The following is a 55,431-nucleotide window of genomic DNA, read 5'->3' on the forward strand; positions in this document are numbered from 1 at the left end:
CGGCGCCATCGCGCAGATCGATGAAATCACGCAGCAGAATGCGGCGCTGGTCGAACAAGCTGCTGCGGCGGCCGAGAGTCTGCAGGAGCAGGCCGATCTGTTGGCGCGCGCGGTTGGTGTCTTCAAGATCGACAACGCTGTCTTCGCTGCGCAGGCCGCGAATACCCCGTCGATGCTGAAGACCGTCAATCCGCCGTTGGAACTGGCAACCGAGACCGCAACGCATGCAGCTCCGGCGATCAAGCCGGCGGCAGCGCGCAAGACCACCCTGGCGCCGACGCCGAAGCGTCCTGCCGTGCCGCAGGACGAAGGCAGCTGGGAAGAGTTCTGATCAGTTCTGATGGGTTCCAACCTGAATGCTCAGGTCGGTCGTAAAAAAAGGCTGCTCGATGAGCAGCCTTTTTTATTTGGCCTATCTGGCTTATTTGAGCTATTTGACCTATTTGGAAATCAGGTCCGGCGCCATCACTGCACGTAAGTAATTAGTGGTGATGTCGCCGCGTTCGCGCTGGGCGATCCACCACACGTTGGCCTTGCGGATCGACCATTCCTGCGGTTGGCCGCCGATCAGTTGCGCGGCCACCAGGCCCAGCGTCGGTTGATGCCCGATGATCAGAACCGGTTCGCGGCTGTCGGGCCAGTTGGCGGCGGCGAGCAGGTCCTGCGGACTCTTGTCGGGCGCCAGGTCGGGATGGATTTTGAATTTGCGGCCCAATGCTTCTGCGGTCTGCAAGGTACGCGTGGCCGGGCTGACCAGGATGCGGCAGCTTTCCGGCAGGTTGCGGTCGAGCCAGTCGGCAACCTTCCAGGCCTGCTTGTGTCCCTTGCCGGTGAGGGCGCGGCCTTCATCGGGTTCGCCGAGTTCCGCTTCGGCATGACGCCATAAGATCAGTTCCATGGGGATTCACCTCCGGGTAATCGGCTGAAAAACAAACTGGTCGCTTCATTCCTCGCCTGGCGCGGCAACGCCGAGCGTATGCATCAGGTACGCCTGGGCGCTGAACGCGGCCTGGCGCGTGCGCGCCTTCTTCTGCACATACACGCCGTCGCAGTTCAGGTGCCACGCATTGGTGTTGTCCTTCAGGTAAGGATCCAGACCTTCCGCAATGACGCGCTTCTTGAGTGCCTTGTCCAGCACCGGGAAGGCCACTTCGATACGGCGGAACAGGTTGCGGTTCATCCAGTCGGCGCTCGACAGGTAAACGTCATGCGCCAGGTCGTTGCGGAAATAATAGATGCGCGAGTGTTCCAGGTAGCGCCCGATTACCGAGCGCACGCGAATGTTCTCCGACAGGCCTGCGACGCCCGGACGCAGCGCGCAGGCGCCGCGTACGATCAGGTCGATCTTGACGCCGTCGGCCGAGGCCGCATACAAGGCGCGGATGACCGACTCGTCCAGCAGCGCGTTCATCTTGGCGATGATGCGCGCCGGCCGTCCTTCACGGGCGATCTGGGCTTCGTTGCGGATGGCCCGGATGATTTCCTTTTGCAGCGAAAACGGCGCCAGCCACAAGTGATTGAGGGTGCGCGGCTTGGTCAGCGTGGTCAGGTGGATGAACACTTCGTTGACCTCGGCGGTCAATTCGCGGTGTGAGGTCAGCAGGCCGAAATCGGTATAGAACTTGGTGGTGGTCGGGTGATAGTTGCCGGTGCCGAGGTGGGCGTAGAAGTGCAGGGCGTTGTCTTCGCGGCGGATCACCAGCGCAATCTTGGCGTGCGTCTTGAGGCCGACCACGCCGTAGACGACTTGCGCGCCGGCCTGTTCCAGCTTGACCGCCCAGTTGATGTTGGCTTCTTCGTCGAAGCGCGCCATCAGTTCCACGATGACGGTGACTTCCTTGCCGCGCTGGGCGGCGTGGATCAGCGCCTCCATCAGGTCGGAGTTCATGCCGGTGCGGTAAATCGTTTGCTTGATCGCCATCACGTTGGGGTCTTGCGCCGCCGTGCGGATGAAATCCACCACCGGCTGGAACGACTGGAACGGATGATGCAGCAGCACGTCGCGTTTCTTCAGCACGGCGAAGATGTTTTCATTCTGCAAATGCGGTGGCAGCGTCTGCGCAAACGGCGGGAAGCGCAGCGCCGGCTCCGACACCAGGTCGACCAGTTCCGACAACCGCACCAGGTTCACCGGACCCTTGACGGCGTACAGGCGATTGCGTTCGATCGAGAACTGTTCGAGCAGGAATTGCGCAAGGTGTTCGGGGCAGTTGCTGGCGACTTCGAGACGCACGCCGACACCGAACTGGCGGCTTTGCAATTCGGTCTGTAAGGCCTGGCGCAGGTTTTTGACTTCTTCTTCGTCGACCCACAGGTCGCTGTTGCGGGTGACGCGGAATTGCGAATAAGCAGTGATTTCGCGTCCGGTAAACAATTCCGCAATATGCGCATGGATGACGGAGGACAACAGGCAGAACGACACGCCTTTCTTGTCCGACAGTTCGTCCGGCAGGCGGATCACGCGCGGCAGCACGCGCGGCGCCTTGACGATGGCGATCGCCGTGCCGCGGCCGAAGGCGTCCTTGCCGGACAGCTCGATGATGAAATTCAGACTCTTGTTCAACACCTGCGGGAACGGGTGGGCCGGATCGAGGCCGATGGGCGTCAGCAGGGGCCGCACGTTGTGTTCGAAGTACTGCTTGACCCAGGCGCGCTGCGCCTCGTTGCGGTCTTCGTGGCGCAGCAGGTGGATGCCCTTGTGCGCCAGCTGCGGCAGGATGTCCTTGTTCAGCAATTCGTACTGGCGCGCCACGATCTGGTGGCATTCGATGCTGGTGCGTTCCAGCGCCGCGCTCAGTTCGGGCGGGTCGATGTGTTCGCCTTCGATGCGGTTGGCCAGCAAGCTGGCGATGCGCACTTCAAAAAATTCATCGAGGTTGCTGCTGCAGATGCACAGATAGCGCAGACGCTCGAGCAGCGGAATCTGCTTGTTCTCGGCTTGCGCCAGCACCCGGCGGTTGAACGCCAGTTGGGACAATTCGCGGTTGAGGTAAATGGCGGTCGGATTGATCTCCGTGTGAGCGTTATCGTCCGGTTTTACTTTTCTGGTCATGCGCCGTTCCCATTGGTGTTCATAGCAATTTTTCGCAGTGTAGGGCGGGCGTATGACAAGTTAATGACAAGGCCGGGGAGCCTTGTCACAAATGGTGTGTCCCCTATGCATCTGCATTTCTGCCGGGAAATTGTCTCCTGAGTCCTGATTCTAACCCCGTCTGCGGGGCGGCTTCCTTGTTGTCGATCAAGCAATGCCTTCTTTTCCTTTCACGACAAGGGCGGGTCATAAACTCGTCACATTTGCTGGTTAAAGTTCACCCCGTCCCAGGAACGCATTCCATCAGTTCCGCAGGTTTCTTCGTGAAGGTCGTCGGGTAATGCAGGTAAGACGGCAATTCATGAAATGGGTTCTTCGACAAACTATCTCGTCAAACAAAGGAGCAAGACATGGGGTTCAATCACATTCTTAAATCTGTTGCAGTGGCAGTGTGCGGCACGGTCGCGTTTTCCGCCGCAGTGCACGCAGCAGAAATCACCGGCGCAGGCGCATCGTTCCCATACCCGATCTACGCCAAATGGGCGGAGTCGTATAAGGCGGCAACCGGCAACAGCCTGAACTACCAATCCATCGGTTCCGGCGGCGGCATCAAGCAAATCAAGGCCAAGACTGTTGACTTTGGCGCATCCGATGCACCGCTGTCGCAGGCGGAACTGGAAGCTGACGGCCTGACGCAATTCCCGGCAGTGGTCGGCGGCGTAGTTCCGGTCATCAACCTGGACGGTACGACTCCAGGCCAGGTCAAGCTGTCCGGCCAAGTGCTGGGCGACATCTACTCGGGCAAGATCACCAAGTGGAATGCTCCTGAGATCGCTGCCCTGAACGCAGGCGTCAAGCTGCCGGCAGAAGACATCACCGTGGTCTACCGTTCCGACGGTTCGGGCACATCGTTCGTGTTCACCAGCTACCTGTCGAAGGCCAACGCAGACTTCAAGTCGAAGATCGGTGCAGGCACTGCAGTGAAATGGCCGGTCGGCGTGGGCGGCAAGGGTAACGAAGGCGTCGCCGCCAACGTGCAAAAGGTCAAGGGCGCAATCGGCTACGTCGAATACGCTTACGTCAAGAAGAACAAGCTGAACTACACCCAGCTGAAGAACAAGGACGGCACCTTCGTGTCGCCGGACGACGCGACATTCAAGGCAGCGACTGCTGCTGCCGACTGGGCCAAGACTCCGGGCTTCGCAGTTGACTTCACTGATGCAGCCGGCAAGAACAGCTGGCCTATCAGCAGCGCAACTTTCATCCTGCTGCACAAGGCGCAAGCTGCCGACGGCGCCAAGGGCAAGGAAGTCCTGAAGTTCTTCGACTGGGCTTACAAGAATGGCGGTACAGCTGCTGCCGATCTGGACTACGTGCCGCTGCCGGCCGCAGTCGTCAAGCTGGTTGAAGATTCCTGGAAAGCCAATGTCAAGGACAGCTCCGGCAAGGCAATCTGGTAATCACGGATCGAAAGATTCAATAAGTCAGAACTTGTTTTCGGTAGTGCATTGAATGATGTATAGCGGATTGCGGCGGCGTTCACCATCGCCGCAATCCGCACCAAATGGTGAAAATAATGAGCTCAAACATCTCTGCCACGACCATGTCGAACACCGATTTAGGTAAGCCTCCCGCAGATAGCGCCATGCAACAAGCTCAGCAAGCGCACGCAGCGCTGTTGGCGACCATGCGCAAGCAGCGCATCCAGGATTTTCTCTTTCATAAAGTCACGCTGATCTTCGCCTTGTCGGTACTGGTGATGCTCGGCGGGATTATCGTTTCCCTCTTCATCGGCGCCTGGCCGGCCTTCCATGAGTTCGGCCCCGGCTTCATCACGCGCGTCGAGTGGGACCCGGTCAACGACCAGTACGGCGCCGCAATCGCCATCGTCGGTACGCTGACGACGTCGCTGATCGCGCTGCTGATCGCGTTCCCGGTCAGCTTCGGCATCGCCCTGTTCCTCACCGAAATCTGCCCGAGCCGCCTGCGTCGTCCGCTCGGCACGGCGGTCGAATTGCTGGCCGGCGTGCCCAGCATCATCTACGGCATGTGGGGTTTGTTCGTGTTTGCGCCGCTGTTCGCCGAATACGTCCAGCCGGCCCTGAAAGCCACGCTCGGCCAACTGCCCGTGATCGGCGCCTTGTTCCAGGGGCCGACCATGGGCATCGGCATTTTGACCGCCGGCCTGATCCTGTCGGTCATGATCATTCCGTTCATCGCCTCGGTGATGCGCGATGTGTTTGAAGTGGTGCCGGCCGTGCTGAAGGAATCCGCCTACGGCCTCGGCTGTACGCGTTGGGAGGTGGTACGCAAGGTGGTGCTGCCTTACACCAAGACCGGTGTGGTGGGCGGCGTCATGCTCGGCCTCGGCCGGGCGCTTGGCGAAACCATGGCGGTCACTTTCGTGATCGGCAATTCGCATCGTCTCTCGTGGTCGCTGTTCGCCGCTGGCAATAGCATCGCTTCCACGCTCGCCAATGAAATCGCAGAAGCGTCGTCGAAGCTGCACGTGTCGTCGCTGTTCGCACTCGGTCTGATCCTGTTCGTGATCACTTTCATCGTGCTGGCCGTGGCGAAGGTGATGTTGATGGGCATGACCCGCAAGGAAGGCGCAAAATAATGAACCAACAAGTCACTCCACAAGCCGGCCCGAACAAAAACGAGGCCGCCATACCGCTGAACTCGCCGATGAACCCGGTGTATCGCCGTCGCCTGCTGCAGCATCGTATCGGCATGCTGTTCTCGTTCCTGGCGATGGCCGCCGGCTTGATCGTGCTGGCCTGGATCCTGCTGACGCTGTTGATCAAGGGCTTCGGCGCACTCAACATCGGCATGCTTACGCAAAATACGCCTTCGCCGGGCGGCGACGGCGGCGGTCTGCTCAACCCTATCGTCGGCAGCCTCATGATGGTCGGTCTCGGTACGCTGATCAGCACGCCGATCGGTATCCTGGCCGGCATTTACCTGGCTGAATACGGCGAGGAGAGCAAGCTGGCCCAGACCACGCGTTTCGTCACCGACATCATGCTGTCGGCGCCGTCGATCGTCATCGGTCTGTTCGTCTACGCGATCTATGTCGCCAACGTCGGTCACTTCTCCGGCTGGGCCGGCACCTTCGCGATCTCGCTGATTGCGATTCCGGTGATCGTGCGTACGACCGACAACATGCTGAAACTGGTGCCGAGCAGCCTGCGCGAAGCAGCGTTCTCGCTCGGCGCGCCGCGCTGGAAAGTGGCGATGATGGTGCGCCTGCGCGCCGTCAAGGCCGGCGTCGTGACCGGCGTGCTGCTGGCGGTGGCGCGTATCTCGGGTGAAACGGCGCCGCTGCTGTTCACCGCGCTCAACAATCAGTTCTTCAGCACCAACATGAACAGTCCGATCGCCAACCTGCCGGTGGTGATCAACCAGTTCGCCATGAGTCCTTACGACAACTGGGTAGCACTTGCATGGGGTGGCGCCTTGCTGATCACCGTCAGCGTGCTCGCACTGAATATTCTGTCCCGCACCATGTTCAGCCAACGCGTCCCTGGTTAATACCGGACAACCGATAAGCGAATCGACAAGTGAATACTATGACTACGCAAACATCCGCAACAGCAGACAAGAAATCGACCATTGAAATTTCGCAGCTGAATTTCTACTACGGCGGTTTCCAGGGCCTCAAGAACATCAACCTCAACATCTTCGAAGGCAAGGTCACCGCCTTCATCGGCCCGTCGGGCTGCGGCAAGTCGACCCTGCTGCGCACCTTCAACCGCATGTATGACCTGTACCCCGGTCAACGCGCCGAAGGCAAGATCATGTACGCCGGCAACAACATCCTCGAACCAGGCCAGGATCTGAACATGCTGCGCGCCAAGGTCGGCATGGTGTTCCAGAAGCCGACACCGTTCCCGATGTCGGTCTACGACAACATCGCCTTCGGCATCCGCCTGTACGAAAACCTGCCCAAGGGCGAAATGGACGAGCGCGTCGAATGGGCCCTGAACAAGGCCGCGCTGTGGGGTGAAGTCAAGGACAAGCTGAACAAGAGCGGTCTGTCCCTGTCGGGCGGTCAGCAACAACGCCTGTGCATCGCCCGCGGCGTCGCGGTCAAGCCGGAAGTGCTGCTGCTGGATGAACCGACTTCTGCGCTGGACCCGATCTCGACCGCCAAGGTGGAAGAGCTGATCGGCGAACTGAAAAAGGACTACACCATCGCCATCGTCACGCACAACATGCAGCAAGCGGCGCGCTGTTCGGACTACACCGCCTACATGTACCTGGGCGAGTTGATGGAATTTGGCGAGACCGACCAGATTTTCATGAATCCGGCACGCAAGGAAACCCAAGACTACATAACAGGCCGTTTTGGATAAGGTACGGCATAAGCTACTGCGCGGCCCGATGTCCGCGCTGTGATGCTCGCCGTACCCAGTACGGCTGCGCTTCTCGCGCAGACCTCGGGCCGCTCGCTACGCTTCTGCCGCACCTCTTGAGGTCAGTTATTTTTTAATTATTTTTTAAGGACGTGACATGACAGGCGATCACTCTTCCAAGCAATACGATGCCGATCTGGAAACCATTCGCTCCAAGGTGCTGGCCATGGGCGGCATGGTGGAACGTCAGTTCCAGGATGCGATTTCTGCTTTCCGTAACGGCAATCTTGAGCTGGCCGCACGCGTGATGAAGGACGACGAGGCGGTCAATCGTCTGGAAGTCGAACTGGACGATGCCTGCAGCCACCTGATCGTGCGTCGCCAGCCGACCGCCAATGACCTGCGCACCGTGATGGCGACCATCAAGATCATCACCGACCTGGAACGCGTCGGCGACGAAGCCACCAAGATCGCCCGTAATGCGATCCATCTGCACAAGCGCGGTATCGGCCCGATCAACCACTATGAAACCGTGCGCGTCATCGCCGAAGAAGCGTCGGAAATGCTGCGCAGCGCGCTTGATTCGTTCGCCCGTCTGGACACCGATCAGGCTACCGCGCTGATTGCCCAGGACGCCAGCATCGACCACGGCTTCCGTTCGATCACGCGCAGCCTTGCGACCTTCATGATGGAGGATCCGCGCACGATCTCGGCCTCGATCGACACGCTGTGGGTGGCCAAGGCCATCGAGCGTATCGGCGACCACGCCAAGAACATCGGCGAATACGTGATCTACGTTGTCGGCGGCAAGGATATTCGTCATACCGATTTCGGTTCGGCGCAGATTTCCGTGTCAGACGAAGATTGAACCGGCGTTTCCCTTGACCTATTCAAATAGCGCAATTCCATGACTACCATCCTGATCGTTGAAGACGAGCCTTCGATTGCCGAGCTGATTGCCTTCACGCTCAAGGAGGCGGGGTGGTCGAGTTTCGTGGTGTCCAACACGGCCGCAGCGTGGGAGTTTGTCCAGCGCCGCGCGCCGCAGCTGGTGCTGCTTGACTGGATGCTGCCGGACCGCAGCGGCCTGCATCTGCTGTCGCGCATCCGCGGCGACCGCCAGTTGCAGCAGTTGTCGGTGATCATGCTGACTGCCAAGAGCATGGAAGAGGACAAGATCGCCGGCCTCGACAACGGCGCCGACGACTACATCACCAAGCCGTTCTCGCCGCGCGAACTGACGGCGCGCATCAAGGCACTGCTGCGTCGCAAGAGCCCGGAGTTCGCCCAGGAAGAAATGACGGTCGGTCCCGTCACGCTCGACCCGGCCAGCTGCTCGGTGGCGCTTGGCGGCGACAAGATCGACATCGGTCACGCCGAGTACAAGCTGCTGAAATTCTTCATGGCGCATCCGGATCGCGTGTTTTCACGCAGCCAGTTGCTGGACCGCGTCTGGGGCGACCATGTCGTCATCGAAGAACGCACCGTCGACGTCCATGTCCTGCGCCTGCGCAAAGCCTTGCGTGAAGCCGAGCACCTGATCAAGACGGTGCGCAGCGTCGGCTACATGCTGTCGGCAAAATAACAAAAACAAGCGGGGCGGTTCCGCAGGAGACGCGGGAACCCGAAAGACCTCTATACTGGACCCTGTTCCAGTCCTGTAACTAACGAGCACTACATGAGTCCACAACTGCTGTTTTGGGTTCCGGCGGCCTTGCGCTTCCTGATCTGCCTGATTGGCGTTTGCGTCGTCTGGTTTTTCTTCGGCGCCACCGCCGGGCTGATCGTCGCATTGGCCGGCATGGGCGCGCTGGCGTTCACCCAATTGCATTATCTCTTCCGCCTCGGCAGTTGGCTCGACAATCCCAGCCACGCCAAGCTGCCGGATGGTTGGGGCGCCTGGACCGATATCTTTGCGCGCCTGTACCGCATGCGCCGCGACGATGAAAAAAACCAGATCGAGCTGGCCGAATGGCTGGCGCGTTTCCGCCAGGCGATGAGCCTGCTGCCGGACGGCGTGGTGATCATGGACGACGTGCTGTTCCTTGAATGGTGCAATCCGGCGGCGCAGCAGCACCTGGGCCTGCAACTGGAGCGCGACAAGGGCATGCGCGTCACCAACCTGATCCGCAACCCCGCCTTCATCGACTACATCATCCTCGGCCGCTATGAGCAGCCGCTGATCCTGAGTGTGCAGGAGCGCAAGCTGATCGTGCAGATCATTCCGTTCGAAAACCGCCGCCAGATCCTGGTCACCCACGATGCCACCGAATCGGAGCGTATCGACATGATGCGCCGCGACTTCATCGCCAACGCCTCGCATGAATTGCGCACGCCGCTGACCGTGATCAACGGTTTTCTCGAAATCGCACTGGCGCAACCGAACCTCGATACCGATGTGCGCACCTCGCATCTCAAGCTGATGACCGAGCAGGGCCAGCGCATGCAGAACCTGATCGGCGACATGCTGACGCTGACGCGCCTGGAGTCGGTCGACTATCCGTTGCGTTCAGAGCGCGTGCACGTACGGCCGCTGCTGGAAGGCATTCTGGAAGAAGCCAAGGCGCTGTCGTCAGGCAAGCACCAGATCACGCTGGAAGCCGACGGCCCCGATTTGCAGGGCAACGTCGATGAACTGCGCAGCGCTTTCAGCAACCTGGTTTCGAACGCGGTGCGCTACACCCCGCAAGACGGCGCCATCAAGTTGTACTGGGAGCGCAAGCCGGGTGGTGGCGCACAATTCGTCGTCAAGGACAACGGCATCGGCATCAGCCAGGAACACATCTCGCGCCTGACCGAGCGCTTCTACCGCGTCGACAAGAGCCGCTCGCGCGAGACGCAAGGCACCGGCCTGGGTCTTGCCATCGTGCGTCACGTACTGCTGCGCCACCGCGCCATTCTCGGCGTGGAGTCGGTGCCGGACAAGGGCAGCACCTTTACGGTGAGCTTCCCGGCGAACGTACTGATTGAGGAATTTGTACCGGTGGAGAGCCACTGAGTCCAACTGAATTGCGGTCACCGATGTTGCGGAAGGAAGAGTCGAAGGTCGCCTGATTGAGGGCGACCTCCGGAGAAATTCAGCAAGTAGCCGAGTCGGTGCAGTTTGCCGGCATTGGTTGCACAACTGGCTGCGAGACTGATTGAGTCACCGGTTGTGTCATGGGCTGCTGCATCGGTTGCGGCGCTGGCTGGGAAGCTGGCTGGGGCGCTTGCCTCGGCTCGGGTTTGACAGTCCTTCCGGTATAACTCAGCTTGCGCAGCTCCGGCTCGCCGACGGATTCATCCATCAGGGTGAAGGCGATGCTGCCGGGCATGATGCCCATCAAAGCAATGACCAGTTCGGTACGTACGTATTTTGTTTCGCCAGGGTAAAGGTCAAAAGTAAGCGTGCTGGTGACCGAGGTGGAAGTCCGCGCCTGGTAAGGACCGGCCGGCCGGTCGACAAAGAAAAAGCCGCGCGCACGCGACCGTCCGACGACCTGGTTGTTGAGCAGGATTTCCGGCTGGACCGGAGAGCCGAAGAACGCCGATGAGCGCAGGAAATAGATGCGGCCATAACCAGGCTTGAGCGCCGGCATGGCAACCTCCAGGTCTGCCGGTTTGGGACCGGAGGCGCAACCAGCCAGCACGGCGGCCAGCATCAATAAGGCCAGCAACGGGCGTATCATTTTCATCACAGCTTTTCTTTCTTGTCGTCGCTTGATTGTGTGGGGCGTCGTGTGCCCCATCCCCGGATCTGTCCGTTTTACCCCTATTTTGGTCTTGCTGACGGACAGGGTATAAATATTAGCAAACAAAACCGGCGGGCCGTCATTTTCCCGGACAAATTCACCCGCGCATGCGCCGAAACCACAGACAGCAGCCGTGGAATAGGCCGCTTGCGCTGCTTCCCGGCATCATCACATCGCATCAAGCCCGCCCGCAGACATGAAGTTACAAGCTGTTTCGAACTTTGCAATTACGGTCACAAATGCCGGGTGATATCCCGCGCATAATGGGAGCCCAAGCCGTCTGACGGCAGCCGCATATTGAAATATTCATCGTTGTGCATCATGTACTACCTATGTACTACTCAGGCCGGGAGCCCAGCATCATGAGTCCTCAAGAAACGCAAGCGCTTCAAGATTTTCTTCACCAATTGACGCAGGTGCGCGGCATCGGCAAAGACGCCCAGGCTGACGCGATGATTGCCGCTGCGGTTGCGCAGCAGCCTGATGCAGCCTACTTGCTGGTGCAGCGGGCGCTGTTGATGGATCAGGCGCTCGCGACGTCCAAGGCCCAGATTGCCGCATTGCAAAATCAGGTGCAGGCGTTACAGGCAGGCGCCGCTTCGGCGCAGAGTTTCCTCGACAGCAATGCCTGGGGCAATGCGCCTGCGGCGTCCGTGCGTGCCGCTCCGCCTGTTTCTGCTCCTGCTTACGTCCCTCCCTATACTCCGGCCTCGGCGCCAGCCCAGACGGCGCCTCAATATCAGGCTGCTCCGGCGCCGTCCACCGGATTTTTCGGCGGCGGCATGGGCAGCATGCTGGGGACCGTCGCTGCCACCGCCGCCGGCGTGGCCGGCGGCGCTTTCCTGTTTCAGGGAATCGAACACCTGATGAACAGCGGCAGCGGCTCGGGCTCGACGCATCAGAACGGATTGAGCGCCCCCACGGAAAACGTCGAGAACACCACCGTCAATAATTACTATGGCAGCGACGCCGACAAGGAACGTAGTGCGGGGCGTAGCGACAGCGCCGGCGAAACGACCTCCGGCAATGACCTGGCGGACCTGGGAAACATCGATCTTGACGATATGAGCGACAGCGGCAGTTACGACGACTCAACAGCGTAAGCACTGCCAGCGCCGGCATGGCAGGACCCGAGAATCGCGCACGGATGAACAAAAAACGCCGCCCCAGGGGCGGCGTTTTTTTGTGCTACAGGGTATGCAGCCCAATGCGGAAAGCTGACTATTCCCGGCTTACGTCTTTGACGCCAGCCGGTCTTTGTGCGCCTGCACCATCGCTCCCAGCATCTGCTCGCCGAATCCTTCTTGTGCGCTTTGCTGCAGGGTGGCGGCAACGTGCGGACCGATCATCGATGGATTGGTGAACGCCGCGGTCATGTTGTTGTAATAACCCAGGTCCTTGCCGGCGTTGGCGATGCTGAACTTCATGCCGTCCGAGCGGCCTTCGAGGATGCCGCCGGCGATCATCTGGAAGATGCCGCTGTTGGCGCCGCCCTTGCTGATCACATCGAAGAACTTGCGCTTATCTACGCCGACGGCGTCGCACATCGCCAGCGCTTCGGTCGCCAGAGTGGCGGTGCCGATCGCGATGAAGTTGTTGAGCAGCTTGAGCTTTTGCGCGCTGGTGATGCCGCCGATGTGGAAGATGTTTTCGCAGAAGGCTTCGAGGATGGGCTTGACCTTGGAGAAGGTGGCGTCGTCGGCGCCGACCATGGTGTTGAGGCGACCTTGCATGGCTTCGACCGGCGTGCGCGCCAGCGGCGCATCGACAAAGCTGACGCCCTTGGTCGCCAGTTGTTCGGCAATGCGCGCGCTCGACATCGGCTCGCTGGTGGAGCAGTCGATCAGGATCTGGCCGCTGCGGCAGTTTTCCAGGATGCCGCCGGCGCGGAAGATCAGGTCTTCCACCTGCGGCGAGCCGGTCACGCACAGGATGATGGCGTCGACGTTCGCCACCAGGTCTTGCAGGCTGGCCGCTTCGCGCGCGCCTTCGGCGACCAGTTCTTCCACCGGTTTGCGATTGCGGTTGCCCATCACGGTGACGTTGAAACCCTTGATGACGAGGTTGTGCGCCATGCCCTGGCCCATCATGCCGACGCCTATGAATCCGATATTTTTCATGACTGGAGAAATGCTTTCGTGAAAAGTGAAAAAAGCCGGCGCGGCTGTTTTTGCAACAGCTGCGCCGACGCCGAACGGTGTTGTCTTTTTATTTAGGCATGTATTGCGACAGGTCTGGCAATGGCGCGCCGGCCGCAGCTTCATACGACTTCGCCAGGTTGCCGTTCTTCATGTTGGCGACCACCCAGGTGTTGATCCAGGCCAGCAGCGCGGTGTCTTCCTTGCGCACGCCGATGCCGTGCGGCACCACCTTGACCGAGAACTTGGTTTCGATATTGCGGCCCGGATTCTTGCGCGCCGTGGTGGTCACCAGTTCCTTGGCAGTACCGATGGCGTCGACCTGGCCCGACAGCAGCGCGGCGGCGTTGGTCGAGTCATCGTCGTAGCGCACCAGGATCGTGCCTTTGGGGACCAGCGGCGTCAACAGCGTGTCCTGCAGGTTACCCCGGACTACGCCGACACGCTTGCCGACCAGATCGGCCAGACTCTTGATCTGCATGGTCTTTTCCGCGCCGACCACCGATTCCGATGCGCTGTAAGGTACGCTGAAGTTGATCACCTTGGCGCGTTCCGGCGTGATGCTGAACGACGCAATCACGATGTCGGCCTTGTTGGTCAGCAGGAAAGGCACGCGGTTGGGGCCGGTGACCTGGATGATTTCCATCTCGACGCCGAGGTCCTTGGCCAGCATCTTGGCGGCGCTGACGTCGGAGCCGTAAGGTTGCAGCTTGTCGTCGGTCATGCCGAACGGCGGCGAGCCGAGGTCGATGGCGATGACGATCTTTTTGCGCTGGCGAATGTCACTGAGCGTATCGGCGCTGACCGACTGGGCCAGGCAGACCAGGCCGAGGACGGCCGCGGCGGCATATTTGATGCTGGATTTGAGGGTGTTCATGCAATCTCCTGGTGTAAGAATTGTTGTTTCACTGCTTGTTTTGCTTGTAAAGCACTACTGGAAAACGAATTCAATTCGGAAATTCGGTCGCAGGAAATTGCGGGCGCAAGGGAGCCTTCGCGGCGGACGCAATGCGCCGCCGGCGTGGAAGTCGTTCTCGCGAGAAAAATCCTGTGTGGTCTCCGCCTGAAACGTGACGTCCCGAAGCTGCTGCCCCGAGTGCGTCCGTCGGCTTTTATGGTTCTTGATTCTGTCGCCGGATCTCTTTTAAATACGAGCTTCCGGTTGGAGAGCGACACTACGCCCGGCCCCCGGCACTGTCCAATGAAACTAATTCATCGCGTGATAACCGATCGTGATGGCGCGGCTTGCAGGGTTGTCTCATCCATTTTTTTTGGCGCGTTGCAGCATGCTGTCGGCGGCGATGTTCCGGCGCGCCAGGCCGCCGTATTGGCTGGGTGTTTTGCCGAGCACGCTGCGGAACATGCTGGTGAAGGCGCTGGCGCTTTTGTAGCCGAGCCGTTCGGCGATACGTTCGACCGCTTCGCCTTGCGACAGTCGCAGCAGCGCTTCGGTGATGTGGACCTGCTGCACCCAGTGGCGGAAATGCAGGCCGGTTTCTTTTGGGAACAGACGGATCAGCGTGCGCGCACTGGCCCCCGCGAACCCGGCCCAGTATTCCAGCGAGTTGGCGTTGCCGGGATCGGCAAGAATGGCTTCGCACACGGCCAGCACGCGTCGGTCGGCCGGCCAGGGAATCACCACCGGAATAGCAGTGGCGCCATCGATTTCCGACAGGATCAGTTGCGCCAGGTGCCCGCCGCGGCAGCGGGTGTCGTAATCCGATTCTTCCTCGAGCAGCGCCAGGATCAGCTCGCGCAGCAATGCGCTGACTTCCAGCAGGCGGCACTCGGCGCCGATCAGTTCCGATTCGTGCGGGCGGATGTAGAGCGTGCGCAGGCGCACCGCGCTGAGCATGCGGATTTCATGCGCCAGGCCGCAGGGCACCCACAGTGCGCGCTGTGGCGGGATCACCCAGAGGCCGTGCGCGGTGCGTACCTGCATCACGCCTTCCGCGGCATACAGCAACTGGCCGCGCGGATGCGAGTGCATGGCGAGCAACTGGTCATGGCTGAAATCGCGGCTGAAGGCGACCACCGCATGCGGCAAGTGCTGCAACTGCGCTGCCTTGGGGCTGGAGTGGACCGTGTGGATCATGGCAAAAAGAAGGTTGTCACTTAATCGACGGAAAATGTCATTCCGGTTTTTAAGTGTCACTATACCATTCGCCTATCGTCCCACCATTCCTGCCATTTCACCTTTCATCGCCATGACAACACAAACATCTTCTCCCGTCGCCTTGTCCGGCACGCCGGCTGCAAGCCCACCGGTGCCGGCCGGCGCGCAGCAAGGCAGCTCGCCGCTGGTGCTGCGCATCGTGCTCGCGGTCGGCTTCGCCCACCTGATCAACGACCTGATCCAGGCGCTGCTGCCATCGATCTATCCCATGCTCAAGCAAAGCTACGGACTGACGTTCACCCAAGTCGGCCTGATCACGCTGACCTTCCAGGTCACGGCTTCGCTGATACAGCCGTGGATCGGCATGTACACCGACAAGCATCCCCAGCCTTTGCTGCTGCCGTGCGGCGCGCTGTTCACCTTGCTCGGCATCGTGCTGCTGTCGATGGCCGGCGGCTTCGGCTGGTTCTTGCTGGCGGCGGCGCTGATCGGCGTCGGTTCATCAACCTTCCATCCGGAAGCGTCGCGCATCGCGCGCATGGCGTCGGGCGGTCGCTTTGGATTCGCGCAATCAACCTTTCAGGTTGGCGGCAATGCCGGCTCGGCGCTCGGCCCCTTGCTGGCGGCGGCGATGGTGGTGCCGTTCGGCCAACCCAACATCGCGTGGTTCTGCATCTTCGCGGTGGTGGCGATCGTGGTGTTGTCGCGCGTGAGCAATTGGTATCGCCATCATCTGGCCGCAGGGGCCAAGAAGGCCAGGGCGACGGTGCATCATCACCTGTCTCCCGCTGCCGTCAAAAAGGCCCTGCTGGTGCTGGCCTTGCTGGTGTTTTCCAAATACTTTTACATGGCGAGTTTCACCAGCTATTTCACCTTCTACCTGATCGACCGGTTCCATCTGGCCGTCGGCGATTCGCAGATCCTGCTGTTCTTGTTCCTCGGCGCAGTGGCTGCCGGCACTTTCTTCGGCGGACCGATCGGCGACCGCATCGGACGCAAGCGCGTGATCTGGTTTTCGATCCTCGGCGCAGCGCCGTTCGCCTTGCTGCTGCCGCACGCCAACCTGTTCTGGACCGGCGTGCTGTGCGTGTGCGTCGGCTTCGTCCTGGCGTCGGCGTTCTCGGCCATCGTGGTGTATGCGCAGGAGCTGGTGCCGGGCAAGGTGGGTTTGATTTCGGGCGTGTTCTTCGGCTTGATGTTTGGCTTCGGCGGCATCGGCGCGGCGTTGCTCGGGCATCTGGCCGACCTGTACGGCATCGCTTACGTTTACCTTCTGTGTTCCTTGTTGCCGCTGGCGGGGGTATTGACGGTATTCCTGCCTGACCTGAACGAATAAGCCAGGCGCGCAATGACAAAAATGCCATCCGTTTGCGCGGATGGCATTTTTTTCGGCCCAAGGAATTTACAGCTTCGTCACCGCGAGCACGGCATTGGCGAATTCCTGCGGGGCTTCCTGCGGCAGGTTGTGGCCGATGCCGCCGGTGAGGTTGCGGTGCTCATACTTGCCCGCAAACTTGTTGCGATACGCAGCCGGCGGCAGGAACGGCGCACCGTTGGCGTCGCCTTCCATCGTGATGGTCGGGATGCCGATCACAGGGAGGTCGGCAAGACGGCGTTCCAGCGCGTCGTACTTGCGTTCACCTTCGGCCAGGCCGAGACGCCAGCGGTAGTTGTGGACGACGATGGCGACGTAGTCGGGATTGTCGAACGAGGCGGCGCTGCGGTTGAAGGTGGCGGCGTCGAAATTCCATTTCGGCGAGGCCGTCTTCCAGATCAGCTCGGCGAATTCGCGACGGTACTGCGTGTAGCCGGTCACGCCGCGTTCGGTGGTGAGGTAGAACTGATACCACCAGTCGAACTCGGCCTTGGGCGGCAGCGGCTTCTTGGCGGTCGCCAGGTTGGTCATCAGATAGCCGCTCACGGAGACCAGCGCCTGGCATCGTTCCGGCCACAGTGCGGCCATGATGCAGGCGGTGCGCGCCCCCCAGTCGAAGCCGGCGATGACCGCCGACGGAATGCGCAGTGCATCCATCAGCGCGATGATGTCCTGCGCCACTGCCGATTGCTGCGCATTGCGCATCGCGTCGGCCGACAGGAAGCGGGTGCTGCCGTGGCCGCGCAGGTGCGGCACGATCACGCGATGGCCGGCGGCGGCCAGCAGCGGCGCGACCTCGACGAAGCTGTGGATGTCATACGGCCAGCCGTGCAGCAGGATGACCGGCTTGCCGTTGGCCGGGCCGAGCTCGGCGTAACCGACGTTGAGCACGCCGGCGTCGATCTGCCTGATCGAGGTGAAGCCGGCAGCCGCTGCTGACGAGGTGCCCGCTGTAATGGTCTGTGCGTTGGCGAGTGCGCTGAAGCTCAGTTGCGCGGTGGCGACGGTGGCTGCTGCTGCGCCGAAGAAACGGCGGCGGCGTTGATCGATCTGGTCGGACATTTTTTCTCCTTGGTCTAAGTACGATGGTTGAACTGCGTTTGGGTTGCGTTACTGCGGTTGCGCCAGCAGGTTCTTGATGGCGGCTTCGGTCTGCGCGTACTGGCCTTCGCCGAAATGCGTGTAGACCACCTGGCCCTTCTTGTCGATCAGGTAGAAGGCGGGCCAGTACTGGTTGTTGTAGGCGCTCCAGGTGGCGTAGCGGTTGTCCTGCGCGACCGGGTAAGTGATGCCGAAGCGCTTGATGGCGGTCTTGACGTTGTCGGTGCTGCGCTCGAACGGATATTCCGGCGTGTGCACGCCAACCACCACCAGGCCCTGGTCCTTGTACTTCTGGTGCCAGGATTTGACGTAGGGCAGGGTGTTGATGCAATTGATGCAGGTGTAGGTCCAGAAGTCGACCAGCACCACCTTGCCGCGCAGTTGCTGCATGGTCAGCGGTTCGCTGTTGAGCCATTTGTCGACGCCGGTGAATTCAGGTGCGGCGACGCTCTTGCTGAGCGCGCCGGCTGAGGCGGCGGTGGAAGTAGCGGCGGCGAATACAGTCAGGGCGGCGAAGGTCTTGAGTCGGGAGAGCATGGTGGATCCTTTCAATTGAAAGAGGAAAATCAGGAAAAAAACAGGGAAGACAAGGCGGCGGTAATCAGCACGTCGTATTGCAGGTAGATCGCCAGCGCGGTCAGCATCACCAGTACGCCGAACAACTGTTGCAGGCGCTGGGTGTGGCGCGACACCATGCGGACATGGCGGCTGATGTACTGGCCGCCGTAGAGAATGGCGAGCATGGGGATGGCGGCGCCGATGGCGTACATCAGCAACAGCAGGGCCGACCAGCCGAGGTCCTGGGCCTTCACGACCAGCACCAGGATCGAGGCCAGCACCGGACCGGCGCAGGGCGTCCAGACTGCGCCCAGCGACATGCCGAGTACAAAGCCGCCGGTGTTGCCGGCGTGTTCTCTCGGCGCTTTCGGAGGAGCGCCGTGCATGCGTTGCAGCGGCGCCTGCAAGTGCGCCACCAGCCATTCGTAGGGACGCGGCCACAGGCGCAGCAAGCCGGACAGCGCCAGCAGCGCGATGGCGGTATTGCGCAAGGCTTCCTGGGCTACGTGGACGGTGCTGGACACTGCGCCCAGCAACATGGCGAAGGCCGAGAAGCTCAGGATGAAGCCGGCGATGATGAACAGCGGACGAGTGCGGTTGGGTGCGCTGCCCGTTGGTCCGACCGAGCTGCCCAGCAAGATGGGAAGGACCGGCAGCACGCACGGCGAAGCAATGGTCAGCAGACCGGCCAGCAGGGCGAACGGCGTTTCGATGAAGTTGTGCATGTCAGGCATTCCAATGTTGGTTGCGATGACCGTATTGGAACGTTTGCACGTATCTGGCTTGTGTCTGCAACAGCACACGGGTGCAATGTTTTGTGTATGTACACGCACCAGATACATTGAGACACAAATCAACCCGGGGCTTGTTTTCGCATTGATTTATAAAGTGGTCATTGCCAACCATTTGAAGGAGAAGGAAATGATTGCTGAACGCTACAAAGGCTCTTGCCACTGCGGCGCCGTCCGTTTTGAAGTCCGTACCGCGCTGACGCCGGCCGGGCGCTGCAACTGCAGCCTGTGCCGCCGCAAGGGCGCGCTGATGACGCCGATGATCGACGCCGCCGATGTCAAGATCGTCAGCGGCGAAGAGTCGCTGACGCTGTATCAGTTCAACACCCGCACCGCGAAGCATTATTTCTGCAAGCACTGCGGTATCTATCCGTTCCACCAGACCCGCAGGGATCCCAACTTCTGGCGCGCCAACATCGGCTGCCTGGAAGGTGTCGATCCGTATGCGCTGGAAGCCGATGTGGGCGACGGCGCCAGCTTGTCGGTGGTGGAGGACGCGTGACCGGCCTTAAACGTTTTCTGGCGATCTTTGCCTTCCTGGCCGGAGGTTTTGCGGCTGAGCTGGCCAAGCCGGTGTATTGCTCGCTGCTCAACGTGGCCAGTACGCCGGCGAGCCGGCGCAAACGCGCTAAGGTATGATCGCCGCATGGAAAACCAAGACCACATCCTGATCGTCGACGACGACCGCGGCATCCGCGAACTGCTGGCCGCCTACCTTGAGAAAAACGGCATGCGCGTGTCGCTGGCTGCCAACGGGCGCCAGATGCGCGCGGTGCTGGAGCAGGGCGCGCCGGATCTGATCGTGCTCGACCTGATGCTGCCCGGCGAAGACGGCCTGGTATTGTGCCGTGAATTGCGCGTCGGCAAATTCAAGGCCGTGCCGGTGCTGATGCTGACCGCGCGCAGCGAAGAAACCGACCGCATCGTCGGCCTCGAAATGGGCGCCGACGACTACCTCACCAAGCCGTTCGCGGTGCGCGAACTGATGGCGCGCATTCGGTCGGTGCTGCGCCGCGCGCGCATGTTGCCGCCCAACATGCAGGTCACGGAAGCGGTGCAGATGCTCGGCTTCGGCGACTGGCGGCTGGACACCACGGCGCGCCACCTGCTCGATCAGGACGGCACCATGGTGGCGCTGAGCGGCGCCGAATATCGCCTGCTGCGCGTCTTCCTCGATCATCCGCAACGCGTGCTCACGCGCGACCAGTTGCTCAACCTGACCCAAGGACGCGCGTCGGATCCGTTCGATCGTTCCATCGACCTGCTGGTGAGCCGCCTGCGCCAGCGCCTGCTGGACGGCGCGCGCGAGCCGCGCTACATCAAGACGCTGCGCAACGAAGGCTATGTCTTCTCCGCGACCGTCACCCTGATCGAAGGCGAGCAATGACATTGTCCCTACTGCGCTGGCCGCGCACGCTGTTTGCCCGGCTGGCGCTGATCCTTTGTATCGGCCTGGTGCTGGCGCAGACGCTGTCGTTCTGGCTGACGCTGACCGAGCGCGACCAGGCCACTACCAACGTCATGATGGGTTACATCGAACGCGAAGCGGCCAGTTCCGTCGCGCTGCTCGATCACCTGCCGCCGGCAGAACGCGCGCAATGGCTGCCGCGCCTGGCGCGCCGCAGTTATGAATTCATCCTCGGCCCCGGCATCACCGGCACGCCGCCGGATGCGCGCCTGTCGAAGATGGTGGCAAAGTCGATCGCCGACGGCATCGGCACCGAATACGCGCTGACCGTCAACGCCGTGCCCGGCGACAAGGAGCGCATGCAGGTGCATCTGAAGTTGACAGACGGTACGCCGCTGACCATCGACATGCGACCGATGTCGGGCGTGCCGCTGTCACCGTGGCTGCCGTTGGTGCTGGCTCTGCAACTGATCGTGCTGGCTGCGTGCTGCTGGCTGGCGGTGCGGCTGGCGACGCGGCCGTTGCATGCATTGGCCGCTGCGGCCGATACGCTTGGCCCCGATCTCAAGGCGGTGCGCTTGCCGGAAGACGGCCCGTCCGAAGTTGCGCGCGCGGCCAAGGCCTTCAACGCCATGCAGGACCGCATCGCCACCTACATGACCGAGCGCATGCAGATCCTGGCGGCGATTTCGCACGACTTGCAGACGCCGATCACGCGCATGCGTCTGCGCGTGGACGTGATGGATGAAGGGGCGCAACACGCCAAGCTGCAACAGGATTTGCAGGAGATGGAAACGCTGGTCAAGGAAGGCGTGGCCTACGCACGCACCTTGCATGGTGCAGCGGAAGCGCCGATCCGCATCGATCCCGACGCGCTGCTCGACAGCCTGGTGTGCGACTACGTCGACGCCGGCAAAGAGGTGTCGCTGCACGGCGCCGTCGGCGCGGCGCTGGTGACGCGTCCGCAGGCCCTCAAGCGCATCCTCGGCAACCTGGTCGACAACGCGCTCAAGTTCGGTGGCGCGGCCGAGCTTGAAGTCGGCGCGCAAGCTGATGGAGCGGTGACCATCGCCGTGCTCGATCGCGGTCCCGGTATCCCGGCCGAGTCGCTGGACGCAGTGTTCGAACCCTTCGTGCGACTGGAAACTTCGCGCAACCGCAACACCGGCGGCACCGGACTGGGACTGGCGATCGCGCGTCAGCTGACGCTGGCGATGGATGCCAAGTTGTCGCTGCATAACCGCACCGGCGGTGGATTGGAAGCTCGCCTGACGTTGCGGCCGCAACACTGATCCTTCCCGTTTTCGTTGCGTAAAAAAGGCCTGCCGCATGTGTATTTCGGCAGGCCTTTTTATTTGTATCGAAGCAGATGTGCCTGATCAAACCTCGATCAGATCAACTTGATTTCAACGCCAATGTTGCCACGCGTGGCTTTCGAGTACGGGCAGGTTTCGTGTGCTGCATCGACCAGCGCCTGGGCGACGGCGCGGTCGAAGCCGGGCAGGCTGACGTTCAGGCGCGCCTGCAGGAAGTAGGCGCCGGCGGTGGTGCCGAGATCGACTTCGGCATCCACGCGCAGGTCGGCCGGCAGCTTGATCTGCCTCTCGGCAGCGGCCAGGCCCATGGCGCCGATGAAGCAAGCCGACCAGCCGGCCGCGAACAGCTGCTCCGGATTGGTGCCTTTGCCGGTGCTGCCGGGCGACGACAGCTCGATGTCGAGACGGCCGTCGGCACTGCGTGCGGAACCGTCGCGGCCGCCGGAGGTGGTGGTCGTCTTGCCGGTGTACAGTACTTTTTCGATGGTGCTCATGTCAGGTTCCTCAGGTGGTGAAGTGGTGTCGGTTAATTTAAATCGCATCCGATGTAATCGAATGCGATGAATAATACCTGAGCTTTTAAAAATGTCAACGCATTCGATTAAATCGTATCCGATGTATAATTTCGGCAACGTCCGCGCAGTTGCACCAAGCGCATCGATCGCGCCGTATCCACAGGAGCTCACCGCCATGTCCCGACCTTCACGCACCGCAAAGCCAGCGCAGGCAACGGTGGCTGCCCCCAGGCTGTCCGATTTCCTCTGCTTCGCGATCTATTCCGCCAACCTCGCGTTCGGCAAGGCGTATAAGCCCATCCTCGATGAGCTCGGCCTGACCTACACGCAATACATCGCCGTCATCGCACTGTGGGAGGAAGACAACCAGACCGTCAGCGGCCTCGGCGAAAAGCTGTTCCTCGAATCGAACACGCTCACGCCCATCCTCAAGAAGCTTGAGGGGATGGGTTACCTGAATCGTGAACGCGACGCCGTCGACGAGCGCCAGGTGCGGGTAGGGCTGACGGAGGCGGGGCGCCGACTGCGCGAGAAGGCGCTGGACATCAACCTGGCCGACGCCTGCGGACTGGGCGACGAGGAATTCGTGAAGGTCCAGAACGCTGTCGCGACGCTGCGCGACAACCTGATCAAGGCGACGCGCGCGCGCACCTGATTCAATTCATTTTTCTTTCTCTGCCGTCGCTGATGCATCTTCATCATCGTCGGCGGCAGTTGTCGCTTCCGCGGCAGTTGTCACGTCGTGGCAATTGACCTCTCCCTGCAGTTGTCATTTCAGTTGCCAACCTCACGCTGAAATTCTCTCCCTGCATTTGCATCTTCGACAACATTGCAGCGCAATGCCGTCCGCGCAGCATTTCATGACGCAGACATGTTGCGATGGTAAGAAGACCATGCGGTGCTTTTCTAGGTAGAAATACCAATAGCTCTGATGCCGCCTTATTGCAGACAATACGGGCCATTCCGGGTTGCTTGCTGCGTGCTGCGCGCGAAGAGCTTCCACGAAGGGGACCGGGATCGACATTCACAGAAAGATAAAAATGAATTTCCTTGCCAATATGAACATCAGCAAACGTCTCAACCTGGGCTTTGCGATCATCCTGTTTTCCGCCATCGCGGTCATCGCGCTGAGCATCTGGCGTTTGCATGAAGTGGCCGAGACCACACAAGCCATGATGGAAAAGCCGCTCGCCAAGGAACGCCTGGTGTCTGACTGGTATCGCACCATCCACACGAGCGTGCGCCGCACCACCGCAATCGCCAAGAGTTCAGATCCCAGCCTGAGCGCGTTCTTCGCCGAAGACGCCGCCACCGCCACCAAGCTGTCGAACGAGCAACAAAAGACGCTCGAAGGCCTGCTCAGCAGCGACAAGGAAAAAGCCCTGTTCGCGCAACTGGGCACGGTGCGCAAGAGCTACATCGTGGCGCGCGACGCCATCTCCAAAGCCAAGGCCGACGGCAACGTGGAAGAAGCCGCGCGCATCCTGGCGAAAGACTTTCCGGCAGCGGCCAAGGGTTACCTTGACGCCTTGCAGCAACTGCTCGACCTGCAGCGTTCCAGCATTGACCAGATCGCCGCCAGCATCCAGGCGCAATACACGCAAAGCCGCAACCTGCTGATCGCTTTCGGCGCGCTGCTGTTCATCGCCGGCTGGGTGTTCGCCTGGCGCCTGGCGCTGAGCATCATCCGTCCCTTGAAGCAGGCGCTCGGCATCGCCGAAACGGTTGCGTCAGGCGACCTGAGCTCGCGCATCGATGTCAGCCGCAAGGACGAAACCGGTCAGCTGCTGCGTGCGTTGAAAACCATGAACGACAACCTGCAGCGCATCGTCGGGCAGGTGCGCACCGGCACCGACACTATCGCCACCGCTTCGGCCGAGATCGCCAGCGGCAACATGGATCTGTCCACGCGTACCGAACAGCAGGCCGGCTCGCTGGAAGAGACCGCGTCGGCGATGGAAGAACTGACCTCGACCGTCAAGCAGAACGCCGACAACGCGCACCAGGCCAATCAGCTGGCCGTGTCCGCCTCCGAAGTGGCGGTGCAGGGCGGCAGCGTGGTCGGGCAAGTGGTCGACACCATGGGCGCCATCAATGCGTCGTCGAAAAAGATCGTCGACATCATCAGCGTGATCGATGGCATCGCTTTCCAGACCAACATTCTTGCGCTGAATGCGGCAGTGGAAGCGGCGCGCGCCGGCGAGCAAGGCCGCGGATTTGCAGTGGTGGCGTCGGAAGTGCGCAGCCTGGCGCAGCGCTCGGCCTCGGCCGCGAAGGAAATCAAGGAACTGATCAGCGACTCGGTCGACAAGGTCGACTCCGGCAGCAAGCTGGTGGAGCAGGCCGGCGCGACCATGGCGGAAGTGGTCGCCAGCGTCAAGCGCGTGACCGACATCGTCGGCGAAATCAGCTCGGCCAGTCAGGAGCAGAGCGAAGGCATCGAGCAGGTCAATCGCGCGATCGCGCAGATGGATGAGACCACGCAGCAGAACGCGGCGCTGGTGGAAGAGGCCGCAGCGGCTGCGCAATCCATGCAGGATCAGGCGGCGACGCTGACGCAGGTGGTGGGTATCTTCACGCTGGACAGCGCGCATGCGACAGGCAGGAACCTTGCGGCGGCTCAGGTCAAGCCGGCGGTCATGGCGCCCACTGCGGCAACCACGAAAAGCGCGCCCCACAAGCCTGCTCCAGGACTTGGCAAAAGCGCAGTGAAGACAGCCGTGTCCGCGCCAGCAGCAACGCCGAAGCGCCTATCGGCCGCAACGTCGGACGACGACTGGGAACAGTTTTAAGCGCTGAAATTGTCAGGCCGGCGTTTGCAGAAAGGTATTGCACAGCCATGCGCCGGCCTGCCCCAGTCCACGTTCGCGCGACCAGATCACGTGCACGCGGATGCTGCGCGGCCAGCCGTGCACCTTTAACTCCTTCATATCCGACGCGCCGAAACGCTTGACCACCCAGCGCGGCAATTCCGCCCAGCCGAATCCCAGTTCGGTCATCTCCAGCAAGATCAGATAACTCGACGCCGACCAATACAGGCCGGGTTGCTGTTGTCGCGTCGGGTCGCGATGGGTGTAGGTGTTAACGCGCAGCTCGCGCACCTGGCGCAGCATGTCGCCGCTGATGTGCGCGGCCTGCGCCAGCGGATGCGCGGTGCTGACGTACAGGCCGATCTCGGACTGGTCGGCGATGGTCTCGAAGCCGATGTCCGGCGGATACGACGGCTGCGCCGCCACCAGCGCCAGCTGCACGCGACCCGATTGCACCAGGTCGACGGCATCCTCGTCTTCGGCGATCAGGCATTCCAGGCTGAGATCGGGGAAGCGCTGCTCGAGTTGCGCCAGGCTTTTTTCAAAAACGTCGGACTGATAGGTGTCGGACAGCGCAAAACTCAATTGCGCCTCGCGGCCGCCGGCCAGTTGCTGCGCCGCCCGGCTGAGCTTGTCGTTGGCGTCGAGCAGCTGGCGCGCATGCGTGAGCAGGGCGTGACCGTGTTCGGTCAGGGTCGGCTTGCGCGTGCTGCGGTCGAACAGCGTCACGCCGAGATCGATTTCCAGGTTGGCGATGGCTTCGCTGACGCTGGATTGCTGCTTGCCGAGCTTGCGCGCGGCAGCCGAAAACGAGCCGAGGTTGGCGGCTTCGATGAACATCTGCAGGGCGTCAAGAGAGTGCATGCGTGCCTATAAGTATCGGTTATTCCGATGATTAATAACTTCATTCTATCAGCGGGTCCGTCGATAATCGAGGCATTCCCAAGGAGAGAATCCATGAAGCAAGAGAAATCCCTCTATGAACGTTTGCTGCACGCGGTGTTGTTCGAAATCGTTGCGCTGCTGCTGTGCGCGCCGGTGATGTCGTGGTTGCTAGGCGTGTCGTTTGCGCACGCAGGCCTGCTGACGCTGATGATTTCGCTGGTGGCGATGACTTGGAACGTCATTTTCAATACCGTGTTCGATCGTCTCGAACGGCGCTGGAAGGGGCCCGCCGCCGGGCGCAGCTTTGCGGTGCGCATCGCCCACGCCGTCGTGTTCGAAGCCGGCCTGATCCTGGCCGTGGTGCCGATGGCCGCGTGGTGGCTTAATATCGGTCTGATCGAAGCCTTCGTGCTCGACATCGGCCTGGTGTTGTTTTTTCTTCCTTACACGCTGGTATTCAACTGGTGCTACGACAAGATGCGCGCCGGCATGCTCAGGCGTGCAACTTGCTGAATGGCTTGTTAACCGTGTTTACAGCCTGAAGAGCGCGAAATCGCCCGGAACGAGAAGCCGCCTACGGGCGGCTTTTGTATTTCTTGACGCCAATTTCCCCCGCTGATCTCAGGAATGACGCCGCATCCCGGAAGCTATACTTGCGCGCCGCCGTGGGAAATCTCCATGCGTTCCTGCTGCATTCGTTGTCATTCCAACATCGTATAAGAACAGAGACTCTATGAACATTCTTGCCAACCTCAAGATCGGCAAACGCCTGGCGCTGGGCTTCTCCATCATTCTGCTGCTGGCCATCACCATCATCTGCATCGGCATCTGGCGCCTGCAGGGCGTGACCGACGCCACCAAGGCCATGATGCAGCGTCCGCTGGAAAAAGAACGCCTTATCAGCGACTGGTTTCCGATCGTGCAAACCTCCATCACGCGTGTGACCGCCATCGCCAAGAGCACCGACCCGGCGCTGGCGCCGTTCTTCGCAAAAGAAGATGCGGCCTCGTCCAAGATCTCCACCGAGCTGCTCAAGAAGCTGCAACCGATCCTCGAAAGCGAGCAGGAACTGACGCTGTTCAAGAAGATCGAGACGCAGCGTTCGTTGTACGTCGCGGCGCGCGACCAGATGCGCAAGGCCAAGGCCGCCGGCGACCTGGAAGAAGCCAATCGCTTGCTCGAGACCGCCTTCATGCCGCGCGCCAATGACCTCAAGGATGCATTGCAGAATCTGCTGACGATGCAGCGCAAGAGCATCGACGACACCGCCACCGACATCGAGCACATGGCGCAGACCGGCCGCACGCTGCTGATCGTGCTGGGCGTGCTGATCCTGCTGTTCGGCGTGACCAGCGCCTGGTACCTGACCGTCAACATCACGCGTCCGCTGACCGTTGCGGTCGGTGTGGCGCGTTCGATCGCGGACGGCGACCTGACGGCCCATATCGAGGTGCGCAGCAAGGATGAAGTCGGCATGCTGTTGTCGGCGCTGAAAGACATGAACGGCAGCCTGCTGAAAATCGTCGGCGATGTGCGCGGCGGCACCGATGCCATTGCCACCGCATCGAGCCAGATCGCCAGCGGCAACCTCGACCTGTCCTCGCGCACGGAAGAGCAGGCCAGTTCGCTCGAGCAGACTGCGGCAGCAATGGAACAATTGTCGGCGACGGTCAAACAGAATTCCGACAACGCCGTGCAGGCCAACGCGCTGGCGACCTCGGCGTCCGGTGTTGCGGCCGAAGGCGGCGACGTGGTCGGCGCAGTGATTTCAACCATGCGCTCCATCGATGCGTCGTCGAAGAAGATCGTCGACATCATCAGCGTGATCGACGGTATTGCGTTCCAGACCAACATCCTGGCGTTGAACGCCGCAGTGGAAGCGGCGCGTGCCGGCGAGCAGGGCCGGGGATTCGCGGTAGTGGCGTCGGAAGTGCGCAGCCTGGCGCAACGCAGCGCCGCCGCAGCCAAGGAAATCAAGCAGCTGATCGGCGACTCCGTCGAGAAGGTCGGCGCCGGCACCAAGCTGGTGGAGAAGGCCGGCGTGACCATGGATGAAGTGGTCGCCAGCGTCAAGCGCGTGACCGACGTCGTCAGCGAAATCTCCGCCGCCAGCCGCGAGCAGAGCGAAGGCATCGACCAGGTCAAGCATGCCGTGACGCAGATGGACGGCGTCACGCAACAGAATGCCGCGCTGGTCGAAGAAGCTGCCGCTGCCGCACAATCGCTGCAGCAGCAGGCGGCCAACCTGGCGCGCATCGTCAGCGTGTTCAAGCTGGGACATGAACTGAGCACCGCACAGGCACCGCGCGTACGGCGCGAAATCGATATCACGGCCGGCCCTGCACGACTGCGCTGAGGTCGTTGGCGAAGCAAAAAAAAAGCCGCCCGAGGGCGGCTTTTTTTCATGCTGCGGACAACGGCTTGATTACTTGGCGACAGGCTCGCGGAAGTAGATGCGCTTGGGCAGCGCCCACAACAGCAAGGCCGCGCCGACCAGGCATTCCAGCGCCACCACGTACAGACCCAGCGAAGCGCTGCCGGTGATGTCGCGGATCTTGCCGACCATGTACGGCGTGATGATGCCGCCGAGCTGGCCGACCGAGTTGATCAGCGCGATGCCGCCGGCCGCTGCGGCGCCGGTCAGCACGCGCGGAGGCAGGATCCAGAACAGGCCGATGCCGGCGATGATGCCGGTTGCGGCGAACGACAGGCCGACCACCAGCACCAGCGTGTTGCTGCCGAAGTAGGCGCTCACGGCATAGCCGATGGCTCCGGCCAGCGCGCAACCGGCCAAGTGCCAGCGGCGTTCGCCGGTGCGGTCCGAGCTGCGGCCGATCAGGATCATGCCGATGGCGGCGCACAGGTAAGGAATCACCGTGATCAGGCCGATGATGAAGGTGTCGTCGGTGCCGGCGGTCTTGATCAGTTGCGGCATCCAGAACACCAGGCCGTAGATGCCCGAAGCCAGCACCAGGTAGATCAGCGACATGGTGATGGTCGACGGCTGCTTCAACGCGTCGCGGAAGGAGTGCACCGCTTCGCTCTTCGGCTCGGCCGCGAGACGGGCCAGCAGCAGTTTCTTTTCATCGTCCTTGAGCCAGCGCGCGTCTTCGATCTTGTTGTCGATGACGATCCAGCAGATCACGCCGAGCACGATCGACGGAATGCCTTCCAGCAGGAACAGCCATTGCCAGCCGTGCAGCGAGCTCACGCCGTGGGTGAACTTCATGATGCCGCCCGAGATCGGGCCGCCGATCATGCCGCACAGGGCGATGGCTGCCATGAACAGCGAATTGATGCGGCCGCGGCGTTGCGACGGGAACCAGTTGGTGAAGAAGTACAGCGCGCCAGGCACGAAGCCGGCTTCCAGGCTGCCAATCAGGAAGCGCAGGATGTAGAACCCGGTCTCATTGGTGACGAACATCATCGCCGCCGAGGCGATGCCCCAGGTGACCATGATGCGGGCGATCCAGCGCTTCGGGCCGACCTTGTGCAGGATCATGTTGCTCGGGATTTCGAACAGGAAGTAGCCGACGAAGAAGATACTTGCGCCGAGGCCGTAGACGGCGTCGGAGAAACCGAGATCCTGCTGCATCTGCAGCTTGGCGAAACTGATGTTGACGCGGTCGAGATAAGCGAACACGAAGCAGATCACGAGCAGCGGCACGAAGCGCAGCGTGATGCGGCGGTATAGATTGGATTCCTGGATATCCTGCGCGGTGGCGGGATAGGGTACTGCTGCCATAACATCTCTCCTCTGAAGCAATAAAAAGGGCGCAGCATGCCGACCCGGGATGCTTGTGGCATGCCGGGCAAACAGGCTGGATAATAATTTTTATTATTGGCGGATAGCTCGGCGCATGTTCAATGCGCCGCAGCCGGCAAGGCGGACGCTATCCGTTTGATTCCGCTGGATCAGTGCTGAATCAGCGCTGATTCAGTGTCGGATCAATAAGTCGCGCGGCCGCCGGACAGGTCGAAGACCGATGCGGTGGTGAACGAGTTTTCTTCCGACACGAGCCAGCTCACCATGGCGGCGATTTCTTCCACTTTGACGAAACGTCCGCGCGGGATCTTCGACAGCATGTAGTCGATGTGCGCCTGGGTGCATTGTTCCAGGATGCGGGTTTGCGCCGCAGCCGGCGTGATCGCGTTGACGGCGATGTTCTTGGTCGCGGTTTCCTTGCCGAGGCTCTTGGTCAGAGCGATCAGGCCTGCCTTGGCGGCGCTGTAGGCAGACGCGGTCGGGTTGCCTTCCTTGCCGGCGATGGAAGCGATGTTGACGATGCGGCCGTAGTTTTGCGCGATCATGCGTTGCACGACTACCTGGTTGACGTAGAACGCGCCGTTGAGGTCGATGTCGATGACGCGACGCCATTCTTCCGGCGAGTAGTCGGCGACGAGGCCGTTCTGGCCGGCGATGCCGGCGCTGTGCACCAGCACGTCGATCGATTGCGTGACTTTTTCAGTGGCTTCGATGGCGCGTTGCACGGCGGCCTGGTCGGCGATGTTGACGGCGACGGTTTCGACGTTGCCGAGCGACTCGAGCTTGGCGCGCGCTTCCTGCAGCAACTTCTCATCGAGGTCCCACAGGACGACTTTGGCCTTGCCTTGCAGCAGCCGTTCGGCGATGGCGAAACCGATGCCTTGCGCACCGCCGGTGATGATCGCGCTGCGACCCTGGAAATCGTAATGATTCATGTGAACTCCGTTCTCTTTGCTCTTGAGGTGACCTGTTTGGAATCTGCCTTCTGCGGGCAGTCTTCAATCTTTGCCGATGCGGCTCAGTGCGGGCCGTCAATGGATATCGACGGCCCGCATCTGGAAGCGGATCAGATTTATGCGTTGACAGTCTTTTGTTGCTGTTCGCCCAAGCCTTCGATGCTGAGACGCATGGTTTGGCCGGCAGTCAGGTAAACAGCATTCGGCTTGACGCCCATGCCGACGCCTGGAGGCGTACCTGTCGAGATCACGTCGCCAGGTTGCAGGCTCATGAACTTGCTCAGGTAGGAAATGATGAACGGCACGTTGAAGATCATCGTGTTGGTGTTGCCGTTCTGGTAGCGCTTGCCGTCGACTTCCAGCCACAGTTGCAGGTTGTTCGGGTTGGCGATTTCATCGCGTGTCACCAGCCATGGGCCGATCGGACCGAAGGTGTCGCAACCCTTGCCCTTGTCCCAGGTGCCGCCGCGTTCGGTTTGGTATTCGCGCTCGGAGACGTCGTTGACGACGCAATAGCCGGCGATGTGCGACAGCGCATCTTTTTCTTCGATGTACGAAGCGGCCTTGCCGATGACCACGCCCAGCTCGACTTCCCAGTCGGTCTTCTTGGAGCCGCGTGGGATCTTGACGTCGTCGTTAGGGCCGACCACGGCCGATGTCCACTTGTTGAACACGACTGGTTCGGCAGGAATAGGCAGGCCGGATTCAGCAGCGTGGTCGGCGTAGTTCAGGCCGATACAGATGAACTTGCCGATGTTGCCGACGCAGGCGCCGATGCGCGGATTGCCGTCGACCACCGGCAGGCTTTGCAGGTCCAGTGCGCGGATTTTCGCCAGGGTGGCGTCATCCAGAGCGGCGCCGTTGACGTCCTTGATATGCGCCGACAGGTCGCGGATCTTGCCGGACTGATCCAGGATGCCTGGCTTTTCTTGGCCGACAGGGCCGTAACGGAGTAATTTCATTGCTCTTCCTTTGGTGGTTGGTCTGAAGTAAAGCGCCGTCGTGGCGACTGCGGCGCATGGTCCTGCTTGGGAATCGAGATAATACCAATTAATTGGTAAGACCATCAAACAACTTTGCCACCCTTCAGGTGAAAATTTCTAATCGGGCGGCGGGGCAGGGGAGGTCGGTTCGGGTCTAATGATGCGGCGCTGCAGAGGTATCTGCGAGAAATGCCGGATAGGTGCTAATCCTGAGTTTTATTTCTTAAAAAGCATAATTGATCGTAATAATATAAATATGAAGATATTTATGCTTATAAATCACGTTTGTTCCACGCAATACGGCAGCACTATCTGTGCGTGAATCGTTACCATAACGATCAAATTAGATGCAGTGCAACATCAGATGCCCACGGGCATCTTCGCCAGCACATCGCATCCATCCCTGCCTCTTTCACCCGGAACATCCATGTCGCCCAGCACGCCGTCTGCCCCTCTCAAAAAAGCAAAAGCCCTCAGCGGACCCTTCCTCGTTTGTGTGGTGCTGGCGATCTGCATCTGGGGCGGCAACTGGCCGGTGATGAAGTTCGGCAGCCAGTACATCCCGCCGCTGTGGTTCGCCGCCAGCCGTTTTGTTTCCGCCGCTCTGCTCAGTTTTGCGATCGCCGCCGCCATCGGCAAGCTGCGCCTGCCGCGCCGCGAAGAATGGCCGGTGGTGCTGGGCGTGGGTATTTTGCAGATGGGATTGTTTACTGCATTGGTCACCGGCGCCTTGCATTTCGTGATGCCGGGACGCGCATCGCTGATCGCTTACGCCACGTCGATCTGGGTGGTGCCCGGCGCCGCCCTGGTGCTCAAGCAGCGTCTCAGCGGTCAGCAACGATTGGCGACGATGTTCAGTTATCTTGGCATGGCGATTGTGGTGTTGCCGGCGTTGCTGCATGCCGACCTGCACGGCATGATCGGTTATCTGATGCTGGCGGCGGCATCCTTGTCGTGGGCCATCAATATCCTGCAGATCAAGTCGATCAAGGGCGTGCGTCTCGACTTCGACTTGCTGCCCTGGCAGACGCTGGTGGCGGCGCTGCCGCTGACGGTGCTGGCGCTGGCTGTCGAGGGCGCGCCGGCTTTCCTCGCCGAACCGCATGCCTGGTACGTGATCGCCTACACCGGCCCGCTGGCGACGGCGCTGACGTTTCTGATCGTGCTGCAAATGACCCAGCGCCTGTCGCCGGTGACCGTCTCGGTCTGCATGCTGGGCGTGCCGGTGGTGGGCATCACGCTGTCGTCGCTGATCTTTGGCGAGGCCTTGTCGGCGGATCTGCTCATGGGCGTGGCGCTGATTTGCCTGGGCTTGCTGATCCCGGCATTGCCGCGCATGGCATGGCGGCGCAGCGCGGGCGTTCTCTAACAGACGATCATAGCCACGGTTCGCCCGGCTGACGCTGACTGACTTCGTCGGTCCACACCTTGAAGCTGCTCAACGTATTGGGACCGAAGGTGTTGTTGAGCGCCACATCGGCGGCGTCGCGGCCACGGGCAATCAGGACCCTGCCTATGCGCGGCGTATTGTTGCGGGCGTCGAAGGTGTGCCAGCTACCGTCGAGGAACACCTCGAACCAGGCGGCGAAATCCATCGTGCCATGCGGCGGTGGCGTGCCGATGTCGCCCAGGTAACCGGTGCAATAGCGCGCCGGAATATTCATGCAGCGGCAGAACGCGACCGCCAGATGGGCGTAGTCGCGGCAAACGCCGACTCTTTCGTTGAATGCTTCCAGCGCGGTGCGCGTCATGCGGGCGTTTTCGTAGCCGAACACGATGTGGTGATGGACGTAGTCGCAGATTGCCTGCACGCGGCCCCAGCCTGTCGGTGCATGCTCGAACAGTTGCCACGCAATCGGCGACAGGCGATCCGTTTCGCAGTAGCGACTGCCGAGCAAGAACAGCAGCGGCTCTTCGGGCAAGTCCTGCACGGCCAGCTGTCGCGCCTGCGGCGAGAGCACGTCAGGGGCGCCGCTGTCGTTGACGACGGCATCGGCGGAAATGCGCATACGGCCTTGTGGCGCCACGATACGCGTACACCAGTTGCCGAAACTGTCGCGGTAGGCCGTGCGCGGAACCGGGGGATCGAACATCAGGTCATCGCGGCTGACCAGATCGGATACCCGCGTGAAGTGGACGTTCAGGTTGAAAATCATGGGAGTCGGTTGCGGGCAATCGTAGACCATTTCAAAACCGATATGGATTTTCATGACAGGTTCCGGTTTTCAGCCGCGTCAAGCGAGATGCAAGTTGCACGCAGGACAAACGGCTGAGGTTGAGGGGCGTTAAGTTAACAAGACAGTTAACCAGACCGCAGGTAGCGAAACACGTTCATCCAACCTTCAATGCACATACCGTGCCCAGGCTGTCCACCAGCAAACCACGCAATGCCATCCATTGCTCGCCTGCCGCATCAACAATCTGCTGATTGACCTCCAGCTCGATGCCGACATAGGCGGTCGGTGCGAAGCGCCGGCGCAGCCAGGCGGTCAGGCCGTCGCCTTTGCCTGCATAGGGATAGTTGCGGCGCACGCGCAATGATGGTGCAAGTTCAGCCAAGGTCGCCCGCCAGCGGGCGCACAGTTCGACCTCGCCGTGTCGGGCAGGATCGTAGAGCAAGCCGACATCGGCGTTGCGCACCTTGCCGTTCAGCTCTGGCGTGAAGCTGTGCGAAGAAATGTGGATCACGCGCTGCCCGTCGGCTACGGCTTGCGCCACCAGATGCTCGACCTGCTTGCGATAAGGGCGGTAATACTGCGCCAGGATTTCTTCGCGTACCGATGGTGGCAAGCGTCGGGTCGTCTCTGAAAAGAGTTGCGGATGGCCGATAGAGCGATTGAGATCGACCAGCAAACGGCTGACGGTCGAGATCACCAGCGCTCCATCGAAAGCTGTCGCCAGATCCTGCGCCATCAGCAGCGCACCGGCATCGTAGCCGCGATGAGAGTCGAGCAAACTCAACTGATCCAGAAACAGACCGTCATGCGGCGCAGGAATGCGATTGCCGCCGTGCTCGCAGGTGATGATGAAAGAGTGGATCAGAGCCCCTTCGAGACATGGTGTTCAGCTACATGAGGGAACACGGTCCCCGGCCAAGTCTGCCGGAAGGGTGTGAGCTTCGTGCGGCAATGCGCACGAGCTCACCTTAACACGTATGTCGCCAGGGACACTTGTTGGCGGTGTTGAAGCATTTCCCCGCCCCTGAAAAAGAGGCGAGGCCGGCTTCTGTTTCTGTTCCTATTGTTTGGCCGTCTTCCAGCCGCCGCCAAGAACCTTGTAGAGCGTGATGCGATTCTGCAGCTCCGCAAGTTGCACCTGGATGGATTGCTGCTGGATTGCGAACAGCGAGCGTTGCGCGTCCAGGTATTCCAGATAGCTGGAATAGCCGGCTTCATAGCGGCTCCTGGCAAAACCGTAGCGTGCCGATTCCGCCGCCTCCTGGGCCTTTACGGCACGGGCTTCGTCGGCCAGCGTCGCGCGGCCCGCCAACGCATCAGCGACTTCGCGGAAGGCGACCTGCACCGTCTTTTCGTACTGGGCGACGGCGATTCTCTTGTCGGTCTCGGCCACGTTCAGGTTGGCGATATTGCGGCCGCCTTCAAAGATCGGGATGGAGATTTGCGGAAGGAACGACCACGAGCGCGAGCCCGAGTCGAACAATCCGGACAGCTGGCTGCTGGCGGAGCCGAAATTGCCCGTCAGGGAAATGCGCGGGAAAAATGCCGCCCGCGCCGCGCCGATGTTGGCGTTCTGCGAACGCAGTACGGCTTCTTGCTGGAGGATGTCGGGTCGTGCGGTGAGCAGGTCCGAAGGCAGTCCGGCGGGAAGGTCCGGCAGAACCTGCCCGGCCGATGCCGCGTTCGCGGTTCCGATATCCGCTGCAAGCGGTTGGCCGACCAGTACGGTCAAGGCATTTTCATCGAGCGTCTTGCGCCGTTCTTGTTGCGCGCGCGCAGCCTTGGCGGCTTCGAAAAGCGACTCCGCCTGCCGCAGGTCATATTCGGAACTCGCGCCTTCGGCATACAACTGCTTTTGCCGATCATAGGAATCGGCCCGGCTGGCCAGCGTGTTTTCGGTGAGCTGCAAGAGGCGCCGGTCGGCCACCAGCGCTTCGTAGGTGTTGGCCACTTCGGCGATCAGGCTGATCTGCGCGCTGCGTTGCGCCTGCTCTGTCGCGAAGTAGTGTTGCAGCGCCGCTTCGCTCAGGTTCCTGACGCGGCCGAACAGATCGATTTCAAACGCGGCCAGGCCGACGCCGGCGAAATAGCTGCTGTTGACGCCGGCTCTGCCGGTCGGATTGACGTCCGCCGGCAGGCGCTGGCGTGCGCCGTTGCCGTTCAATGCCAGGTTGGGAACCTGGTCGGCGGACTGGATGTTGTACATGGCGCGGGCGCGTTCAATGTTGAGCGTGGCCACGCGCAGGTCGCGGTTGTTGTCGAGTGCGGCGGCGATCACCGACTTCAATTGCGCATCCTGGAAGAAATCGGTCCAGGCGATTGATGCCGCCTGCAGGGCGTCGGGCTGCACGTCAGCAGCATCCGTTTTTTGCCAATGCGCCGCGACCGGCAGCGGCGGTTGTTCGTACGACGGCGCCAGCGAGCACGCCGCCAGCAACGCGCTGATCAGAGAAATGCCGGCCATTGTCTTCAAGGACTGGAAATTGGTTTTCATCATGCTTGCCTCAAATAGGGGAGTGGCTGATGCCGGCTGGATGGGCGGATGCGGCCGGGCGTTTCACCTTGAACCAGATGGCGTACAAGGCCGGCAGGAACAGCAGCGTGAGGACCGTGCCGACGCCGACGCCGCCGATCAGGACATAGGCCAGGGGACCCCAGAACGAGGAATGCGTCAGTGGAATGAAGGCCAGCATGGCGGCCACTGCCGTGAGGATGACCGGACGTGCGCGACGCACGGTCGACTCGATCACCGCTTCATACGGCGTCATGCCGGACGCCAGGTCGCTGCGGATCTGGTCCACCAGAATCAGCGTGTTGCGGATCAGGATGCCGGCCAGGCCGATCAGGCCGAGGATGGCGTTGAATCCGAACGGCTGGTGGAAGATCAGCAATGTTGGCACGGCACCGACCAGCCCCAGCGGCGCGGTGGCGAAGACCATCCACATGGTGGCAAAGGAGCGGACCTGGAACATGATCACGGCCAGCATCAGGATGATCATCAGCGGGAACATCGCGGCCAATGCGACGTCGGCCTTGGCGCTTTCTTCCACCGAACCGCCGGTATCGATGTGATAGCCGGCCGGCAATGCAGCCTTGATCGCATCTAGTTTTGGCAGGATGGCGTGCGTGACGTCGGGCGGTTGCACGCCGTCGCGCACGTCGCCCTGCACGGCGATATAGAGCTCGCGGTTATAGCGTTTCAATACGGCGTCTTCGACGTTCGACGACAGCTTACTGACCTGCGACAGCGGAATCGCAACGCCGTCCTGGGTCGTCAGCGTCAGGTTGCCGATTTCCGCCAGGCTGGTGCGGTCGCGTTTCACACCCCGCACCATCACGTCGACAATGCGCAGGCCGTCCCTGACCTGCGTGGTCGAGGCGCCGTTGAGGATCGATTGCAGTTGCAGGGCGGCATCGCGCGGATTGAGACCGACCTGGCGCAGGCGTTCCTGATCCAGTTCCAGACGCAAGGTCTGCGTCCGGTCGCCCCAGTCCAGATGCACGTCGCGGGTGTCGGGATTGCTCTGCACCACGTCCCTGACCTTGAAGGCGATGTCGCGCACGGTATTGAGGTCCGGTCCGACGACGCGGAACAGGACCGGGAACGGCACCGGCGGGCCGAACACGAACTGGCTCACCCGTACGCGGGCATTGGCGAACTTGCCGTCGGCGATCATCTTGCTGAACCTGGCTTTGAGGGCGTCGCGGTCCTTGGCGTTGTCGGTCAACACGATCAGTTGTGCGAAAGCCGGATTGGGCAGCTCGGGATTGACCGAGAGGAAGAAGCGCGGGGCGCCCTGGCCGATGTAGCTCGAGACGATTTTTGCTTCAGGTTCCTTGTGCAGCGCTTCTTCTATCTTCCTGACGGTGGCATCGGTGGCGCTGAACGCGCTGCCGGGCGGCAGGTTGACTTCGATGGTCAGCTCCGGCCGTTCCGAATTGGGGAAGAACTGCTTCTGCACGAAGCCCATGCCGAAAATGGCGGCGGCAAACACGCCGATGGTGACCGCGGCGGTGATCCATTTCTTGTCGACGCACCAGCGCACCAATGCGCGGAAGCGCTGATAGTTTTTGGTGGCGTAGATGGCATCCTGTCCGCCGGCATGCACCGGAATATTCGGCAGCATCTTGACGCCCAGGTACGGAATGAAGAGGACCGCGACAAACCACGACGTGATCAGCGAAAACGCCACGACCCAGAAGATGTTGCCGGCATATTCACCGGCCGTGGACCTGGCGAAGCCGACCGGCAGAAAACCGATGATGGTCACCAGCGTGCCGGACGCCATTGGCGCGGCGGTGGCGCCCCAGGCGTAGGTTGCGGCGGAAATCCGGTCCATGCCTTCTTCCATTTTCACGACCATCATCTCGATCGCGATGATGGCGTCATCGACCAGCAAGCCCAGTGAAAGGATGAGTGCGCCCAGCGTGATGCGGTCGAAGTCGCGACCGGTCGCCAGCATGATGATGAACACCGCCGACAGCGTGAGCGGTACCGCCGCCGCGACGACGACGCCGACCCGGAAGCCCAGCGTCACCAGGCTGACGATGATGACCACGGCCAGCGCCATGACGAACTTGATCATGAATTCATCGATCGCCGCTTCAATGGCCAGCGCCTGGTCTGACACCTTGGTCAGCGACATGCCCAGCGGCAGCGAAGCCTGAATCAGGTCACGTTCTTTTGTCAGGGATTTGCCCAGCGTCAGTCCGTTGAAGCCCTTCTTCATGACCACAGCCAGCATCAGCGACGGTTCATCCTGGATGCGTACCAGGAAAGACTTGGGGTCTTCATAGCCGCGCTTGACGTCGGCAATGTCGCCCAGTTTGAAGCTGCGGCCACCGGCGACGACGGGAATCGCCTTGACCGCCTCGATGTTGTTGATTGCACCGTCCACGCGAAGGTACACGCGCGGGCCGGCGGTTTCGACAAAGCCGGATGGCGTCATGTCGTTCTGGCGATTGAGCGCGTCGAAGATGGCTTGCGCCTTGACGCCCAGCGTGGCGAGACGTTGATTGGAAATGTCGACGTAGATTTTTTGTTGTTGCTCGCCGAGGATATTGACCTTCTGGACGCCGTCCACGTGCAGCAATTGCTGGCGCAGGATTTCGGCTTCCGTCACCAACTGGCGGTGCGGCAGGCCTGGTGCGTTGAGTGAAAACAGCGTGAAATAGACATCCGAGTATTCATCATTGATGACCGGGCCAATGGCGCCGCGCGGCATGTTGATGACCTCGTCGCCCAGTTTCTTGCGGGCCTGGTAAAACTGTTCCGGCACCAGCGCGGGCAGCGTCGAATCCTTGAGGAACAGTTTCATCGTGATCAGACCTGGCCGTGCGGCGGTTTCCACGCGATCGTAGGACTCCAGTTCCTGCAGGCGCTTTTCCAGGCGGTCGCCGACTTGCTGCTGCATTTCCTTGGCGGTGGCACCTGGCCACAGCGCGGTCACGGTCATGATCTTGACGGTGAAGCTGGGGTCTTCCGCACGCCCCAGCTTGATGAAGGCGAAGGCGCCGGCAACGGCGATCGCGATGATCAGGAACAGCGTGACCGCGCGTTCCCTTACGCCGAAAGCGGAAAGATTGAAGCCGCTCATGACGCACCACCCGTACGTGTAGCCGGCAGCGTCGACACCTTGTCGCCGGCCTTCAGCAGATGTGTACCATAGGCGACGATCACATCGCCCGACTTCAAGCCTGCACCGATGGCGGCGAATTCTTCACCGAGGCGGACTACCGTCACGGGGACCAGTTTGACGACCTGGGTTTGTTTTTCGATCAGCCAGACGCTCGCGCCATGACCCTTGTCGATCAGTGCGCCGATCGGAACTTCGGTCTGCTCGCTTGCCGAGGCGTCACCGGTAAGCCGGATGGTGACTGTCGAACCCAGCGGCGCCTGTTCTCCTTTGCCGGACAGGACATAGCGCGCCTGGTAAGTGCGGGTGAGGGGATCGGCCATGGCCGAGAGCTCTCTCAGCTTTGCCGGGAATTTTTGAGTGTCGTCGGTGTAGAGTGCAGCGCTGGCCTGGCGGCGCGCCTGGCCGAGGCCGTTCTCGGGGATGCTGACGACCGCTTCGCGCGGACCTTTCTGCGCCAGTCGCACGATCGTCTGCCCTGCGCTGATCACTTGTCCGGCATCGGCCAGGACGTCCATGACGACGCCTTCGGCATCGGCGCGCAGGACGGAGTAGTCGGATTGATTTTCAACCTGGCCGGCGCGGGCCCGTTCGGCATCGAGTTGCGCCTTGGTGGAATCCGCGAGCGCCTTGCTTTGCTCATACGCCTGCCTGGAAACGGCGCCGGAGCTGAGCAGCTTGCGCAGGCGCACTTCATCCGCCTGGGCTTGCACGTCGCGTGCTTCGGCCGCGATCACGGCGGAACGCGCTGCATGTTGCGCCAGGGTGTAGTCGGTGCTGTCGAGCTTGAACAAGGCCTGGCCGCGCTTGACCAATTCGCCGGGATCGACCAGGCGTTCCACGATCTTGCCCGGCACCCGGAACCCCAGATTGCTCTCGGTGCGTGCATGCACGACGCCGGTGTAGCTGGCGGAATCATGTTCCACGTTTTGCACGGTAAAGGAGGCAACTTTGGGCGTTGTCGCCGGAGGCGGCGCTGGTTTGCTGCAGGCGGCAAGTGTTGCGATCAATGCGCCTGACAGCGCCATGCCCAGATATTTATTGTTGATTCCCATGAAACCCCTCGCTGATTAATCAATTAAATGTGCATATGCACTTTATGGTGTTAAAAAATAGCGAGGACAGTGCCTCGCCATGAACCTGATGCCTTTTAACTGGATTTTAATGCGGTGATTCAGCGCGGTAATTCAGCGCTTTGTCCTCAGCGTTGAGTTACCGCGAGCAACTCCTGCCGCAGTAATTTGGCGCGATCCTTGCCGACCAGTTCTTCATACTCTTTCTGAGCCGCACGCCAATGCGGGAGGGCATCGAGGAATTTCCTCGAACCTGCTTTGGAAAGCGACAGGCTGATTTTCCTCGATCCGGCCTCCGACTGTTGCACAACGTATCCATCGCGGCTCAAGGGCTGGATGGCACGGACCAGGCTGGTGCGATCCATCACGACCATTTCCGACAATTCCGTCATCGTGATCTCGGGGCGCTCATAAATCACCGCCAGGATCGTTACTTGCGAACTGGTGACATTGACCGTGGCGAGATGACGCTCATACAGCTGCGTAATGAACCGCGCAGCCTGTTTGGTTGCGAACAAATTGCAGTCCGTCAGTGAAGGAGTAGTGTCCATGTGCAGACCTTATCATGTGCATATGCACTAGTCAAATTGTTTCGCATGTTGAACTCGGGCAAGAGCGGCGTCGGGGCATTTGAGGCGGGAAGGGCGGATCCGGCCTGCAGCGTCGTTTCCCACGCCGCAGGCACGCTCATTTCTTCAACTGCGAAGCGCAAAAGTCACGCGGTCCGATCCCGAACTGATTGCGGAACGATCTGCTGAAATGCGAGGCGTCGTTGAAACCCCAGCGCAGCGCGATATCGTAGACGCGCAGGTCCGGGCTGTTCCGGTTCAGCATGTCCGCGCGGCAGCGATCCAGACGGCAGCGCAGGACATAGCGCATCAGCGACGTGCCTTCCTCCTCGAACAGCTGGTTCACGTAGCGCGGCGACAAGCCGGCGCCTTGAGCGACCATGTTGCTGTCGAGTTCGCAGTTTCCCAGCTGGCTGTCGATGAAACTCTTGACCCGCGCCAGCGAAAAAGGGCGGCTGCGCGACAGGCTCAGATTGACCGGCGCCACCGACGCCAGCGCCAGCGACAACAGGTCCAGCGCCTGTTCCGACAGGCCGGTGCGCTGTTGATCGTTGAGTTGCGCGGAGTGGCCGGCCAGCGAACGAAAGAAACCCGAGGCGATGGCGCCGGCGCCGTCGCCCCCCGGGATCGTCAGCGCGGTGGAGCGGTCCAGACCGGTGACGCGTTTGCCGAGTTCATGGCGCGGAATCTGAATGATCAGCTTCTTGAAGTCTTCCGGGAAGATCAGGTTGTGCGGCAGTGTCGCATCGTAGATCGAGATGTCGCCGGGCCGCAGACGCGCTTCGCGGCCGTCCTGTTCCAGGAATTCGCAACCGGCCAGCAGGATGACCGCGAAGTAGCAATCCTCGCTCTCGGTTTTGGCTTGCCGGGCCACGCGCGACACCGACTGCGCCTTGGCGACCACGTTCGTGACGCGCAACGGGCCATATTGATGCGTCAGCATTTCTCCGGAAAAATCACGGCCCAGGCGTGACGAGATCTGTACTTCGGCAAAACGCCTGCACACCATTTCCCGCCAATACTCCACCCGTTCATGCGGCAGCAAGCCGTCTGTGGACAGCGCGACGGCGCCGCCGAGCGATGCGGCGGAAACAGTTTCCGGATGCAGCTTTGGGTTCATCTTTACCGGGCCTCCCCCGTGTCGCCTTGTTGTCCCTCTGAGTGTCTCGCCTGATGTCCGGAGACTGATGCCGTCCATCAATACGCATGCGCCGCAAATCCTTGCCGCATCTGACATGCAGACAATACTCCCGGCTTTGCGCAACTGTAAAGCGCGCCATCTCCGTTTCAGTCAAGTCCACTGCCGTCCTGAGCAAGACGCATGCCGGGCTTGTCCACATACTGCGCTTCGACGGCTGCTTCACCGGCCGTGCAAGCGCAGTTGCGGCATGCGTCATGTCTCAGCTGCATCTTTCATCGTGGATTTATTGTTGGAGAAACGCATGTCCTCATCAAGCAAGCACCCCGTCACACTGAAAGTGGCGGCAGTGCAGGCCGCTCCCGCATTTCTCGACCTGCAGGGCGGCATCGACAAATCGGTGCAACTGATCGATGAAGCCGCCGCCGCCGGCGTGCAGCTGATCGCCTTTCCCGAAACCTGGTTGCCCGGCTATCCGTTCTGGACCTGGATAGGAACGCCGGCCTGGGCCATCATGCGCGGCTTCGTCAGCAGCTACGTCGACAACTCGCTGCGTTACGACAGTGCCGAAGCTGAACAACTGCGTGCCGCCGCCCGGCGCAACCGCATGTACGTCGTCATGGGCCTGTCCGAGCGCAGCGGCAGCACGCTGTATATCGGGCAATGGATCATCGGCCCGGATGGCAAGGATGTGGCGCGCCGCCGCAAGCTCAAGCCGACCCATGTCGAGCGCACCGTGTTCGGCGAGGGCGACGGCAGCGATCTGGCGGTGCACGATCTTGACATCGGCCGTCTGGGCGCACTGTGTTGCTGGGAGCATCTGCAACCTTTGTCCAAGTACGCCATGTATGCGCAGAACGAGCAGATCCACGTCGCCGCCTGGCCCAGCTTCTCGATCTACGATCCGTTCGCGCATGCGCTCGGTGCCGAGGTCAACAATGCCGCCAGCCGCATCTACGCGGTGGAGGGTTCCTGTTTCGTGATCGCGCCGTGCGCCACGGTGTCGCCGGAGATGATCTCGCTGCTGTGCGATACCGACGACAAACACCAGCTGCTGCATGCCGGCGGCGGCCATGCCGTGATCTATGGACCGGATGGCGCGCCCTTGTGCGACAAGCTGCCGCCGGACCAGGAAGGCCTGCTGATTGCCGAGCTCGATTTCAGCGCCATCAACGTCGCCAAGTCGGTGGCCGACCCGGCCGGCCATTACGCCCGTCCGGATGTCACGCGCCTGCTGCTCAACAAGCGCAAGGCGGCGCCGGTCGAATATTTCTCTCTGCCGCTGGACCAGCAGGAGCGCATCGACGATGAGGCCGCCCCGCCAGTATCTCCACCCGTGACGGTTCAGTAACAAACCGCCAGCAACCGATATTTCCTTCCGATCCGAACAGGAGCACTTCATGGAATCAGCAATCGCCCCACACCTGCAATGCCCGCGCACCCGAACCCGGCGTATCGAAGACGGCTACGCGCCGCCATATCCCTGCTGGACGTCGCGCGCCGATGGCGCCGTCACCCAAGTGGTAATGGGCTATTTCGGCGTGCAATCCAAGGGCAGGGAACAGCACGGCAAGGCCTGCCGTGCGCTCGCGCAGATCGTCGCCGGCTTTGCCGTGACGGACGGCCCCGGCCATCACGATCTGACGCACTACGTCGACGCCGAGGGCTACGACAACATGATTGCCATCGCCTACTGGAGCGAGCCCGCCGCCTATCTGCGCTGGCGCGACAGCCTGGCGGTGTCGTCGTGGTGGAACGACCAACAGCGGCTGCAGGACGGCATCGGCTATTTCCGCGAAATACTGACGCCGCGCATCGAACATTTTGAAACCATGTTCAACACGCCCAATCACCTTGAAGGCGTCGGCGTCGTCATGGGAGGATTGAGCGGCGAGTTCCAGGAGCACGGCTATTGGGGCTCGATGCGCGACCGCATTCCGCTGGCGCAGACCGATGCATTGGTGGCAGAAGGGCAGGTGCAGGTGACGAGCGGTACGCCCGGCTTCGGTAAGCGCGTCAAGCTCGCCGGCCACGACAACGTCGCGATCATTCGCTCCGGGCAGGAATGGACCGACACCGACGGCCTCGAACGCCAGCTGTATCTCGACGAGATGGAGCCGGTGCTGGCCGCGGGCATGAAGTTTCTGCGCGACGAAGGCCGCAGCATCGGTTGCTACAGCAACCGCTACATGACGCACGTCGACGCGCAGGGAAAACCGCTGGAAAAGAGTTTCGGCGTCAGCTACTGGCGCTCGCTGGCCGACATGGAGCGCTGGTCGGAGTCGCATCCCACCCACGTGGAGATCTTCGCCACCTTCATGCGCATGGTGCAGGCGCTGCAGTTCCAGCTCAAGCTCGCGGTCTACCACGAAGTGTCGATCCTCAAGCCGCAGGAGCAGGACTACGAATACCTCAATTGCCATGCACGCACCGGCCTGATGAATGCCGTCGCCGACTGATTCATCGGTATCGCATCTGTAGTTTCACCGTCATGTCCTTACTACTATTCAGGGAGAGAACCATGTTTACAAAAAATTCGGGTAGCAAGAAAGATCAGATGTATTCATCGTACCAGGACCATCCGCCGCAATGTACAGGCAATGGCACCGGCATCTGGCGCGCGGTGCTCGCCGCCAGCCTGCTCTATGCGCTGTCGCTGTCACAATCTGCCTCTGCGCTGGAGGTAACCGCCGGCGACTATGAAGCCTACCCCGCCGGCGCCAACATCGCGATGCTGTACTACCAGTATGCCGAACGCGAGGATTCCTACGTGCATGGCAACAAGGTATCCGGCAACTTCGGGCTGACGTCCAACGTGGCGCTGGCGCGTTACATTCACGTCGTCAAACTTTCCGAGAGCGCCGTGCTCGACCCGCAGTTCATCCTGCCGTTCGGCACGCTGCGCACCAACGGCGATGCCTCCGTGCTCGGCAACGCCAGCGGCACCGGCGACCTGATCCTGGGCGCGCCGGTCAAGTTCATCCTCGACCAGACCACGCGCGACGTCATCAGCATAGGCCCCTATCTGTATCTGCCGACCGGCAACTACGACAGCAACAAGCTGTTGAACCTCGGGGAGAACCGTTGGAAGGCCTTGTTCCAGCTGGCCTACATCCGCCATTTCAACGCCGACTGGGCGCTCGACCTGGTGGGCGACGTGACGATCAACGGCAACAACACCGACTTCACACCGGCGCACGCCACCATGAAGCAGGCGCCGCGCTATGAGGCGCAGGCGCATTTGCGCTACAACCTGTCGGCCGCCACCGCCTTGTCGGTCGGCTTCGGCAGCGTGCGCGGCGGCGAGACCGAGGTCAACGGCGTCAAGCAGGGCGACAAGCTCAACACGCAATATGCCCGCCTGACCGTCACCAGCTTCATCAATCCGAGCACGCAGGTGCAGTTCCAGTACGGCCAGGATGTCGCCGTCGACAACGGCCTGAAGGAGCGCAACCGCATCAACTTCCGTATCGCCAAGCTGTTCTGATCGCTCCGTTCTGCAGGAAAGAAAAACGTCCGGCCGGGTGCCGGACGTTTGCGCATGGGCGGGCCGCGCAGGCGGAGTCTACGTGAGGAAAATCATCTCATCCCGACATCTGTTCGTCGCCGAGGACGGAAAAAGGGGCCGGGGCGTCGGCACAATGCCGGTAGCAGACGACCTTGTCGCGTCCGCCATTTTTTGCCTGGTACAAGGCGTTGTCCGCATTGGCCAGGAGCAGGTCGCTGTTATCCGCTTGTCCTGCCTCGGTGGAGGCCAGCCCGCCGGAAAATGTATAAGAGAGATCGGGTGCGATTTCCGCCAGGCATTCCGTATGCAGCATGCCGATGATCCTGTTGAGCACGAACATCGCATCAGCAAGTTTGGTCTCGGGAAAGATCACGACAAACTCTTCGCCGCCCAGGCGTCCGACGATGTCCTGGGCGCGCAGATGCGTGCGCAGAAACGTTGAGAAGTGCCGCAGCACGGCATCGCCGACGGGGTGTCCGTACTTGTCGTTGACGCGCTTGAAATGATCGATGTCGAGGATGCCGATGCAGAGCGCATGTTTGTAGCGCGCGGCGCGCAGCAGCTCTTCGTGGAACCGGCTCAATACGTGGCGCCGATTGGGGAGGTCGGTGAGCTCGTCGGTTTGCGCGATGTGCTTGATGGTGGCGATGGCTTCCTTCAGATCCCGTTCGGTCTTCTTTTGCAGAGTGATATCCGCGCAATGCAGGACCAGGTGTCCGGACGAATAGATTTGTTCGCTCACCAGCAGCCAGCGGCCGTCGATCAGGTCGGTCTCGAAACGGCGGAATGGTTTGGAGCGGGAGACACTGTGTACGTAATTCAACCACGCCTCCAGCGAATCCCATTCAATATTGACGCCGCCGCGGTGCACGTACATCCACGTCAGCCAGTCATCGGAATGCCAGCCCACCATGGCCTCGGCTTCCAGCCCGAAGGTCCTGACGAAGGCCTGGTTGTGGAAGACAAAGTTGCCGTCCGGATCGAAGATGGCGATGGCGTTTTCGGTGAACTGGATATGGTGCTCCATCACCTCCGGCAACGTCAGCGGCCGCGATTGACTCCCCGTCATGACTGCCTCCCCCGGTAGACTGCATCGGGACCAGCGTAGTCGTTGTCAGGCGGTCATGTCAATTGCCGATTTGGCGGTTGTTGGAATGCTTGTTGAAACGCTTGTTGAAACGCTTGTTGAAACGCTTGTTGAAACGCTTGTTGAAACTCCTGATGCCGGCATCGGGGTTTCAGTAAAGATCGGTCCTGACGCTGCGGGAATAATGCTCATCCACCAGCCTGGCCTGTTCTTCGCCTGCGCCGGTGAACGAGGCTTTCATGGCGCCGACGCTGGGCAGCGCCGCGCGGTCGAGGCGCGATTCGTCTGCCCACAGCCGTGCGCGGTTGATTGCCTTGCCGCAATGGAAGAGCACTTCATCGATCAGGATGACGATGGCGGTCTTGGGTATTTTCCCGGATTCGCCCAGGGTGGCGAGCAAATCGGGATCGGTGCAGACGGTGGCGTTGCCGTTGACGCGCATGAAGATATCGAGGCCCGGGAAGATGAACAGCAGCGCGGCGCGTGGGTCTTCCTGCAGGTTGCGCAGCGATTCGATGCGATTGTTGCCGGGCCAGTCGGCGAAGGCGAGCGTCTTTGAATCGAGGACGTGAACGAAGCCCGGTTCGCCGCCGCGCGGCGAGGCGTCCAGTCCCTGCTGTCGCCCCGTGGCCAGGCAAAAGAATGTTGCCGCCTCGATATAGGCGACATGGAACGGCACCAGATGTGGCAGCACTGACTTCCGGATCATTTCGGAAGGCGGTGAATAGAGACTGTCGAGATCGGGCATGGGGAACTCCGTCGTGAGAATGTTTCAGTCCAGACCGGTCTTGCCTGGCGCCCAATAGGCTTTGGTCAGGATGCGCGCGCCGGGGACGCCGGTGGATTTCAGGCCGCGATGCAACCGCTGTATCGACTGCGCCTTGCCGGTCAGCAGGAAGGTCGAACCGGTGGAGGCAAGCGCCGCGAGCTGTTCAACGATGGCCTGCAGATGCGCGTCGCCCGCTACCCTCTGCGACAGGTGGAGGCCGCCGATTCCGAGGTGCGCCGCCACGGCGCGGACGCTGTCCATATCATCGGTTTCCAGGAAACTTTGCACAGCTGTTTCCTGATGCCGGTGTTGCAGCGCACAGGCGAGTCCGATGGAGGTTTCATCCCCAAAGATGACCACCGGCCCCGTGAGCGCACGCGTATCGAGTGAAGAGCGCGGCCCGAACACATCGCATTCATCGTTTTTCCTGGCCTCGCGCAGCCAGTCGCTGCCCGGTCCTGCCCCATGCGCATAGCCGAGCAGGCGCGTGCGGCCGGTCGCGGCATGCCATTCGACAGGAGTGAAGGTGCGCGCGACAAAGGCGGATCCCATCGCTATCTGCACTTTCTGGCCGGGTTGCCATGCCACTCCTCTGAATGCAGGACTCTCCAGCGTGAGCAAATGAAATTGTCCGGCCAGATTCTCCGTCGCGACGATGACGGCGCGTTTCATGAACAGGCGCAGCAGGGCTTTGCTGAAACCGCCAGTCTGGCGTGGCGTCGTAGTGGTCGTTGCGTGCGAAGAGGCGGTCATGGAGGGCGGGGTGAGTGACTTTGGATTGGCATTGCGGTGGCATTGCCTGTTCAGGTCAGCATATCGGTGGTGCCGATGGGCAGCAATGCTAAACTTTGCCAATATATTTCGTATTCTTGCCAATCAAACGTTACGGGGGCTCTCGCCATGCCGATCCTGACAGAACTCCCCCGGCCCGAATTGCCGCCGCCGACCACCTGGATCGATCCCGACGATATTCCTCGTCCGATCACCACGTTCGGCATCGCCATGGAGACGACCGGGCGGCTGGAGCTGGACTTTCATCGGCACCGGAAGGGACAGATCCTGCTGTGCCTGCGCGGCGTGCTGACATGCGAAGCGGCGGGCGGACTCTGGCTGGTGCCGCCGCACAGCGCCATCTGGATTCCCTGCGACATGCTGCACGCGATCAAGGCCGAGGGGACAATCGAGGGTTATAACGCTTTCCTTGATCCGGCCATTCCTTCACAGCTGCCTTCGACTTGCTGCACATTTACCGCGACGGCCTTGCTGCGCGAGTTGCTGATCCGCTCGGCCGGTTTTCCGGCGCTGTATCCCGAAGGCGGCACGGAATCGCATCTGGTGACGCTGTTGTTCGACGAAATCAACGCCGCGTCGATCAGCACGCTGCATTTGCCGATGCCGGTCGATGAACGGCTGCGCGGGATAGTCGGGATGATGCTGGCGACGCCGTCCGAACGCGGGACGATAGAGACGTGGGCCAAATGGGCCGGCCTGAGCGAGCGTACGTTGTCGCGTCTGGTCGCGCAGCAGACCGGCATGAGTTTCGGCCGCTGGCGCCAGCAGTTCACCATCGTGCTGGCGGTGCAATGGCTGGCGAAGGGCGCTTCCATTCAACAGGTCGCCGCTGATCTCGGCTACGAAAGCGCCAGCAGCTTCGTGACGATGTTCCGCAAGGCGGTCGGGGTGTCGCCGGGACGCTATATGACTGAGATGGCGCAGCCTGCGCAATCCTCGCGGCCGACCGTCGGGGGTGCCGGCGGCGGATAGACGCGGGCGTTCTTGCCGGAAAGCAAACAAGGGGTAAATTGCCGTAGTTTCAAATTTATTTACAATTATATTGCGCGCTAATTAATTGTTCGCTATAGTTAATCCCGTCGTCCCCGCCGTGCCTCTTGAAGCGCGTTTTTAATACTTTATTACTTAGCGCGCTAACTAATTTATCTGACTTTTATCTGACTTCAACCAAAAAGGACTCATCATGAAACTGACCACTATCGCCAACGCCGTTCTCGCTTCCACACTCTTGTCGGCCGCTGCATTCAGCGTGCAAGCCGCGCCTTTGGCCGCCGACGCCACTACCGTCGTGCTGGTGCATGGCGCCTTCGCCGACGGCTCCAGCTGGGACAAAGTCATTCCGTTGCTGCAAGCCAAGGGCCTGAAAGTCGTCGCCGTACAAAATCCGCTCAGCTCGCTGGCCGATGATGTCGCCGCCACGCAGCGCGTGGTCGATGCCCAGACCGGCAAGGTCGTGCTGGTCGGCCATTCCTGGGGCGGCACCGTGATCACGCAAGCCGGCACCAGTGACAAGATCAAGGCGCTGGTCTACGTCGCCGCGTTCGCGCCGTCGGAAGGCGAAGCCACCGCCACGCTGGGCAAGGATTACGCCGTGCCGGCCGGCATCGCTACATTGCAACAGGATGCGGGCGGCTATCTGTGGCTGCCGGCTGACTCGGTCGCCAAGAACTTTGCGCAAGACGTATCGCCTGCCACGGCCGCACTGATCGCCGCAACCCAGGGGCCGATCGCCGCCAAGGCGTTCGGCGACAAGACCACCGTCGCCGCCTGGCGCAACAAGCCGAACTACTACATCGTGTCGTCGCAAGACCGCATGATCTCGCCGGAACTGGAACAGGCTTTTGCGAAGAAGATCAACGCCACCACAACCACGCTGGCGACCAGCCACGTGCCGATGGTGTCGCAGCCTGAGAAGGTCGCGGAAGTGATTTTTGCCGCCGCCCAACGTTAAACAGCGTCAATCGACAACACCCGCGCTGCAGCCGCGGCCGCCAGGGCGATTTGCCTTGGCGGCCGCGAGCCGTTAGGCTAGGGGATTCCGATTTTTCGCAGCTTCTTCGCCATGGCCAAATTCAACCCGCCCACGCTCGACCAGCACCTGTGTTTTTCGCTCTACAGCACTTCGCTGAAGATGACGCAACTCTACAAGCCGTTGCTGGCGCCGCTGAACCTCACGTATCCGCAATACCTGGTGATGGTGGTGCTGTGGCAGGAGCAGGGGATCGGTGTGAAGGATGTCGCGGAGCGCCTGCAGCAGGATTCGGGATCGGTCACGCCGTTGATCAAGCGCCTTGAAGCCGAAGGCCTCATTAGCCGCGCCCGCGACGCGCGCGATGAGCGCAACGTCCTGCTGAGCCTGACCCCCGCCGGCGAAGCCATGCGCGAAGCCGGTCTGCGCGTCAGTGAAGCGATTGCTCACGGCTGTTCGGTCACCAGCGCGGAATACCAACGCATGATGGCCGATCTGGCCAAACTCAATAAAACGCTGAGCTAAAAAAGCAGCATCAGCAATCCCATCATTCCATTACAACCGACGAAAAAAAGCCCGCCAAAAAAGGCGGGCTGATAAAGCGTCGGATCTGCAGCAATTTCCCGATCAGAAGTCCACTTGCGCCGACAGTACGAAAGTGCGGCCGGATGACGTGCCGACATAACCGTTCTGCATCACCCAGTAGTTCTTGTCGAACACGTTCTCGATGTTGGCGCGGTAGGTGATAACCTGGCCGGCCGCCTTGGTGATGTAGCGCGCGCCGATGTCCGTACGCGTCCAGCTCGGCACCTTCAGGTTGCTGGTGTTGCTGTACAGAGTGGCGCCGGTTCGGGTGACGCGGGTATTCAACGCCAGTCCGGTCAGCCATGGCGTATCCCAATCCAGGCCCAGGTTGAAGTTGTTCTTCGGCACGGCGCCCAATTCCCGGCCGTCGCTGGTGCCGCCGGCGGTGTGCGATTGCTCGGTGTCGAAGAAGGTGCCGCTGGCGTTGAATCGCAGACCCCGGACCAGTTCGCCGTAGCCCGCCAGTTCAAGGCCGCGGATGCGCGCACGGCCATCCTGGGTGGCATATTGCAAGCCGTTGATCAGTTGGGTGGAGTTGTTCCGTTGCTCGATCTGGAACACTGCCGCAGTGGTGGTGATGCGGCCCCAGTCCATCTTGGCGCCGGTCTCATATTGCTTGGACTTGGATGGCGGGAATGCCTGGCCCTGGTTGACATTCGGCGGCTGGACAATGCTGCCCGCCGTCAATGCCGCCGTGTAGTTGGCGTACAGGGACAGATTCTCGACCGGCTTGACGACCACGGCCACCACCGGCGAAATTGCCGTCTTGTTCGAGGTCTGCGTCGCGTCGGTCAGGCTATGCGTGTAAACCTGCTGATGGCGCAGGCCGGCAATGAAAATCAGACGGTCATTGAGCAACGACATGGTATCGGTCAGCGCCAGACTGGTCAGGCGCTGTTGGCTGCGTGGTGTTGGATCTCCACGTACGCCCGTCATTGCCGGCAAGGGCACCGGGTTGTACAGGTTGGACGCGACTGCCGCGCTCGCTGCAGGATAGAAATAGTCGGTCTGCTGATTGAGCATGTTGGCGCCCGCGATCACCGTGTGCTTGATGCCGGCGGTGTTGAAGCGCACGCGCATGCCGACGTCGGCCGAGGTGGATGTCACCTTCTGGTCGTAGTAGCCGTTGGTCACGCTGGTGGCGCCCTGCACGGAAGTGATCGTGGCGCGCGGGAAATTCTGTGCCGATTGTGCGACGTGGTAACCGACTGCGCCATACGCCGTCAGGTTGCTGTCGATGTCGTATTCCAGACGCGTGGCGACGGCCTTGTCGTCACTCGACATCGTGTTGCCTGGATACAGGTTGGTTTCGCCCGACGGCGCCTTCGGCACTGCAGTGAGGGCGGCGCCCAGGCTGAACTGTGGACGGAAGTTGCGGGTGTCCTCATGCTGGGTGTAGGCATCCAGGCTCCAGCGTACGCGGCCGCCGTTGTAGTCGAGACCGACCGAACCCATGCTTTGCTGCTGGTTGCTGCCCGACAGGCCGGTGTTGCCGTCGGCGTACAGCGCATTGACGCGGATGCCCCATTCCTGGTTCTCGCCGAAACGACGACCGATGTCGCCCTTCAGGCCGAACTGCGAATTGGACAGGTAGGTCGCGGTCACGCTGGAAATCGGATCTTCGTGCGCGCGCTTGGAGACCAGGTTGACCGCGCCGCCGATGCCGCCGGCCGGACCCATGCCGTACATCAGGGTGCCCGGACCTTTGAGCACTTCGATGCGCTCGACCATGGCGATCGGCATGCGGGTCAGCGGCACCATGCCGTACAGGCCGTTGAATGCGACGTCGTTGGCCGACATCGTGAAGCCGCGGATCTGGTAGCTGTCGCCGAAGCCGCCGTTGCCGTTGGTGTTGCGCACCGAGGAGTCATTGGCGATCACGTCGCCGATCGCGCGCGCCTGTACGTCTTCAATACCCTGGGAAGTGTAGTTGGTGGTGCTGAACGGTGTGTCCATCACGCTGGCCGTACCGAGCACGCCCAGGCTGCCGCCGCGTGCGACCAGGCCGCCGGCGTAGGGCGCGGTGGGATCGGCGCTTTCGGTGATGGTGACGGTGGGCAGCACGGCATTGTTGTTGCTGCCGACTGTCGCAGTGCTCAATACGTAGCCGCCGTCGGCGTTCTTCACCGCTTGCAAGCCGGAGCCTGCCAGCAGGATGGTGAAGCCTTCGGCCACGGTGTAACGGCCGGACAGGCCGGGAGTCTGGCGGTCATGCGTGATGGCCGGGTCGAACGACAGCAGCACGCCGGCACGTCGGGCGAAGTTGTTCAGGACGCGGTCCAGCGGACCGGCCGGGATGTCATAGGCCAGGCGCTGGCCATCGACGACCTGCGCTTGCAGGCCGGCCATCGGCATGGCGAAGGCAGCCAGTACGGCGAGCCGGGCCAGGGTCGGGCGGGAAGGGAAACGGGTCAGGTTTTTCATGGCGTGATTACGGTGATTGGCAAAGGTGCTATCAGGTAAACCGAACGAGCCACGAAAACCTGCAGAACAAATTGAAATTTTTTACAGCCCTGCTTCTAACCTTGTGCGCCGGCGCGTGGGCGCAGCGTAATCCAGTAAGGAGTAAAGGTATCGACCTGTACCGGAAGGGTCCGTGCGATCGCGGCCAGGATGCGCACAGGTTGGTCGAGCGGGAATACGCCCGAGATGGTCAGGCCGGCGATGGCTGGGTCGCAGCGTAGCTTGCCGGGTATGCTGCGGTCCAGTTCCGCCACCAGTTCGCCCAGCGGCATGCGGTCGGCCACGATGACGCCGTCGGTCCAGGCTACTGCTTCTTCATTGGCCGGCGACAGGCTGCCGATCAATCCCCGCTGATCAAACAGGGCCTGGCGTCCGGCATCGATGCGGATGGGGCGGGATGCTGCCGCCGCTTGGAATTCCACTGCGCCTTCAAACACCGCGACCTGCATGCCGGCTTCGCTGTCGCGCATCTGGAAGCGGGTGCCCAGCGCGCGTGCCTGGCCCAGCCGGGTGTGCACGACAAAGGGACGATAGGTGCGGTTGCTTTCTTTCGCCGTGGTGATCAGTACTTCACCGCGATGCAGGCGCACCAGGCGGGACTGTTCATCGTAGATGGCGTCGATGGCGGTGGCGGTGTTGAGTTCGACGGCCGTACCGTCGGCCAGCGTTACGCGCCGGCGTTCACCGGCTTTGGTCGCATAGCCGGCCATCAGGGTCCGCCACGGCATGATTTCATTGCCGCCGGCGGCCAGCAGGCCGACACCGACGGCGACGCAGAGGGTTTTGACGGCGAAGCGGCGGTTATGGCGATGGCGGTTGCTGGCGTCGCCGATGCTGCCGTGAGCCAGCGCGCTGGGCAGGCTGGAGACGCGTTCGCTGAGCGATTGCAACCGCTGCCAGGCGAGTTCGTGGCGCGCTTCTGCGGCGCGCCAGCGGCGGCAGGCTTCGCGCTCCTGTTCGGTGGCGGCGCCGGATTGCAGTTTCACCATCCAGTCGATGGCGATCATCACGATATCGCCGGGCGGCGCGGCGGAGTCGGCAGCCATGTCAGTCGCCATACTGCACGTTATAGCAAGCCGTGAAGGCGCGTTTCATGTATTGCTGCACCGAGCTCAGGGAGACATCCAGGCGCACGGCGATCTCGGCATAGCTCAGGCCGTCCAGCTGCGACAGCAGGAAGGCGTTGCGTACCTTGGCCGGTAACGCGGCCAGCATGGCGTCGACCTGATTGAGGGTTTCCAGCACGGTCAGCCGCGCTTCGGGTGAGGGCACGTGCTCGGGCGGCAATTGCGCCAGCATTTCGAGGAAGGCGGCTTCCAGCGCGCAACGGCGGAAGTGATCGATCACCAGGCCGCGGGCGATGGTGGCCAGCAGGGCGCGCGCTTCGTCCAGGTAGAAGTCGCGGCGCGACACCATGATCCGCAGGAAGGTGTCCTGTGCCAGGTCGGCCGCCAATTCCGGGTTGCCGGTACGACGGCGCAGCCAGCCAAGCAGCCAGTGGTGATGGCCGGTATAAAGGCCTGTCATGTCTTGGTGATGGGGATGGACGGCGGTGGTCATGACGACAAAAAATAATGAGAATGGTTCTCATTGTAATCTGCAAATGACTTTTGCGCCAAGATGGGCGCCGCCGCAGTTGTTTTTCAGAACAAGCCGGCGCTGCGATTTTTGCGCCGCGCCGCCGGCAAAACACCCCTGCGGTGCGGCATTTATTTCAGATCAGAAACGGTACTTCACGGTCGCGCTCACCGCGCGCTCGGCGCCCTGATAACACTCGCCGTGATAGCAGATGCTGTAGTAGTTCTTGTTGAGCAGGTTGGCGGCGTT

General features: G+C 61.3%; 53 protein-coding genes (2 of these 53 running past the window's edge). 25 read left to right on the plus strand and 28 right to left on the minus strand.

Annotation, left to right across the window (positions count from 1 at the left end; translation table 11 throughout):
- Positions 1-331, plus strand: the 3' end of a protein-coding gene (locus tag ACIROY_RS15630) for a methyl-accepting chemotaxis protein (protein ID WP_402276018.1). Its footprint begins 1,406 nt before the window's first position; 331 of the gene's 1,737 nt are visible here — the last part of the coding sequence; its start codon lies beyond the left edge, outside the window; it ends in the stop codon at positions 329-331.
- 108 nt (positions 332-439) lie between these two features.
- On the opposite strand, the gene ACIROY_RS15635 is transcribed toward ACIROY_RS15630, so the two are convergent.
- Positions 440-898 (minus strand): SixA phosphatase family protein, encoded by a 459-nt coding sequence (locus ACIROY_RS15635; protein WP_402342339.1) that lies wholly within the window; start codon positions 896-898, stop codon positions 440-442.
- Between the two features lie 45 nt (positions 899-943).
- The gene (gene ppk1 / locus ACIROY_RS15640; RefSeq protein ID WP_402276022.1) at positions 944-3,052 is read right to left on the minus strand and encodes a polyphosphate kinase 1; all 2,109 of its coding nucleotides are present in this window, start codon (positions 3,050-3,052) and stop codon (positions 944-946) included.
- 389 nt (positions 3,053-3,441) lie between these two features.
- Between ppk1 and pstS the strand changes: the two genes are divergently transcribed.
- The 7 genes from pstS to phoR all read left to right on the plus strand — a co-directional run bounded on the left by pstS (position 3,442) and on the right by phoR (position 10,387).
- Positions 3,442-4,491: a phosphate ABC transporter substrate-binding protein PstS gene (gene pstS / locus ACIROY_RS15645; RefSeq protein ID WP_402276025.1), complete on the plus strand. Its 1,050-nt coding sequence runs from the start codon at positions 3,442-3,444 to the stop codon at positions 4,489-4,491.
- A 185-nt stretch (positions 4,492-4,676) separates the two neighbouring features.
- Complete coding sequence (gene pstC, locus ACIROY_RS15650; RefSeq protein WP_402276027.1) at positions 4,677-5,651, plus strand: phosphate ABC transporter permease subunit PstC; 975 nt, start codon at positions 4,677-4,679, stop codon at positions 5,649-5,651.
- Positions 5,651-6,565 carry a phosphate ABC transporter permease PstA gene (gene pstA / locus ACIROY_RS15655; protein ID WP_402276029.1) on the plus strand — a complete coding sequence of 305 codons (915 nt, stop codon included), beginning with the start codon at positions 5,651-5,653 and terminating at the stop codon, positions 6,563-6,565. The genes pstC and pstA overlap by 1 nt, the downstream gene beginning before the upstream one ends.
- A 38-nt stretch (positions 6,566-6,603) precedes the next feature.
- On the plus strand, positions 6,604-7,389 hold the full coding sequence (gene pstB, locus ACIROY_RS15660) for a phosphate ABC transporter ATP-binding protein PstB (RefSeq protein WP_116434997.1): 786 nt from the start codon (positions 6,604-6,606) through the stop codon (positions 7,387-7,389).
- A gap of 157 nt (positions 7,390-7,546) precedes the next feature.
- On the plus strand, positions 7,547-8,257 hold the full coding sequence (phoU, locus tag ACIROY_RS15665) for a phosphate signaling complex protein PhoU (protein WP_402276032.1): 711 nt from the start codon (positions 7,547-7,549) through the stop codon (positions 8,255-8,257).
- A gap of 39 nt (positions 8,258-8,296) precedes the next feature.
- A complete protein-coding gene (locus tag ACIROY_RS15670) occupies positions 8,297-8,974 on the plus strand; it encodes a response regulator (RefSeq protein WP_402276034.1) in 678 nt (225 codons plus the stop codon).
- A gap of 93 nt (positions 8,975-9,067) precedes the next feature.
- Positions 9,068-10,387 (plus strand): phosphate regulon sensor histidine kinase PhoR, encoded by a 1,320-nt coding sequence (gene phoR / locus ACIROY_RS15675; protein ID WP_402276036.1) that lies wholly within the window; start codon positions 9,068-9,070, stop codon positions 10,385-10,387.
- 79 nt (positions 10,388-10,466) lie between these two features.
- Here the strand turns inward: phoR and ACIROY_RS15680 are convergent, their stop codons facing one another.
- The gene (locus ACIROY_RS15680) at positions 10,467-11,063 is read right to left on the minus strand and encodes a hypothetical protein (RefSeq protein ID WP_402276038.1); all 597 of its coding nucleotides are present in this window, start codon (positions 11,061-11,063) and stop codon (positions 10,467-10,469) included.
- Between the two features lie 419 nt (positions 11,064-11,482).
- Here ACIROY_RS15680 and ACIROY_RS15685 point away from each other — a divergent pair, with 419 nt between their 5' ends.
- On the plus strand, positions 11,483-12,223 hold the full coding sequence (locus ACIROY_RS15685; protein WP_402276039.1) for a DUF2076 domain-containing protein: 741 nt from the start codon (positions 11,483-11,485) through the stop codon (positions 12,221-12,223).
- A gap of 129 nt (positions 12,224-12,352) precedes the next feature.
- Here the strand turns inward: ACIROY_RS15685 and ACIROY_RS15690 are convergent, their stop codons facing one another.
- The 3 genes from ACIROY_RS15690 to ACIROY_RS15700 form a co-directional block, all read right to left on the minus strand.
- A complete protein-coding gene (locus ACIROY_RS15690) occupies positions 12,353-13,240 on the minus strand; it encodes an NAD(P)-dependent oxidoreductase (RefSeq protein WP_402276041.1) in 888 nt (295 codons plus the stop codon).
- Positions 13,241-13,328: 88 nt separating this feature from the next.
- Positions 13,329-14,135, minus strand: coding sequence for a transporter substrate-binding domain-containing protein (locus tag ACIROY_RS15695; RefSeq protein ID WP_402276043.1), 807 nt, complete (start codon positions 14,133-14,135; stop codon positions 13,329-13,331).
- A gap of 381 nt (positions 14,136-14,516) precedes the next feature.
- Complete coding sequence (locus tag ACIROY_RS15700) at positions 14,517-15,353, minus strand: AraC family transcriptional regulator (RefSeq protein ID WP_402276046.1); 837 nt, start codon at positions 15,351-15,353, stop codon at positions 14,517-14,519.
- Positions 15,354-15,465: 112 nt separating this feature from the next.
- On the opposite strand from ACIROY_RS15700, the gene ACIROY_RS15705 reads away from it, so the two are divergent.
- Positions 15,466-16,710 (plus strand): MFS transporter, encoded by a 1,245-nt coding sequence (locus ACIROY_RS15705; RefSeq protein ID WP_402342341.1) that lies wholly within the window; start codon positions 15,466-15,468, stop codon positions 16,708-16,710.
- A gap of 66 nt (positions 16,711-16,776) precedes the next feature.
- Here ACIROY_RS15705 and ACIROY_RS15710 read toward each other — a convergent pair whose 3' ends face one another.
- Genes ACIROY_RS15710 through ACIROY_RS15720 form a run of 3 tightly spaced genes read right to left on the minus strand, consistent with a single transcriptional unit; the run spans position 16,777 to position 19,133 of the window.
- The gene (locus ACIROY_RS15710) at positions 16,777-17,811 is read right to left on the minus strand and encodes an alpha/beta fold hydrolase (RefSeq protein ID WP_402276050.1); all 1,035 of its coding nucleotides are present in this window, start codon (positions 17,809-17,811) and stop codon (positions 16,777-16,779) included.
- Positions 17,812-17,859: 48 nt separating this feature from the next.
- Entirely contained in the window at positions 17,860-18,387 is a 528-nt protein-coding gene (locus ACIROY_RS15715; protein ID WP_402276052.1) for a thioredoxin family protein, read from the minus strand.
- A gap of 29 nt (positions 18,388-18,416) precedes the next feature.
- Positions 18,417-19,133, minus strand: coding sequence for a cytochrome c biogenesis CcdA family protein (locus ACIROY_RS15720; protein WP_402342343.1), 717 nt, complete (start codon positions 19,131-19,133; stop codon positions 18,417-18,419).
- A 196-nt stretch (positions 19,134-19,329) separates the two neighbouring features.
- On the opposite strand from ACIROY_RS15720, the gene ACIROY_RS15725 reads away from it, so the two are divergent.
- From ACIROY_RS15725 to ACIROY_RS15740, 4 genes are read left to right on the plus strand one after another with little or no spacing between them, the layout of a single operon-like run.
- Entirely contained in the window at positions 19,330-19,701 is a 372-nt protein-coding gene (locus ACIROY_RS15725) for a GFA family protein (RefSeq protein WP_402276056.1), read from the plus strand.
- Entirely contained in the window at positions 19,698-19,838 is a 141-nt protein-coding gene (locus ACIROY_RS15730; protein ID WP_158559730.1) for a hypothetical protein, read from the plus strand. Before ACIROY_RS15725 ends, ACIROY_RS15730 begins: the two co-directional genes overlap by 4 nt.
- Positions 19,839-19,845: 7 nt before the next feature.
- Positions 19,846-20,586 carry a response regulator gene (locus ACIROY_RS15735; RefSeq protein ID WP_053195613.1) on the plus strand — a complete coding sequence of 247 codons (741 nt, stop codon included), beginning with the start codon at positions 19,846-19,848 and terminating at the stop codon, positions 20,584-20,586.
- On the plus strand, positions 20,583-21,899 hold the full coding sequence (locus tag ACIROY_RS15740) for an ATP-binding protein (RefSeq protein WP_402276059.1): 1,317 nt from the start codon (positions 20,583-20,585) through the stop codon (positions 21,897-21,899). The genes ACIROY_RS15735 and ACIROY_RS15740 overlap by 4 nt, the downstream gene beginning before the upstream one ends.
- Before the next feature lie 98 nt (positions 21,900-21,997).
- Here ACIROY_RS15740 and ACIROY_RS15745 read toward each other — a convergent pair whose 3' ends face one another.
- Positions 21,998-22,417, minus strand: coding sequence for an organic hydroperoxide resistance protein (locus ACIROY_RS15745; protein WP_402276062.1), 420 nt, complete (start codon positions 22,415-22,417; stop codon positions 21,998-22,000).
- A 196-nt stretch (positions 22,418-22,613) separates the two neighbouring features.
- Here ACIROY_RS15745 and ACIROY_RS15750 point away from each other — a divergent pair, with 196 nt between their 5' ends.
- Together ACIROY_RS15750 and ACIROY_RS15755 are read left to right on the plus strand one after the other, a co-directional pair.
- Positions 22,614-23,093, plus strand: a complete 480-nt coding sequence (locus ACIROY_RS15750; RefSeq protein WP_402276064.1) for a MarR family winged helix-turn-helix transcriptional regulator — start codon at positions 22,614-22,616, stop codon at positions 23,091-23,093.
- A 385-nt stretch (positions 23,094-23,478) separates the two neighbouring features.
- The gene (locus tag ACIROY_RS15755) at positions 23,479-25,230 is read left to right on the plus strand and encodes a methyl-accepting chemotaxis protein (RefSeq protein ID WP_402342345.1); all 1,752 of its coding nucleotides are present in this window, start codon (positions 23,479-23,481) and stop codon (positions 25,228-25,230) included.
- A gap of 12 nt (positions 25,231-25,242) precedes the next feature.
- Here the strand turns inward: ACIROY_RS15755 and ACIROY_RS15760 are convergent, their stop codons facing one another.
- Entirely contained in the window at positions 25,243-26,112 is an 870-nt protein-coding gene (locus tag ACIROY_RS15760) for a LysR family transcriptional regulator (RefSeq protein ID WP_402342347.1), read from the minus strand.
- A 93-nt stretch (positions 26,113-26,205) separates the two neighbouring features.
- Here ACIROY_RS15760 and ACIROY_RS15765 point away from each other — a divergent pair, with 93 nt between their 5' ends.
- Both ACIROY_RS15765 and ACIROY_RS15770 read left to right on the plus strand, forming a co-directional pair.
- On the plus strand, positions 26,206-26,646 hold the full coding sequence (locus ACIROY_RS15765) for a multidrug/biocide efflux PACE transporter (protein ID WP_402276071.1): 441 nt from the start codon (positions 26,206-26,208) through the stop codon (positions 26,644-26,646).
- Between the two features lie 220 nt (positions 26,647-26,866).
- Entirely contained in the window at positions 26,867-28,489 is a 1,623-nt protein-coding gene (locus ACIROY_RS15770; RefSeq protein ID WP_402276073.1) for a methyl-accepting chemotaxis protein, read from the plus strand.
- 69 nt (positions 28,490-28,558) lie between these two features.
- Here ACIROY_RS15770 and ACIROY_RS15775 read toward each other — a convergent pair whose 3' ends face one another.
- The 3 genes from ACIROY_RS15775 to ACIROY_RS15785 all read right to left on the minus strand — a co-directional run bounded on the left by ACIROY_RS15775 (position 28,559) and on the right by ACIROY_RS15785 (position 31,817).
- Complete coding sequence (locus ACIROY_RS15775; protein ID WP_402276076.1) at positions 28,559-29,878, minus strand: MFS transporter; 1,320 nt, start codon at positions 29,876-29,878, stop codon at positions 28,559-28,561.
- Between the two features lie 203 nt (positions 29,879-30,081).
- Complete coding sequence (locus ACIROY_RS15780; RefSeq protein ID WP_016835855.1) at positions 30,082-30,834, minus strand: SDR family NAD(P)-dependent oxidoreductase; 753 nt, start codon at positions 30,832-30,834, stop codon at positions 30,082-30,084.
- Positions 30,835-30,971: 137 nt separating this feature from the next.
- Positions 30,972-31,817 carry a fumarylacetoacetate hydrolase family protein gene (locus ACIROY_RS15785; RefSeq protein WP_402342349.1) on the minus strand — a complete coding sequence of 282 codons (846 nt, stop codon included), beginning with the start codon at positions 31,815-31,817 and terminating at the stop codon, positions 30,972-30,974.
- Positions 31,818-32,265: 448 nt separating this feature from the next.
- Here ACIROY_RS15785 and ACIROY_RS15790 point away from each other — a divergent pair, with 448 nt between their 5' ends.
- Positions 32,266-33,207 carry a DMT family transporter gene (locus ACIROY_RS15790; RefSeq protein ID WP_402342350.1) on the plus strand — a complete coding sequence of 314 codons (942 nt, stop codon included), beginning with the start codon at positions 32,266-32,268 and terminating at the stop codon, positions 33,205-33,207.
- A gap of 7 nt (positions 33,208-33,214) precedes the next feature.
- On the opposite strand, the gene ACIROY_RS15795 is transcribed toward ACIROY_RS15790, so the two are convergent.
- The 7 genes from ACIROY_RS15795 to ACIROY_RS15825 form a co-directional block, all read right to left on the minus strand.
- Entirely contained in the window at positions 33,215-34,048 is an 834-nt protein-coding gene (locus ACIROY_RS15795; protein ID WP_402276082.1) for a transglutaminase family protein, read from the minus strand.
- A 121-nt stretch (positions 34,049-34,169) separates the two neighbouring features.
- Positions 34,170-34,880, minus strand: a complete 711-nt coding sequence (locus ACIROY_RS15800; protein WP_402342734.1) for an N-formylglutamate amidohydrolase — start codon at positions 34,878-34,880, stop codon at positions 34,170-34,172.
- Between the two features lie 195 nt (positions 34,881-35,075).
- Positions 35,076-36,512, minus strand: a complete 1,437-nt coding sequence (locus ACIROY_RS15805) for an efflux transporter outer membrane subunit (RefSeq protein WP_402342352.1) — start codon at positions 36,510-36,512, stop codon at positions 35,076-35,078.
- A gap of 7 nt (positions 36,513-36,519) precedes the next feature.
- Positions 36,520-39,612: an efflux RND transporter permease subunit gene (locus ACIROY_RS15810; protein WP_402342354.1), complete on the minus strand. Its 3,093-nt coding sequence runs from the start codon at positions 39,610-39,612 to the stop codon at positions 36,520-36,522.
- Positions 39,609-40,706 (minus strand): efflux RND transporter periplasmic adaptor subunit, encoded by a 1,098-nt coding sequence (locus ACIROY_RS15815; protein WP_402342355.1) that lies wholly within the window; start codon positions 40,704-40,706, stop codon positions 39,609-39,611. The genes ACIROY_RS15810 and ACIROY_RS15815 overlap by 4 nt, the downstream gene beginning before the upstream one ends.
- 146 nt (positions 40,707-40,852) lie before the next feature.
- On the minus strand, positions 40,853-41,275 hold the full coding sequence (locus tag ACIROY_RS15820; protein WP_402276088.1) for a MarR family winged helix-turn-helix transcriptional regulator: 423 nt from the start codon (positions 41,273-41,275) through the stop codon (positions 40,853-40,855).
- Between the two features lie 136 nt (positions 41,276-41,411).
- A complete protein-coding gene (locus ACIROY_RS15825; RefSeq protein WP_402342357.1) occupies positions 41,412-42,413 on the minus strand; it encodes a helix-turn-helix domain-containing protein in 1,002 nt (333 codons plus the stop codon).
- Between the two features lie 322 nt (positions 42,414-42,735).
- On the opposite strand from ACIROY_RS15825, the gene ACIROY_RS15830 reads away from it, so the two are divergent.
- The 3 genes from ACIROY_RS15830 (at position 42,736) to ACIROY_RS15840 (ending at position 45,918) form a co-directional block, all read left to right on the plus strand.
- A complete protein-coding gene (locus ACIROY_RS15830) occupies positions 42,736-43,782 on the plus strand; it encodes a carbon-nitrogen hydrolase family protein (RefSeq protein ID WP_402276094.1) in 1,047 nt (348 codons plus the stop codon).
- A gap of 49 nt (positions 43,783-43,831) precedes the next feature.
- Entirely contained in the window at positions 43,832-44,890 is a 1,059-nt protein-coding gene (locus ACIROY_RS15835) for a phenylacetaldoxime dehydratase family protein (RefSeq protein WP_402342359.1), read from the plus strand.
- A gap of 62 nt (positions 44,891-44,952) precedes the next feature.
- Positions 44,953-45,918 carry a transporter gene (locus ACIROY_RS15840; protein ID WP_402342361.1) on the plus strand — a complete coding sequence of 322 codons (966 nt, stop codon included), beginning with the start codon at positions 44,953-44,955 and terminating at the stop codon, positions 45,916-45,918.
- 97 nt (positions 45,919-46,015) lie between these two features.
- Here the strand turns inward: ACIROY_RS15840 and ACIROY_RS15845 are convergent, their stop codons facing one another.
- From ACIROY_RS15845 to ACIROY_RS15855, 3 genes are all read right to left on the minus strand, one after another.
- Positions 46,016-47,008, minus strand: a complete 993-nt coding sequence (locus ACIROY_RS15845; protein ID WP_402342362.1) for a diguanylate cyclase — start codon at positions 47,006-47,008, stop codon at positions 46,016-46,018.
- A 169-nt stretch (positions 47,009-47,177) separates the two neighbouring features.
- Entirely contained in the window at positions 47,178-47,774 is a 597-nt protein-coding gene (locus tag ACIROY_RS15850; RefSeq protein ID WP_402342364.1) for an MSMEG_1061 family FMN-dependent PPOX-type flavoprotein, read from the minus strand.
- 24 nt (positions 47,775-47,798) lie between these two features.
- Positions 47,799-48,548, minus strand: coding sequence for a siderophore-interacting protein (locus ACIROY_RS15855; RefSeq protein ID WP_402342366.1), 750 nt, complete (start codon positions 48,546-48,548; stop codon positions 47,799-47,801).
- A 147-nt stretch (positions 48,549-48,695) separates the two neighbouring features.
- Between ACIROY_RS15855 and ACIROY_RS15860 the strand changes: the two genes are divergently transcribed.
- From ACIROY_RS15860 to ACIROY_RS15870, 3 genes are all read left to right on the plus strand, one after another.
- A complete protein-coding gene (locus ACIROY_RS15860) occupies positions 48,696-49,559 on the plus strand; it encodes an AraC family transcriptional regulator (protein ID WP_402342368.1) in 864 nt (287 codons plus the stop codon).
- Between the two features lie 211 nt (positions 49,560-49,770).
- The gene (locus ACIROY_RS15865; protein ID WP_116435034.1) at positions 49,771-50,538 is read left to right on the plus strand and encodes an alpha/beta fold hydrolase; all 768 of its coding nucleotides are present in this window, start codon (positions 49,771-49,773) and stop codon (positions 50,536-50,538) included.
- Between the two features lie 111 nt (positions 50,539-50,649).
- Positions 50,650-51,081: a MarR family winged helix-turn-helix transcriptional regulator gene (locus tag ACIROY_RS15870; protein ID WP_402342370.1), complete on the plus strand. Its 432-nt coding sequence runs from the start codon at positions 50,650-50,652 to the stop codon at positions 51,079-51,081.
- Between the two features lie 102 nt (positions 51,082-51,183).
- Here the strand turns inward: ACIROY_RS15870 and ACIROY_RS15875 are convergent, their stop codons facing one another.
- The 4 genes from ACIROY_RS15875 to ACIROY_RS15890 form a co-directional block, all read right to left on the minus strand.
- Positions 51,184-53,565, minus strand: a complete 2,382-nt coding sequence (locus ACIROY_RS15875; protein WP_402342371.1) for a TonB-dependent siderophore receptor — start codon at positions 53,563-53,565, stop codon at positions 51,184-51,186.
- 95 nt (positions 53,566-53,660) lie between these two features.
- The gene (locus ACIROY_RS15880; protein ID WP_402342373.1) at positions 53,661-54,650 is read right to left on the minus strand and encodes a FecR domain-containing protein; all 990 of its coding nucleotides are present in this window, start codon (positions 54,648-54,650) and stop codon (positions 53,661-53,663) included.
- Position 54,651: 1 nt separating this feature from the next.
- Positions 54,652-55,131 (minus strand): sigma-70 family RNA polymerase sigma factor, encoded by a 480-nt coding sequence (locus ACIROY_RS15885; protein ID WP_402342374.1) that lies wholly within the window; start codon positions 55,129-55,131, stop codon positions 54,652-54,654.
- Between the two features lie 192 nt (positions 55,132-55,323).
- Positions 55,324-55,431 carry the end of a TonB-dependent siderophore receptor gene (locus ACIROY_RS15890; protein ID WP_402342375.1) on the minus strand. It continues 2,289 nt past the right edge of the window, so the window shows 108 of its 2,397 coding nt (coding positions 2,290-2,397); the start codon falls outside the window, past its right edge — the gene reads right to left on this strand; it ends in the stop codon at positions 55,324-55,326.

This window comes from Herbaspirillum sp. NPDC101396, from assembly GCF_044767365.1.
In the GTDB taxonomy this organism is placed as follows: Bacteria; Pseudomonadota; Gammaproteobacteria; order Burkholderiales; family Burkholderiaceae_D; genus Herbaspirillum.

Excerpts from the sequence above, each read along its gene's own strand:
- ACIROY_RS15635 (WP_402342339.1), bottom strand. The coding sequence starts at position 898 with ATGGAACTGATCTTATGGCGTCATGCCGAAGCGGAACTCGGCGAACCC.
- ppk1 (WP_402276022.1), bottom strand. The coding sequence starts at position 3,052 with ATGACCAGAAAAGTAAAACCGGACGATAACGCTCACACGGAGATCAAT.
- pstS (WP_402276025.1), top strand. The coding sequence starts at position 3,442 with ATGGGGTTCAATCACATTCTTAAATCTGTTGCAGTGGCAGTGTGCGGC.
- pstC (WP_402276027.1), top strand. The coding sequence starts at position 4,677 with ATGCAACAAGCTCAGCAAGCGCACGCAGCGCTGTTGGCGACCATGCGC.
- pstA (WP_402276029.1), top strand. The coding sequence starts at position 5,651 with ATGAACCAACAAGTCACTCCACAAGCCGGCCCGAACAAAAACGAGGCC.
- pstB (WP_116434997.1), top strand. The coding sequence starts at position 6,604 with ATGACTACGCAAACATCCGCAACAGCAGACAAGAAATCGACCATTGAA.
- phoU (WP_402276032.1), top strand. The coding sequence starts at position 7,547 with ATGACAGGCGATCACTCTTCCAAGCAATACGATGCCGATCTGGAAACC.
- ACIROY_RS15670 (WP_402276034.1), top strand. The coding sequence starts at position 8,297 with ATGACTACCATCCTGATCGTTGAAGACGAGCCTTCGATTGCCGAGCTG.
- phoR (WP_402276036.1), top strand. The coding sequence starts at position 9,068 with ATGAGTCCACAACTGCTGTTTTGGGTTCCGGCGGCCTTGCGCTTCCTG.
- ACIROY_RS15680 (WP_402276038.1), bottom strand. The coding sequence starts at position 11,063 with ATGAAAATGATACGCCCGTTGCTGGCCTTATTGATGCTGGCCGCCGTG.
- ACIROY_RS15685 (WP_402276039.1), top strand. The coding sequence starts at position 11,483 with ATGAGTCCTCAAGAAACGCAAGCGCTTCAAGATTTTCTTCACCAATTG.
- ACIROY_RS15690 (WP_402276041.1), bottom strand. The coding sequence starts at position 13,240 with ATGAAAAATATCGGATTCATAGGCGTCGGCATGATGGGCCAGGGCATG.
- ACIROY_RS15695 (WP_402276043.1), bottom strand. The coding sequence starts at position 14,135 with ATGAACACCCTCAAATCCAGCATCAAATATGCCGCCGCGGCCGTCCTC.
- ACIROY_RS15700 (WP_402276046.1), bottom strand. The coding sequence starts at position 15,353 with ATGATCCACACGGTCCACTCCAGCCCCAAGGCAGCGCAGTTGCAGCAC.
- ACIROY_RS15705 (WP_402342341.1), top strand. The coding sequence starts at position 15,466 with ATGACAACACAAACATCTTCTCCCGTCGCCTTGTCCGGCACGCCGGCT.
- ACIROY_RS15710 (WP_402276050.1), bottom strand. The coding sequence starts at position 17,811 with ATGTCCGACCAGATCGATCAACGCCGCCGCCGTTTCTTCGGCGCAGCA.
- ACIROY_RS15715 (WP_402276052.1), bottom strand. The coding sequence starts at position 18,387 with ATGCTCTCCCGACTCAAGACCTTCGCCGCCCTGACTGTATTCGCCGCC.
- ACIROY_RS15720 (WP_402342343.1), bottom strand. The coding sequence starts at position 19,133 with ATGCACAACTTCATCGAAACGCCGTTCGCCCTGCTGGCCGGTCTGCTG.
- ACIROY_RS15725 (WP_402276056.1), top strand. The coding sequence starts at position 19,330 with ATGATTGCTGAACGCTACAAAGGCTCTTGCCACTGCGGCGCCGTCCGT.
- ACIROY_RS15735 (WP_053195613.1), top strand. The coding sequence starts at position 19,846 with ATGGAAAACCAAGACCACATCCTGATCGTCGACGACGACCGCGGCATC.
- ACIROY_RS15740 (WP_402276059.1), top strand. The coding sequence starts at position 20,583 with ATGACATTGTCCCTACTGCGCTGGCCGCGCACGCTGTTTGCCCGGCTG.
- ACIROY_RS15745 (WP_402276062.1), bottom strand. The coding sequence starts at position 22,417 with ATGAGCACCATCGAAAAAGTACTGTACACCGGCAAGACGACCACCACC.
- ACIROY_RS15750 (WP_402276064.1), top strand. The coding sequence starts at position 22,614 with ATGTCCCGACCTTCACGCACCGCAAAGCCAGCGCAGGCAACGGTGGCT.
- ACIROY_RS15755 (WP_402342345.1), top strand. The coding sequence starts at position 23,479 with ATGAATTTCCTTGCCAATATGAACATCAGCAAACGTCTCAACCTGGGC.
- ACIROY_RS15760 (WP_402342347.1), bottom strand. The coding sequence starts at position 26,112 with ATGCACTCTCTTGACGCCCTGCAGATGTTCATCGAAGCCGCCAACCTC.
- ACIROY_RS15765 (WP_402276071.1), top strand. The coding sequence starts at position 26,206 with ATGAAGCAAGAGAAATCCCTCTATGAACGTTTGCTGCACGCGGTGTTG.
- ACIROY_RS15770 (WP_402276073.1), top strand. The coding sequence starts at position 26,867 with ATGAACATTCTTGCCAACCTCAAGATCGGCAAACGCCTGGCGCTGGGC.
- ACIROY_RS15775 (WP_402276076.1), bottom strand. The coding sequence starts at position 29,878 with ATGGCAGCAGTACCCTATCCCGCCACCGCGCAGGATATCCAGGAATCC.
- ACIROY_RS15780 (WP_016835855.1), bottom strand. The coding sequence starts at position 30,834 with ATGAATCATTACGATTTCCAGGGTCGCAGCGCGATCATCACCGGCGGT.
- ACIROY_RS15785 (WP_402342349.1), bottom strand. The coding sequence starts at position 31,817 with ATGAAATTACTCCGTTACGGCCCTGTCGGCCAAGAAAAGCCAGGCATC.
- ACIROY_RS15790 (WP_402342350.1), top strand. The coding sequence starts at position 32,266 with ATGTCGCCCAGCACGCCGTCTGCCCCTCTCAAAAAAGCAAAAGCCCTC.
- ACIROY_RS15795 (WP_402276082.1), bottom strand. The coding sequence starts at position 34,048 with ATGAAAATCCATATCGGTTTTGAAATGGTCTACGATTGCCCGCAACCG.
- ACIROY_RS15805 (WP_402342352.1), bottom strand. The coding sequence starts at position 36,512 with ATGATGAAAACCAATTTCCAGTCCTTGAAGACAATGGCCGGCATTTCT.
- ACIROY_RS15810 (WP_402342354.1), bottom strand. The coding sequence starts at position 39,612 with ATGAGCGGCTTCAATCTTTCCGCTTTCGGCGTAAGGGAACGCGCGGTC.
- ACIROY_RS15815 (WP_402342355.1), bottom strand. The coding sequence starts at position 40,706 with ATGGGAATCAACAATAAATATCTGGGCATGGCGCTGTCAGGCGCATTG.
- ACIROY_RS15820 (WP_402276088.1), bottom strand. The coding sequence starts at position 41,275 with ATGGACACTACTCCTTCACTGACGGACTGCAATTTGTTCGCAACCAAA.
- ACIROY_RS15825 (WP_402342357.1), bottom strand. The coding sequence starts at position 42,413 with ATGAACCCAAAGCTGCATCCGGAAACTGTTTCCGCCGCATCGCTCGGC.
- ACIROY_RS15830 (WP_402276094.1), top strand. The coding sequence starts at position 42,736 with ATGTCCTCATCAAGCAAGCACCCCGTCACACTGAAAGTGGCGGCAGTG.
- ACIROY_RS15835 (WP_402342359.1), top strand. The coding sequence starts at position 43,832 with ATGGAATCAGCAATCGCCCCACACCTGCAATGCCCGCGCACCCGAACC.
- ACIROY_RS15840 (WP_402342361.1), top strand. The coding sequence starts at position 44,953 with ATGTTTACAAAAAATTCGGGTAGCAAGAAAGATCAGATGTATTCATCG.
- ACIROY_RS15845 (WP_402342362.1), bottom strand. The coding sequence starts at position 47,008 with ATGACGGGGAGTCAATCGCGGCCGCTGACGTTGCCGGAGGTGATGGAG.
- ACIROY_RS15850 (WP_402342364.1), bottom strand. The coding sequence starts at position 47,774 with ATGCCCGATCTCGACAGTCTCTATTCACCGCCTTCCGAAATGATCCGG.
- ACIROY_RS15855 (WP_402342366.1), bottom strand. The coding sequence starts at position 48,548 with ATGACCGCCTCTTCGCACGCAACGACCACTACGACGCCACGCCAGACT.
- ACIROY_RS15860 (WP_402342368.1), top strand. The coding sequence starts at position 48,696 with ATGCCGATCCTGACAGAACTCCCCCGGCCCGAATTGCCGCCGCCGACC.
- ACIROY_RS15865 (WP_116435034.1), top strand. The coding sequence starts at position 49,771 with ATGAAACTGACCACTATCGCCAACGCCGTTCTCGCTTCCACACTCTTG.
- ACIROY_RS15870 (WP_402342370.1), top strand. The coding sequence starts at position 50,650 with ATGGCCAAATTCAACCCGCCCACGCTCGACCAGCACCTGTGTTTTTCG.
- ACIROY_RS15875 (WP_402342371.1), bottom strand. The coding sequence starts at position 53,565 with ATGAAAAACCTGACCCGTTTCCCTTCCCGCCCGACCCTGGCCCGGCTC.
- ACIROY_RS15880 (WP_402342373.1), bottom strand. The coding sequence starts at position 54,650 with ATGGCTGCCGACTCCGCCGCGCCGCCCGGCGATATCGTGATGATCGCC.
- ACIROY_RS15885 (WP_402342374.1), bottom strand. The coding sequence starts at position 55,131 with ATGACAGGCCTTTATACCGGCCATCACCACTGGCTGCTTGGCTGGCTG.